Annotated in this window: 44 protein-coding genes (2 of these 44 only partly in view); 15 read left to right on the top strand and 29 right to left on the bottom strand. The window is 55.6% G+C overall.

The genetic code is table 11. The annotated features are described in order from the left end of the window. The 4 genes in view from ACXAET_RS16745 to ACXAET_RS16760 are tightly spaced (at most 58 nt apart) and all read left to right on the top strand, a layout consistent with a single transcriptional unit that may run on beyond the window. Nucleotides 1-2,725, top strand: the 3' portion of a protein-coding gene (locus ACXAET_RS16745) for an ABC transporter transmembrane domain-containing protein (protein WP_475187670.1). 383 nt of this gene lie to the left of the window's left edge; 2,725 of the gene's 3,108 nt are visible here — the last part of the coding sequence; its start codon lies beyond the left edge, outside the window; the stop codon is at nt 2,723-2,725. Next, complete coding sequence (locus ACXAET_RS16750; RefSeq protein WP_475187671.1) at nt 2,718-3,608, top strand: lysostaphin resistance A-like protein; 891 nt, start codon at nt 2,718-2,720, stop codon at nt 3,606-3,608. The genes ACXAET_RS16745 and ACXAET_RS16750 overlap by 8 nt, the downstream gene beginning before the upstream one ends. Nucleotides 3,609-3,666: 58 nt before the next feature. Next, nucleotides 3,667-4,596 carry an acetyl-CoA carboxylase, carboxyltransferase subunit beta gene (accD, locus tag ACXAET_RS16755; RefSeq protein WP_068333028.1) on the top strand — a complete coding sequence of 310 codons (930 nt, stop codon included), beginning with the start codon at nt 3,667-3,669 and terminating at the stop codon, nt 4,594-4,596. Then, nucleotides 4,596-5,870, top strand: coding sequence for a bifunctional folylpolyglutamate synthase/dihydrofolate synthase (locus tag ACXAET_RS16760; RefSeq protein WP_475187673.1), 1,275 nt, complete (start codon nt 4,596-4,598; stop codon nt 5,868-5,870). Before accD ends, ACXAET_RS16760 begins: the two co-directional genes overlap by 1 nt. Before the next feature lie 30 nt (nt 5,871-5,900). Here ACXAET_RS16760 and zapE read toward each other — a convergent pair whose 3' ends face one another. Next, the gene (gene zapE, locus ACXAET_RS16765; RefSeq protein ID WP_475187674.1) at nt 5,901-6,959 is read right to left on the bottom strand and encodes a cell division protein ZapE; all 1,059 of its coding nucleotides are present in this window, start codon (nt 6,957-6,959) and stop codon (nt 5,901-5,903) included. A gap of 149 nt (nt 6,960-7,108) precedes the next feature. Between zapE and ACXAET_RS16770 the strand changes: the two genes are divergently transcribed. Next, nucleotides 7,109-8,347 (top strand): MFS transporter, encoded by a 1,239-nt coding sequence (locus ACXAET_RS16770; RefSeq protein WP_475187676.1) that lies wholly within the window; start codon nt 7,109-7,111, stop codon nt 8,345-8,347. 1 nt (nt 8,348) lies between these two features. Here ACXAET_RS16770 and ACXAET_RS16775 read toward each other — a convergent pair whose 3' ends face one another. The 5 genes from ACXAET_RS16775 to ACXAET_RS16795 all read right to left on the bottom strand — a co-directional run bounded on the left by ACXAET_RS16775 (nt 8,349) and on the right by ACXAET_RS16795 (nt 12,891). Then, nucleotides 8,349-8,969 (bottom strand): HAD family hydrolase, encoded by a 621-nt coding sequence (locus ACXAET_RS16775; RefSeq protein ID WP_475187677.1) that lies wholly within the window; start codon nt 8,967-8,969, stop codon nt 8,349-8,351. Nucleotides 8,970-9,112: 143 nt separating this feature from the next. Continuing rightward, nucleotides 9,113-9,568 (bottom strand): YaiI/YqxD family protein, encoded by a 456-nt coding sequence (locus ACXAET_RS16780; protein ID WP_475187678.1) that lies wholly within the window; start codon nt 9,566-9,568, stop codon nt 9,113-9,115. Beyond that, entirely contained in the window at nt 9,565-11,022 is a 1,458-nt protein-coding gene (gene sthA / locus ACXAET_RS16785) for a Si-specific NAD(P)(+) transhydrogenase (RefSeq protein ID WP_224889975.1), read from the bottom strand. The genes ACXAET_RS16780 and sthA overlap by 4 nt, the downstream gene beginning before the upstream one ends. A 3-nt stretch (nt 11,023-11,025) precedes the next feature. After that, nucleotides 11,026-11,859 (bottom strand): S-formylglutathione hydrolase, encoded by an 834-nt coding sequence (fghA, locus tag ACXAET_RS16790; RefSeq protein ID WP_475187680.1) that lies wholly within the window; start codon nt 11,857-11,859, stop codon nt 11,026-11,028. A 102-nt stretch (nt 11,860-11,961) separates the two neighbouring features. Continuing rightward, nucleotides 11,962-12,891 carry an AEC family transporter gene (locus tag ACXAET_RS16795; protein WP_475187683.1) on the bottom strand — a complete coding sequence of 310 codons (930 nt, stop codon included), beginning with the start codon at nt 12,889-12,891 and terminating at the stop codon, nt 11,962-11,964. 170 nt (nt 12,892-13,061) lie between these two features. On the opposite strand from ACXAET_RS16795, the gene ACXAET_RS16800 reads away from it, so the two are divergent. Beyond that, the gene (locus ACXAET_RS16800; RefSeq protein WP_475187686.1) at nt 13,062-13,679 is read left to right on the top strand and encodes a TetR/AcrR family transcriptional regulator; all 618 of its coding nucleotides are present in this window, start codon (nt 13,062-13,064) and stop codon (nt 13,677-13,679) included. Between the two features lie 134 nt (nt 13,680-13,813). Continuing rightward, the gene (locus ACXAET_RS16805; RefSeq protein WP_475187688.1) at nt 13,814-15,559 is read left to right on the top strand and encodes a sugar phosphorylase; all 1,746 of its coding nucleotides are present in this window, start codon (nt 13,814-13,816) and stop codon (nt 15,557-15,559) included. Here the strand turns inward: ACXAET_RS16805 and ACXAET_RS16810 are convergent. The 5 genes from ACXAET_RS16810 to ACXAET_RS16830 all read right to left on the bottom strand — a co-directional run bounded on the left by ACXAET_RS16810 (nt 15,543) and on the right by ACXAET_RS16830 (nt 19,177). Next, nucleotides 15,543-16,772, bottom strand: a complete 1,230-nt coding sequence (locus ACXAET_RS16810; RefSeq protein WP_475187691.1) for a glycosyltransferase family protein — start codon at nt 16,770-16,772, stop codon at nt 15,543-15,545. The genes ACXAET_RS16805 and ACXAET_RS16810 overlap by 17 nt on opposite strands. 18 nt (nt 16,773-16,790) lie before the next feature. Then, nucleotides 16,791-17,564, bottom strand: a complete 774-nt coding sequence (locus ACXAET_RS16815) for an HAD-IIB family hydrolase (RefSeq protein WP_475187694.1) — start codon at nt 17,562-17,564, stop codon at nt 16,791-16,793. A 118-nt stretch (nt 17,565-17,682) separates the two neighbouring features. Beyond that, a complete protein-coding gene (locus ACXAET_RS16820) occupies nt 17,683-18,288 on the bottom strand; it encodes a DNA-3-methyladenine glycosylase I (protein WP_475187697.1) in 606 nt (201 codons plus the stop codon). Next, a complete protein-coding gene (locus ACXAET_RS16825) occupies nt 18,285-18,581 on the bottom strand; it encodes a YciI family protein (protein WP_475187700.1) in 297 nt (98 codons plus the stop codon). Before ACXAET_RS16825 ends, ACXAET_RS16820 begins: the two co-directional genes overlap by 4 nt. 11 nt (nt 18,582-18,592) lie before the next feature. Further along, nucleotides 18,593-19,177, bottom strand: a complete 585-nt coding sequence (locus ACXAET_RS16830; protein ID WP_475187704.1) for a TetR/AcrR family transcriptional regulator — start codon at nt 19,175-19,177, stop codon at nt 18,593-18,595. 179 nt (nt 19,178-19,356) lie between these two features. Between ACXAET_RS16830 and ACXAET_RS16835 the strand changes: the two genes are divergently transcribed. After that, nucleotides 19,357-20,466, top strand: a complete 1,110-nt coding sequence (locus tag ACXAET_RS16835) for an alkene reductase (RefSeq protein ID WP_475187707.1) — start codon at nt 19,357-19,359, stop codon at nt 20,464-20,466. Nucleotides 20,467-20,666: 200 nt separating this feature from the next. Here the strand turns inward: ACXAET_RS16835 and ACXAET_RS16840 are convergent, their stop codons facing one another. From ACXAET_RS16840 to ACXAET_RS16855, 4 genes are read right to left on the bottom strand one after another with little or no spacing between them, the layout of a single operon-like run. Next, on the bottom strand, nt 20,667-21,317 hold the full coding sequence (locus ACXAET_RS16840) for an ABC-type transport auxiliary lipoprotein family protein (RefSeq protein ID WP_475187710.1): 651 nt from the start codon (nt 21,315-21,317) through the stop codon (nt 20,667-20,669). Continuing rightward, nucleotides 21,314-22,630: an MlaD family protein gene (locus ACXAET_RS16845; protein WP_475187713.1), complete on the bottom strand. Its 1,317-nt coding sequence runs from the start codon at nt 22,628-22,630 to the stop codon at nt 21,314-21,316. The genes ACXAET_RS16840 and ACXAET_RS16845 overlap by 4 nt, the downstream gene beginning before the upstream one ends. A gap of 5 nt (nt 22,631-22,635) precedes the next feature. Then, nucleotides 22,636-23,451 (bottom strand): ABC transporter ATP-binding protein, encoded by an 816-nt coding sequence (locus tag ACXAET_RS16850; RefSeq protein ID WP_475187717.1) that lies wholly within the window; start codon nt 23,449-23,451, stop codon nt 22,636-22,638. Nucleotide 23,452: 1 nt separating this feature from the next. After that, nucleotides 23,453-24,565, bottom strand: coding sequence for an MlaE family lipid ABC transporter permease subunit (locus tag ACXAET_RS16855; protein ID WP_475187718.1), 1,113 nt, complete (start codon nt 24,563-24,565; stop codon nt 23,453-23,455). Nucleotides 24,566-24,835: 270 nt separating this feature from the next. On the opposite strand from ACXAET_RS16855, the gene ACXAET_RS16860 reads away from it, so the two are divergent. The 4 genes from ACXAET_RS16860 (at nt 24,836) to ACXAET_RS16875 (ending at nt 31,079) form a co-directional block, all read left to right on the top strand. Then, a complete protein-coding gene (locus tag ACXAET_RS16860; RefSeq protein ID WP_475187719.1) occupies nt 24,836-26,368 on the top strand; it encodes an alkaline phosphatase family protein in 1,533 nt (510 codons plus the stop codon). A gap of 105 nt (nt 26,369-26,473) precedes the next feature. Further along, nucleotides 26,474-28,339 carry a PAS-domain containing protein gene (locus ACXAET_RS16865; protein ID WP_475187721.1) on the top strand — a complete coding sequence of 622 codons (1,866 nt, stop codon included), beginning with the start codon at nt 26,474-26,476 and terminating at the stop codon, nt 28,337-28,339. Further along, nucleotides 28,339-29,040 carry a response regulator transcription factor gene (locus ACXAET_RS16870; protein ID WP_475187724.1) on the top strand — a complete coding sequence of 234 codons (702 nt, stop codon included), beginning with the start codon at nt 28,339-28,341 and terminating at the stop codon, nt 29,038-29,040. The genes ACXAET_RS16865 and ACXAET_RS16870 overlap by 1 nt, the downstream gene beginning before the upstream one ends. Nucleotides 29,041-29,312: 272 nt before the next feature. Then, a complete protein-coding gene (locus tag ACXAET_RS16875) occupies nt 29,313-31,079 on the top strand; it encodes an ABC transporter ATP-binding protein (protein WP_475187728.1) in 1,767 nt (588 codons plus the stop codon). A 69-nt stretch (nt 31,080-31,148) separates the two neighbouring features. Here ACXAET_RS16875 and ACXAET_RS16880 read toward each other — a convergent pair whose 3' ends face one another. The 6 genes from ACXAET_RS16880 to ACXAET_RS16905 form a co-directional block, all read right to left on the bottom strand. Further along, complete coding sequence (locus ACXAET_RS16880) at nt 31,149-32,459, bottom strand: HlyD family type I secretion periplasmic adaptor subunit (RefSeq protein WP_475187733.1); 1,311 nt, start codon at nt 32,457-32,459, stop codon at nt 31,149-31,151. Beyond that, the gene (locus ACXAET_RS16885) at nt 32,443-34,590 is read right to left on the bottom strand and encodes a type I secretion system permease/ATPase (RefSeq protein ID WP_475187734.1); all 2,148 of its coding nucleotides are present in this window, start codon (nt 34,588-34,590) and stop codon (nt 32,443-32,445) included. The genes ACXAET_RS16880 and ACXAET_RS16885 overlap by 17 nt, the downstream gene beginning before the upstream one ends. Then, nucleotides 34,587-35,834: a TolC family protein gene (locus ACXAET_RS16890; RefSeq protein WP_475187736.1), complete on the bottom strand. Its 1,248-nt coding sequence runs from the start codon at nt 35,832-35,834 to the stop codon at nt 34,587-34,589. Before ACXAET_RS16890 ends, ACXAET_RS16885 begins: the two co-directional genes overlap by 4 nt. 106 nt (nt 35,835-35,940) lie before the next feature. Next, nucleotides 35,941-36,759 (bottom strand): SapC family protein, encoded by an 819-nt coding sequence (locus tag ACXAET_RS16895; protein WP_475187738.1) that lies wholly within the window; start codon nt 36,757-36,759, stop codon nt 35,941-35,943. A gap of 59 nt (nt 36,760-36,818) precedes the next feature. Then, nucleotides 36,819-40,643: an Ig-like domain-containing protein gene (locus ACXAET_RS16900; protein ID WP_475187740.1), complete on the bottom strand. Its 3,825-nt coding sequence runs from the start codon at nt 40,641-40,643 to the stop codon at nt 36,819-36,821. Beyond that, on the bottom strand, nt 40,640-40,804 hold the full coding sequence (locus ACXAET_RS16905; RefSeq protein ID WP_475187742.1) for a hypothetical protein: 165 nt from the start codon (nt 40,802-40,804) through the stop codon (nt 40,640-40,642). The genes ACXAET_RS16900 and ACXAET_RS16905 overlap by 4 nt, the downstream gene beginning before the upstream one ends. A gap of 47 nt (nt 40,805-40,851) precedes the next feature. On the opposite strand from ACXAET_RS16905, the gene ACXAET_RS16910 reads away from it, so the two are divergent. Next, on the top strand, nt 40,852-42,891 hold the full coding sequence (locus tag ACXAET_RS16910; protein WP_475187744.1) for a dockerin type I domain-containing protein: 2,040 nt from the start codon (nt 40,852-40,854) through the stop codon (nt 42,889-42,891). A 14-nt stretch (nt 42,892-42,905) separates the two neighbouring features. Here ACXAET_RS16910 and ACXAET_RS16915 read toward each other — a convergent pair whose 3' ends face one another. From ACXAET_RS16915 to ACXAET_RS16945, 7 genes are all read right to left on the bottom strand, one after another. Next, nucleotides 42,906-44,222, bottom strand: coding sequence for an HlyD family type I secretion periplasmic adaptor subunit (locus tag ACXAET_RS16915; protein WP_475187747.1), 1,317 nt, complete (start codon nt 44,220-44,222; stop codon nt 42,906-42,908). Next, complete coding sequence (locus ACXAET_RS16920; RefSeq protein WP_475188421.1) at nt 44,212-45,942, bottom strand: type I secretion system permease/ATPase; 1,731 nt, start codon at nt 45,940-45,942, stop codon at nt 44,212-44,214. Before ACXAET_RS16920 ends, ACXAET_RS16915 begins: the two co-directional genes overlap by 11 nt. Before the next feature lie 242 nt (nt 45,943-46,184). Next, on the bottom strand, nt 46,185-47,600 hold the full coding sequence (locus ACXAET_RS16925) for an FAD-binding oxidoreductase (RefSeq protein WP_475187751.1): 1,416 nt from the start codon (nt 47,598-47,600) through the stop codon (nt 46,185-46,187). 107 nt (nt 47,601-47,707) lie between these two features. Continuing rightward, on the bottom strand, nt 47,708-47,965 hold the full coding sequence (locus tag ACXAET_RS16930) for a DUF4242 domain-containing protein (RefSeq protein WP_475187754.1): 258 nt from the start codon (nt 47,963-47,965) through the stop codon (nt 47,708-47,710). Nucleotides 47,966-47,995: 30 nt separating this feature from the next. Next, nucleotides 47,996-51,535, bottom strand: coding sequence for an ATP-binding protein (locus ACXAET_RS16935; RefSeq protein ID WP_475187757.1), 3,540 nt, complete (start codon nt 51,533-51,535; stop codon nt 47,996-47,998). A gap of 69 nt (nt 51,536-51,604) precedes the next feature. Then, complete coding sequence (locus ACXAET_RS16940) at nt 51,605-52,918, bottom strand: hypothetical protein (protein WP_475187758.1); 1,314 nt, start codon at nt 52,916-52,918, stop codon at nt 51,605-51,607. Nucleotides 52,919-53,457: 539 nt separating this feature from the next. Further along, a complete protein-coding gene (locus ACXAET_RS16945) occupies nt 53,458-54,300 on the bottom strand; it encodes a fumarylacetoacetate hydrolase family protein (RefSeq protein WP_475187760.1) in 843 nt (280 codons plus the stop codon). A gap of 427 nt (nt 54,301-54,727) precedes the next feature. Between ACXAET_RS16945 and ACXAET_RS16950 the strand changes: the two genes are divergently transcribed. Together ACXAET_RS16950 and ACXAET_RS16955 are read left to right on the top strand one after the other, a co-directional pair. Further along, nucleotides 54,728-55,342: a GNAT family N-acetyltransferase gene (locus tag ACXAET_RS16950; protein WP_475187762.1), complete on the top strand. Its 615-nt coding sequence runs from the start codon at nt 54,728-54,730 to the stop codon at nt 55,340-55,342. 114 nt (nt 55,343-55,456) lie between these two features. After that, on the top strand, nt 55,457-57,232 hold the full coding sequence (locus ACXAET_RS16955; RefSeq protein WP_475187764.1) for a tetratricopeptide repeat protein: 1,776 nt from the start codon (nt 55,457-55,459) through the stop codon (nt 57,230-57,232). A gap of 60 nt (nt 57,233-57,292) precedes the next feature. Here ACXAET_RS16955 and ACXAET_RS16960 read toward each other — a convergent pair whose 3' ends face one another. Further along, nucleotides 57,293-57,671, bottom strand: partial view of a hypothetical protein gene (locus ACXAET_RS16960; RefSeq protein ID WP_475187766.1) — the end only. Its footprint extends 482 nt past the window's final position; 379 of the gene's 861 nt are visible here — the last part of the coding sequence; its start codon lies beyond the right edge, outside the window; it ends in the stop codon at nt 57,293-57,295.

Below are 57,671 nucleotides of genomic sequence, written 5' to 3' on the forward strand. Positions count from 1 at the left end.
GATGATCACTTCTGAGGCTGAGCCAATGGGCGGGCTGATGGGTGATGCGATTGCGCAGCCTGTGTTCCAGTTTGGGCAGATGATGACCATCGTCACGTTCCTGTTTATGCAAAGCGTATGGTTTGGCCTCGCCAGTATTGCGCTGATCCCGTTACAGGCCTGGCTGATTCCTAAGCTGCAACGCCAGATCAACCTGCTGAACAAGGAACGTATTCAAGAGGTCCGCAACCTCAGTTCCGAGATTGGTGAAAGCGCGGCGGGCATTAGCGATCTGCGCACCAATGGCGGTTGGCGCTATAGGCTTGCGCAATTTAGTAACCGGTTGGGGCTTTTGTTCGAGATCCGGTTCAAGATTTACAACAAGAAATTCTTTATGAAGTTTCTGAACAACCTGATTACGCAGATGACACCGTTCCTGTTCTATTCGGTCGGTGGCTATCTGGCGATTACGGGTGAGGTGACGGTCGGTGCGCTAGTTGCGGCGCTGGGTGCATACAAAGACCTGAGCGGCCCGTGGAAGGACCTGTTGACCTACTACAATCAGGTTCAGGATATGTCGCTGCGGTGGGAGGTGGTGACCGAACGCTTTGCGCCCTCAAACATGATTCCGGAAGAGTTGTTTGAAGGTGAGCCCGAGGTGATCCCGCATCTGACCGGTGAGATCGAACTGCGCAACGTGACGGTACGCGATGGTGACGGGAAGACGATACTTGAGGACATCGACTTAAAAATCCCCAAGGGCGCGCGGGTGGCGATCAAATCTACCAATGCCGCGGAACGCAATGCGTTGGCACAGGTATTGACCCGTGAAGTTCTGCCGGCGCAGGGCGAGGTGATCATGGCCGGACACAATCTGAAAGACCTACATCAGGCGGTGATCGCTGCGCGGATCGGTTATGCCTATTCACGGCCCTACCTGTTCAGCGGTACATTGGGCAGCAATCTCATGATGTCTCTGCGAACCCGACCGCAACAGCGGCCACAAGCTGATTCTGGCCCAACCCGGTGGCAGATTGAGGCTGCCCGCGCTGGCAATCCGACGGACATGCTGAGCGAGGAGTGGATTGATCCGGCGATCGCCGGGTTAGAGGATATCGACGATATTCGCGCGTGGTGGTTCCAACTTGTCGAAGCGATGGGCATCGACGAATTCATGCTTCGGCGCACTTTGCGGACACGCTTTGATCCCGATCTGCACCCCGCGCTGGCGGAAGATATCGTCAAGCTGCGTAGCACTGTCGCAAAGCGACTGAAGGAACGCGGGCTGGATAGGCATGTTTTTCGCTTTGACCCCGAGCGTTTCAACCCGGCTGTTCCGCTTGGCGGCAACCTGCTGTTTGCTGCACCGTCGCGGGATATTAACCCGGAATCTTTGGCCGATGATGCCCGATTTAAAAACATGCTCGGGATGCACGATCTGGCCAACGACGCAATGGCGATGGCCAGCGCAGTCGTGGAAACGCTGGATCAAGCTTTCGGCCGTGACGGAACCGATCACCCCCTGTTCCTGCGTTTGGGCATGTCGAAAGAGATGTTCCATCGTCTTTTGGACATCAAGGATCGCCGCAAGTCGAAGGGTGAGGGTGGGATAAGTGAGGCAGAACGCGCCTTGTTACTGACGGTTCCATTCTTGCTGACGGCCGAGCAGATTGGTCCGGATTTCCCGGAAGAGTACAAGGAAAAAATCCTTTCCATCCGCAGAAACCAGGCTGAAAGGCTACGAGGTGCGCTTGAGGGCATGTTCGTACCGCTGTCGCCAGATAGCTATATCCCAAGGCTCACAGTGATGGAGAACGCGCTTTACGGCCGGGTTTCACTGATGGCGGGTGCACATGCCGACGAGATCGAGGACGTTGTTGCCGAGGCGATGAACGAGGCCGGCCTGCGCCGCCGGGCCGCGTCCACCATGTTCGATCTGCCGACCGGCCTGGGTGGAAACAACTTGCCGACTGTGTTTCAGGAACGTGCGGCGTTTTCCCGTGCTGGTATCAAGCGCCCTGATATTCTGATCCTTGATAAGGCGTTGGCCAGCCACGATTCCGAAAGCCGCCTGCGCACGCGTCTGCGGTTGCGTGAATTGTTGCCCGATTCAATCATGATTTTTATGGAAGATCATTTTGCGCACCCAGAAGCTTATGATCTGTTTGTCGAAATCAAGGAAGGTCGTATTGACGGTGTATCCCGCACGCAGACCAAGTCGGAAGACGGCATGACGGCTGACCTGAGCAATAAACTGCGGATCATCTCATCGACCGAGTTGTTTTCCGGTATCGACGCACGCAACCAGCGGCTACTGGCTTTCTCAGCGCAATGGTACGAAGTCGCGGAAGGTCAAATGATCTTTTCACGTGGGCAGGCACCGGATGCGGCCTACCTTTGTATAAAAGGGAATGCCAAGCTGGAGTGGTCGGACGAGGACGGGCGAAATCGCGTGATCTCCACCATCGAACCCGGTCGTCTTATCGGCGACCTTTCGATTATCACGGGCGAGTTGCGTCAACTGGACCTTACGGCGACCACTGACTGTATCTTTTTACGTATTGGCGCCGAAGAATTGCGCGCTGTGATCGAAAGTGATGTTTCGGTCGCGGTTCAGTTGCTGCAAACTGTGGCAGGATACTTCTCAAAACTGTCAAACAGGATCAACACGACCCAGAATCCTTCGGACCTTTTCCCCGAAACACAACACTCCATTCAAGGTGAGAACACAGGCAATAATGCGTGACCCCAACGCCTATTTAGCCCACGAACGGTTAGTCCGCGACGCCCGCGCGCGGCCAGAACTGTGGCGTCTTGTTGTAGGCTTGGCCATTGTTGTTGTGCTTTACGTCGCTCTCAATTCCATATTGTTTGCGGTTGTCGGCAATATGGTGGAACCGGGTCAGGCCCAGAATTTGCTGCGCGGCACCTCAAGCCTTGCAACCCTGGTTCTGCTGCTGAGTTTCGGGTTCCTGACGCTGGGCGTCGGTCTGGCGGCGCGCCAAATGCAAAAAAGGTCACTGATCGGGATAATTGGCCCGCGCAGTCTGTGCCTTCAACAATTCTGGCGCGTTCTCAGGGCCTTGGTGATTCTTGGGTCGGTGATGATGGCCCTGCCGCCCTATGGGATGGGCGAGCCATTAACGCAAAACCTCGCTTTTTCCACATGGCTTGTGTTGCTGCCGCTATCGCTGTTTGCTGTGCTGATTCAGACCAGCGCTGAAGAAATACTGTTTCGCGGCTATCTCCAGCAGTCGCTTGCGGCGCGGTTTCGCTCTCCGGTGATTTGGATTGGTTTGCCTTCGGTGTTGTTTGCTGCAGGGCATTATGCACCGGGTGTCAGCGGTGAAAACGCTCTGCTGGTCGCGATTTGGGCATGCATCTTTGGCTTTCTGACAGCAGATCTGACGGCGAGGGCAGGAACGCTGGGGCCCGCTATCGCCATGCATTTCCTGAACAATACCGTCGCACTGGTGTTTATCTCTTTGCCCGAAACTCTTAGTGGCCTGGCCTTGTATCTGCTGCCATACGATATGTCCGGATCCGGCATGCTGCGCCAATGGCTGATGGTGGATTTTGTTGTGATGATCGTAAGTTGGCTCACTGCGCGTCTCGCGCTCAGGCGTTGATTGCAATTCTTTCCCCAGCGTTTTATTTGACGTCAATACCGCATAACAAGGTTCCGACATGAACTGGATCACAAACTACGTCCGCCCCCGGATCAACTCGATCTTCTCGCGCCGCGAAGTGCCCGAAAACCTTTGGCACAAGTGCGACGAGTGCGGCACGATGCTGTTCCACCGCGAGTTGGCGGAAAATCAGAACGTCTGCACGCAATGCGGTCACCATATGGCGATCACGCCGCGCGAGCGGTTCAGGCACCTGTTTGACGGCGGTATTTTCACCGAGGTCAACGTTCCTGCGCCGACGGCCGATCCGCTGCAGTTCCGGGATCAAAAGAAATACCCGGATCGCATGCGAGCCGCCCAGAAAAAGACCGGCGAGAAAGAAGCGATGCTTGTAGCCACCGGTGAAATCGGGCGCACCCCGATTGTAGCTGCTGCGCAGGACTTTTCGTTCATGGGCGGATCTATGGGCATGTATGTCGGCAACGCGATCATCGCCGCCGCGCAAGAGGCGGTAAAGCTCAAACGCCCGCTGATCCTGTTCTCAGCCGCAGGTGGTGCGCGGATGCAGGAAGGTATCCTCAGCCTGATGCAGATGCCCCGCACGACTGTGGCCGTTGAGATGCTGAAAGAGGCGAATCTGCCCTACATCGTCGTCCTGACCCACCCAACCACAGGCGGCGTTACCGCGTCTTATGCGATGCTGGGCGACGTACATATCTCGGAACCCAATGCACTGATTTGCTTCGCCGGACCCCGCGTCATTGAGCAGACAATTCGCGAAAAACTGCCCGAAGGATTCCAGCGCGCCGAATACCTTCTGGATCATGGCATGCTGGACCGCGTAACTAAGCGGACCGAGATGCGCGATGAGTTGATCACCATCACGCGCATGCTGCTCAAACAGCCGCCTGCGGTCAAAGGTGATTTGCCTGCCCCGGCACCCGAAGACACCAAGGTCGAGGCGCCGGCCGAAGACGCAGCCGAATAATGACCGGCCAGACATCTGACCTCATCCTCGACAGGATGATGGCGCTGCACCCCAAGATCATTGATCTGACCCTGGATCGTGTCTGGCGTTTGCTTACGGCCCTTCACAATCCGCAGGACAGTCTGCCGCCCGTGATCCACATTGCCGGGACCAACGGCAAGGGTTCGACCCTGGCAATGATCCGCGCCGGGCTTGAGGGGGCAGGGCTGTCGGCTCATGCCTATACCTCGCCGCATCTTGCGCGGTTCCATGAACGCATCCGTCTGGCGGGAAAGCTGATCTCAGAACCCGCCCTGACCGCCGTTCTGGATGAGTGTTACGCTGCCAATGATGGTGAGAACATCACCTATTTTGAGATCACGACCTGCGCGGCTCTGTTGGCCTTTGCCCGGGAAAAAGCGGATTTCACCTTGCTCGAGGTTGGTCTTGGCGGGCGTCTGGACGCAACCAACGTTGTTCCTCAACCTGCTGTGACGGTAATTACTCCGATCTCGATCGATCACGAGCAATTTCTTGGCAACTCTCTGGGAAAAATCGCAGCAGAAAAGGCGGGTATCATCAAACCCGGCGTTACCTGTATCGTTGGCCCTCAAGAAGATGAAGCACTTGAGGTTATCGAATATACAGCTGCGCGTCTGGGGGCGACGTTGTTGATCCACGGGCAGCATTGGCATGTGCATGAAGAAAACGGGCGCTTGATCTATCAGGATGAGACCGGTCTGCGCGATCTGCCAATGCCGAACCTTCTGGGCACACACCAGCTTCAAAACGCAGGCGCCGCGCTTGCTGTTCTGCGCTACCTGAACCTCGGCGATGATGCCTACGAAGCCGCCGTTTCCAAGGCCGAATGGCCTGCGCGGATGCAACGCCTCAAGACCGGTCCGCTTATCGAGGCCGCACCACAGGCGGAGTTGTGGCTGGACGGTGGCCACAATGCCGCCGCCGGTCTTGCTTTGGCAGACGTGCTGGCAAAACTACCCGAACGTCCAACGCATATGATCTGCGGAATGCTCAACACCAAAGATGTGACCGGCTATCTAGCACCACTGGCCAAACAGGCCGAAAGCCTGACTGCGGTCTCCATACCGGGTGAGGCAGCCACGCTGAGTGCGGAAGAGACCGCAGCTGCCGCTGCCAAGGTGAACCTGCCCGCAACAACCGCCGATAGCGTTACAGATGCGCTCAAGTCGATTGTTGCACAAAACCCGCAAGCCCGCGTTCTGATCTGCGGTTCGTTGTACCTTGCGGGCAATATCCTGCGCGAAAACGGCTGAACCTATCGGTGGCGGAGCGGGGCGGATATCTTACTTCCCCCAATCCTGATCCTGCATTTCGCGCAAGCGCGAGGCGGTGCGCTCAAACTCGAACGTGCCTTCGCCTTCAACGTAGAGCATTTCAGGCTGGGCAGCGGCAGAACAAATGAGGCGCACCTTTGCCTCGTACAGGGCATCTATCAGCGTCACGAACCGCCTTGCCTCGTTGAAATTGTTGCGTGACAGGCGCGGGATGTCCTCAAGCACCAGAACTTTTAGTACCTCTGCAATTGCCAAGTAATCTGCTGGTCCAAGCATCCTGCCGCACAGATCGTAGAACGATGCGCGCGCAACACCGTTTCGAAATGCGGGCAGCTCAACCGTCCGGCCCTTGACCTGCAACATCAAAGGCTCCGCAACACCACCTGACAGATCGTTCCATACGCTGCGAATAGCCTGTCGCGCCTCGGGCCCGATCGGAGTAAAGTAAACAGGTGCGCCCCTTAACCGGTTTTGCCTGTAGTCAGTCGGCGAAACCAGCTCCCAAACCTGAAGCTGTTCCTTGATATGGGCGATGAACGGCAAGAAAAGCTGGCGGTTCAGCCCGTCTTTGTACAGATCATCCGGGTGCCGGTTCGAGGTGGTTACAACCACAACACCGCCCTCATGCAGCATATCGAACAAACGTCCGACGATCATTGCATCAGTGATATCGGTTATCTGCATTTCGTCAAAGGCCAGCAACTTGACTGATTTAACAACCGCTTGTGCGACCGGGGCCAGTGCGTCTTCGACCCCGTCTTGACGTGCCTTGTGCATGCCTGCGTGAATTTCCTGCATGAAGGCATGGAAATGCACCCGCCGCACTGGAACGTCATCCATCGCGTCAACGAACATGTCCATCAACATGGATTTTCCGCGCCCCACACCCCCCCAAAGGTATAACCCCTTTGGCGGTGGCGGCGCCTTGCGAAAGAACCCTCGCTTGACCGGGGCCGACAGCTCTGCCCGGATACGCTCGAACTGGGGCAAGACAGCCTCTTGAGCATCATCCCGCGTCAGGGATCCTTCGGCAATGCGAGCGTCGTAAAGCGAAGTCAAATCCGTCATAGGGCCGAGCCATACCGCCCACGTTGCCCCTTGAAAAGCGGGCATTCTCACTGACACATCAAATTTCCTTATCCTTGACCTCAAATCTGTTGAATTGACCGGTTGTTCAAATTCGCTACCGTCCGTCAAACCACAGCTCTGGGACTCCAATGCCGCACACTGCACGCCTGCTGAACCCGATCCTGATCGTTGGATGCATCATCATCACGGTCAGCTTTGCCGTGCGTGCCTCGTTCGGCGTGTTCCAGATTCCAATTGCAAGCGAATTTGGCTGGCTCCGAACCGATTTCTCACTCGCAATTGCAATCCAGAACCTGGCCTGGGGGATCGGCCAGCCAATCTTTGCTGCGATTGCAGAGAAGATCGGTGACCGGAAAGCGATTATTCTGGGAGCGTTGACATATGCTGCCGGTATGGTCTTGTCGGCGTGGTCGATCACACCGTTTGGGCATCAGATGTATGCGTGGCTAGTTGGGTTCGGTATCGCGGGTACCGGCTTTGGCGTTGTGCTGGCCGTGGTCGGGCGCGCTTCGTCCGACAAAAACCGCTCAATGTCTTTGGCGATTGTCACGGCGGCGGGAAGCTTTGGGCAGGTAATCGGTGCACCGACAGCCGAGTGGTTGCTGACTTTCCTGCCCTGGCAACAGGTTTTTATTGTCTTTGCAATTGCGATTCTGGCACTGGTCCTGACGCTACCCTTCATGCGCGCGCCGCAACCGGTCAGCAAGGCCGAGTTGGAAGAGAGCATGGGCCAGATCATAGGACGTGCCTTCCGCGACCCGTCTTATGCCATGATATTCCTTGGGTTCTTCAGCTGCGGATACCAATTGGCCTTCATAACTGCCCATTTTCCTGCCTTCGTGACCGAAATGTGTGGACCTATCCAGCCCGGGGGTGTCCTGCATTCGCTGGGCATTACCACCACTTCGGCATTGGGTGCCGTGGCAATATCCTTGGTCGGATTGGCAAATATCGGCGGCACCCTCTTGGCAGGCTGGGCTGGAAACCACTTCCCGAAGAAATACCTGTTGGCGGGGATCTACACGTGCCGAACCTTTGCGGCAGCGATCTTCATCATCCTGCCAATCACACCGATGTCGGTTATCGTATTTTCGATCGTGATGGGGTCGCTCTGGCTGGCGACGGTGCCGCTGACCTCAGGCCTCGTCGCGCATCTTTATGGCCTGCGATACATGGGAACGCTTTATGGGTTCATCTTCCTCAGCCATCAGATCGGAGGATTCCTTGGTGTTTGGCTTGGCGGGCGGATGTACGATATCTACGGCGACTATACGATGGTTTGGTGGATCGGCGTGGCCGTAGGTGCCTTTAGCGCCATTGTTCACCTTCCCATTCGGGAAAATCGGACCGCTGCAGTTCCCGCCTGACCTATCTGGCCTCTTCCGAAGTCAACAACCCCTCGGCCACCAGCCGATCCGCCCAGCCTTGCGGCCCGGTGAAGTGATGCGTTTGCCACCCCCGCTTGCGCGCGGTCTCGATGTTGTCGATCCGATCATCCGCAAACAGCAACGCCTCTGGTGGCACACCGCAATCGGCCTCAACCATCTCGTAAATCGGTGGATGCGGCTTCACCGTTTTCATTCGCCCCGAGACGTAGTGCCGGTCAAACTCGTTCAGGAACGGATAGATCGTGGTGGCGTAATCAAAATTCTGTACGCCGAAATTGGTTAGTGCAAAAACGGGAATTTTCTTAGCACGCAAAGCGCGTTGGAGACGGACGGAGTGTGGGATCTCCGGCGCGGCCAACTCGATCCATTTATCATGCCACATCCTGATCTCGTAGCGCCAGTCGGGGTATTTCTCGGCCCATTTATAGATTGTGTCGGTGAAGTGATGGCCCTGATCGACCAAATCGTTCATCCCGTGCAGATCAACCTCTGCGAACATGGCGCGACGACGCTCTGCGCCGATAACCTTGTCATAATAGCGTTCAGGCTGCCATTCGATCAGAACATTTCCGATATCGAAAATTACAGCTTCAATTGGCATGTGGCGCCCCTGTTCATTTACCTATGCTCGCGCCGACTGAACCAATCCGGGACTGGATTTACAAGACGGAACCGCAGCGCGCAGCGCTGCCTCGCCCAACGGGAGGCGATGCATCTTTGATGCGTCGCCGACGGGCGGGAGTACTACCCGCACCGCGCCGCTCGCAACTCGCGTTCCAGGGCGTCCAGAAAGCGCGAGCGGTCGGCCTTGCCAAAAGGTTTGCCGCCGCCACCGGTCCCCAAGGGGTTGGCTGCGCGCAGGTCCGCCATAAGATCACGCATCGCCAGTTGTTGGCCGATATTGGCGGCTGTAAAGGCCTCACCATTCGGGCGCAGGACCCGCGCGCCTGCCTCAATGCATTTCGCAGCCAATGGAATGTCCGAAGTGATCACCACATCGCCTTCCCCGCACCGTTCCGCGATCCATTTGTCTGCCTCGTCGGCACCCTCGGATACGACCACGACCTGCACCAGCGGGTTTGGCGATGGCCGCAACCCGCCGTTCGACACCAGCGCCATCGGCACCTTGTGACGCGTGGCCACCCGTTCGGCCTCGGCCTTGACGGGGCAGGCATCACCATCGACATACAGCGTGGTCACGCCTTCTTTGCCTCTTTCTTTTCAGGTTCAGCTGGTTTCTTGCGCACCTTGAACTCCTCGGGGATTGGCATCCGGTTGAACGCGTCCAAACCGGCGATCTTGTAGGCTTCGGCCAAGGTTGGATAGTTGAACGTATTCTGGACGAAATAGTCCACCGTGCCTTTAAGGTTCAGCACGGCCTGCGCAATGTGGATAAGCTCTGTCGCGCCTTCGCCAACAATTTGCACGCCCAGCACCCGGCGGGTTTTCAACGAGAACAACATTTTCAGCATGCCGTGCTCCAACCCCATAATGTGACCGCGCGATGTCTCGCGAAAGCGCGCTACGCCAACCTCGTAGGGGATGCCGCGCTCTTGCAGCTCTTCCTCAGACATGCCGCAGGTCGAAATCTCGGGCACCGAGTAAATGCCATAGGGATACCACGGGCTTTCTGGCAGCGTCGGTGTTTCCAGGGCATGACAGGCAGCCACGCGCCCCTGTTGCAGCGACGTTGAGGCCAGCGAGGGATGCCCGATTACATCCCCCGTCGCATAGATATGCGGCACAGATGTCTGATAGGTCTTGCGATCCACCTTGATCCGATTGCGGTGGTCCGTCTCAAGCCCGACGGCATCCAGATTCAGCGCCGAGGTCGCACCCATTCGTCCGGCCGCAAACAACAGCATTTCCGCCCGAACATGCCGCCCGTTGTCCAGGGTTACTTCGACATGATCGCCCGCATCGTCGATCTTTTCCACCGCCGATCCCAACCGCAGATCGACGCCGTTTTCACGAATTTGATGGGTAAAGTCGTGGATGAGCCGTTTGTCGATGAAATCCAGAAACGTTTCGCGCGGCTCGATCAGCGTCACCCTCACGTCCAGTGCCGAGAACATGGTGGCGTATTCCACCCCGATCACACCGGCCCCAATCACGACCAGTGACCGCGGGATCTCTGCCATTTCTAGAAAATCGTCGCCGTCGACCACGGTCTTGCCGTTGAAAGGCACGTAATCCGGCCGATAGGTTTTGGTGCCCGTCGCGATCAGAAACTTGGCCGCCGTCAAGCGGGTCTTGTCTCCGGCATCGGTGGCCACCTCAACCTCATGCGGGCCAACAAATTTTGCAAGACCGTTGAGGGTTTCAACGTGATTTCGGTTGAACTGATGCTCCAGCACGTCGACCTCGTGGTCCAAAGTCATATGCAGACGCGCCTTGAGGTCTTCTGCCCGGATCTGATCCTTGACGCGGTATGAGCGGCCATAAAAGCTACGCTCGCGCCAGCCGGACAGGTTAAGAACGGTTTCCCGCAGGGTCTTCGAAGGAATAGTGCCCGTGTGAACGGACACGCCGCCGAACCTATCCTTGCGGTCGATGACCAGAACGCGCCGTTTTAGCTTGCCGGCCTGTATCGCTGCGGAACGTCCCGACGGGCCCGACCCGATTATGATCAGGTCAAAGTCGTATTTGCTCATCCGTTAATCCCCATACAGCGCTTCGGCGTGAAAGGTGATGTGGTCTTCCATGAAGGTCGACACGAAGAAATAGGAATGATCATACCCCGGCTGGAGGCGGTAAGTAGCCTGTTGGCGGCGTTCAGCGATCGCAGAGGCCAGCGCCTCGGGGCGCAGAAGGTCGATGAATTGATCATTCGCGCCAGTATCGATCAGGATCGGGCCATCAAAACCCTTTTCTTTCATCAACAGCGCGGCGTCATGCTTGGCCCATGCGGCCTCGTCATCACCCAGATAGGCGCTGAGCTGCTTACGACCCCAATCCGATCCGGTCGGGTTCGAGATTGGGGCAAAGGCTGAAACGGACCGGAAACGCCCGTGCAGGTTCATCGCCAGCGTCAAGGCGCCATGGCCACCCATCGAATGCCCGGTGATCGCCTGACGATCCCCGTCGATGGGGAAGGTTTTGGTCAGAAAGCCGGGCAGTTCCTCGGCCACGTAATCCCACATTTTGAAATGCGGCGCCCAGGGCGCTTGCGTCGCGTTGACATAAAACCCTGCACCCTGACCCAGATCGTAGTCTTCGTGATCCGCGACACCCTCACCCCGTGGCGATGTATCGGGAAACACAACGGCGATGCCTTGTTCTGCCGCCCAGGCCTGCGCACCTGCTTTGGTCATGGCGTTTTCATGGGTGCAGGTCAGACCGGACAGATACCACAGTACAGGCACAGGGCCGTCCTTGGCCTCGGCGGGTAGAAACAGGCCTAAGGTCATATCGCACTGGCAGGCTGAGGAGGCATGGCGGTAAACGCCCTGCACACCCCCGAAACAGGCGTTTTCAGAAAGGGTTTCCATCTGGCAAAATCCTTCACTTTGAGTTGCGACATGGCTAACGACCCGCGGGCGTGGCGTAAAGACCACCGTCCGCGGAGGCACATATTTTTTGATCGTCAGACTTCAGAGTGCTGCGAGCCAAGCAATCACAACGGGTACGGTCAGTATGCTGGCCGCGGTCGACAACAGAATTGCCGCTGACGCGCGGTGCGGGGCCACGCGGTAATGGGCGGCCAGCATATAGACATTGCCCGCAACCGGTAACGCGGCGGCAGCGATGGCGACCGAGGCTGGAAATGACGCAACCGGGATCAGCCAGATCAAGGCAATTGCGACACAGGCCGGATGAAGGACCAGCTTGCAGAAGCTCAGCCAGGCCGCAATCTGGACCCGCTCGGCGGATTTGGACGCCAGCGACGCTCCGATCGCGAACAATGCGCCGGGCGTTGCAGCCCCGCCCAGAAGGCTCAGAAAATCGTTCATCGGGTCAGGGACCGGCACCTGAAAGGCCGACCATAGCATGCCCGCAGAAATTGACACGATCATAGGGTTCTTCACCAATCCTAAGCCGATAAGACGCAAAGTGGCGAGGCTGAGGCGACCGTCGCGACCGGCATGGATCAAGATCACGATGAGTGAGGAAAAAACCACCAGATCAACTGCCAAGACGAGCATAACGGGCCCGATGGCCGCTTCGGACAACAGCAGGGCCAACATCGGCAAACCTAAAAAGCCAACGTTGCCAATGGCCGCGCATTGCGCCTCGACCGCCGCGGTGGGGACATCAAGCCCCCGTATCCACGCCACAAATGTGGCCAACAGATAGACGGCCATTGTGCCCAGCAGATAGCCCAAAACCAGCCGGCCGTTGAAGATTTCGGCAAAAGGCAACGTTGCGGCAAAGCGGAACAGCATCGCTGAAAGCGCAAAATAAAAAACAAACTTGGTCAGATAAGCCGTCGCGTCTTCGGTAAAGAAGCGGCTGCGCCCGGCCCAGTACCCCAGGCCGATGATCGCAAAGAACGGAAGGGTGCGCAGAAAAATCTCGACCATGGGCAGAGTGTTAGCACTGTTTTGCTGCTTAGCAAATCACCCGAAATCAAGGCCTCCAAACGCAAGAATATTGAGTGAGGATCAGCCATTTCTCAACGAAATTGCGCGAATCGTTGTATCTGAACTGATCGGTTTATAGTTTGTTGGGTACAGCTACCCAAGGAGAGCCCATGACTGAGACAGCCGCCATCCTTCGAACGGGCCGCAAATTTGATCAGGTGCTGCGCGGCGCCCGAGAGGTTTTCATGGCGGATGGGTTCGAAGGCGCAAGCGTCGATGACATCGCGCGGGCGGCGGGTGTTTCGAAGGCAACGTTGTACAGCTATTTCCCGGACAAGCGGTTGCTGTTCACCGAAGTCGCCCAGACCGAATGCAAAAGGCTTGCTGAAAACGTCATTTCGATGATCGACGATTCCAAACCTGCGCGCGAGGTTCTTACAATTGCGGCGACACAGCTGGCAGCGTTCTTGGTGTCGGATTTCTCGCAACAGGTGTTTCGGGTTTGTGTTGCCGAACGGGACCGGTTCCCGGAACTTGGCATGGCCTTTTTTGAGGCCGGGCCGCAGAACGGTCAGCGCCACATGGTAGAGTATCTTGAGAAGGCCGTCGAAAAGGGTGAACTCGCCATCGAAGATGTGCAGATCGCGGCGGAACAATTTTCAGAGCTGTGCAAGGTCCGCATCTGGACCAAGGCAGCATTGGGTATTCAGACAAGTTTCAGCAAATCGGAAATCGACGAGATCGCGTTGCAGGCCGTTGATATGTTCATGGCCCGATACGGTGTCTGACAAAGAGGGCACGACCAAGATTTGAGCAGCCACGAAGGCGTTCGCTGAAACAAGGGCCAACGGCGAAATTGATGTTTGACAGGTGGCGCATTCTGGAAAACCATCTGTCGGATAATGCGAAGGCCCTTTGATCTTTGACCCGTGCGACTGCCAGTTTTTCCCGCCGTCTGAGCGACTTGCTTGTTCAGATATATCCTGAACACGATCAGGCTATTCTGGCGCAACAGATCACAGATGCTTTCTGGCCCGCAGGCACGCATCGGCGGAAACAAGGCCGCAAGCCCGGCAACAAGCTTTGGTCGGAAAAAGACAGCGTCCTGATCACATATGGAAACTCGATCGAAGATCAGGCCCACAAACCGTTGGACCTATTGCACGACTTTCTGATCCGGCATCTCAGGGGTGTCGTGAACGGTGTGCATATCCTGCCGTTTTTTCCTTTTACCTCGGATGATGGGTTTGCGGTGTCTGACTACTATAGCGTCAGTACTCAGCTGGGCGATTGGCCCGACATCACGCGGATCGCCAAAGATTTCCACCTGATGTCCGATCTGGTGCTGAACCATGTGTCCAGTCAAGGCGCGTGGTTTACCAATTACCTGCAGGGAAAATCTCCTCACGACCGTTTCTTTGTCGAAGCCACGCCCGAGGATGATCTATCTCAGGTCGTGCGTCCTCGCACTACGCCGCTGTTGCGGCAGGTCGAAACCAATCAGGGCGAGAAATACGTTTGGTGTACCTTCAGTCACGATCAGGTTGATCTGGATTTTTCGAACCCTGAGGTCTTGATCGAGATGCTGCGGATCATCCGCCTCCACATAGACAAAGGGGTGCGGATCCTGCGGCTGGATGCGGTGGCTTTTGTCTGGAAAGAGATCGGCACCAACTGCATCCACCTGCCGCAGACACACGCCATCGTTCAATTGCTAAGGCTGCTCTGCGACTTTACAACGGAAACACTGGTCCTGTTGACCGAAACCAATGTTCCCCGAACTGAGAACCTCAGCTATTTCGGCAATCGGAATGAGGCGCACGCCGTTTACAACTTCCCTCTGCCGCCGCTGATCCTACATGCGATGCAGTCGGGGACAGCACAATATCTGCGTGAATGGCAGGCTGCGATGCCTCCTGCGCAATTGGGATGCGCCTATCTGAACTTTACGGCCAGTCATGATGGGATTGGCATGCGCCCTGCCGAAGGGGTTCTGCCGCCTGATGAAAAAACACGCATGATCGACACTGTCCGCCGTATTGGCGGTTTGGTTTCAATGCGGGCCTTGCCCGACGGGCGGGAAGAACCCTATGAGCTGAACTGCGGGTATTTCGAGGCCATGCGCGAAACGTTTGACGGAGAGGACCAGTACCATCTGGCGCGCTTCATCTGCTCTCAGACGATTGTCATGTCGCTTGAGGGGATACCGGCGTTCTACATCCATTCCCTGCTGGCAACGCCAAACGATCATGAGGGGGTCGCTCGGCGCGGCATGAATCGGGCAATCAACCGACATCGCTGGCATTATCCAGAGCTGCTGGCGCGATTGGCTGATCCGGGATCAAATCAGGCCTTGGTGTTGTCGGAACTGTCGCGGCGCATCCGATTACGCGCAAAGCAACCCGCCTTTCATCCCAACGCGACGCAATTCACCTTGCGGTTGGACAATCGGGTCTTTGGCATCTGGCGGCAGAGCCTGGATCGCAGTCAGTCGATTTTTGCTTTACACAATGTCTCGTCAGAGCCAGTGAATGTCAGCCCGACCGAGTTTAACATGATTGCCGAAGAAACCTGGACCGATGCCCTGACTGAGGAAATCCTTGCAACTAACGGCCCGGATATCGTGCTCGCCCCGTATCAATGCCGCTGGATCACGAATGCGGGGTGAATTCTGCAAGATCGTCGGACACCGCCGCCTTGAGCCGCAACAAGAATTCAGGGTCCGCTGAATGGACACGGTTCCAGGTCGGGATGAACGGCGTTTCATGCGGGTTGTCCAGAAAAAACTGACCAGCGCGGATGATGTTTTCGGCAAACAGCTCGATTGATTTTTCTTCCTTGTGGCGATCCAGTTCCAACCCGTTCATCCGTGCATCGGTGTAGTAGCTTTCAAGCAAATCCAGCGCTGAGCGGTAGTATGTTGCCTTCAGAGTGCGGAACGTGTTCGGGGTAAAGACTGTCCCATCTGCGGCAAGCTTGCGGAAGATTGCCTTGCAGATGTCCGTGGACATGCGACTGAGACCCTGATTGGCGTCTTCGGGCGACAGGTCCTGGTGCTTATGATCGTAATTGTCGGCGATTTCGACCTGGCAGACAGATTTGGGCGCCAGATTGCGCCACGCCTCGGACAGTACGCCAATCTCCAACCCCCAGTCTGACGGGATGCGCAGATCGGGCAGGGTAGGGGTGCGGATCGCGAACTCGCCCGACAACGGATACCGAAAGCTGCGCAGGTAATCGAGGTAGTCCCGATCTCCGACCACCTTCTTCAATGCAATCAACAGCGGGCTAACCAAAAGACGCGTGACACGACCGTTCAGCTTGCCATCACCAATGCGCGGGTAGAAACCCTTGGCCATTTGGAACGGAAAGGTAGGGTTCACGACCGGATAGACCAACCGGTCCAGCATCTGTCGATCGTAAGTTACGATATCGCAGTCGTGAATCGCCATAACCGAACTGTCTGCACACGCCAGTAAATAACCAATGCAAGACCAAACATTCTTGCCTTTGCCGGGTTCCTGCGGGGCAAGACCCAAATCGTTCAGATGCGATTGCAATAGGCTCAGGCGCGGGCTGTCATTCCAGATCACGGCATGGTTTTGCGGTAGTTTTGCAAAAAACGCGCGTGCATGACGGTATTGACTCTCATCAGCCTGATCCAGCCCGATGACAATACGGTGGAGATAGCTCACCTGCGCCAACTCATCCAAGATACCCGCCAGCGCCGGGCCTTCCAGCTCGGAGTAAAGGCACGGCAATATCAGAGTAATTTTGCGGGTCTCAGCATAAACCGAAATCTCATGCGCCAGATGTCCCGCAGGTCGACTGCGCAGATTGTGCAGCGTGGTTATATTGCCGTTCTGATGAAAATCCGCCATGCCGAATACCTTTTGTGATCAGAGGTCCGCAGTCAGGATCAGGATCGCCTCTGACCAGCCCTGCGGCCCGCTATGTGTTGTTCTCAGTATCTGTTTTTCTATGTCTGGTGGAAAAGGGGGAATTGACGGTCCATCAGGATTGGCGACAACGACGCCCTGATCAGCAGTTTGGATCATTTCAGCGTCGTTTGGTGCATCACCCAAGGCAATTGTGCGGCGGGGTTTGAGGTGCCGGATCACTTCGGCCATCGCGTCAGCTTTCGTTCTGCCAAAGGACAGGGTCAGAAAGCGACCACCTTGCCTAGCCGTCACTCCGTTACGTGCCGCTTCTTTCAAAAATGCCTGCAAGCCTGCTTGAGACCCCGTCCAGAGACCGGGTTCACTAAACCTGCGTCGGCGTGCAAGGGCCGCTTGCGCCGGGCTGAGGCCCGTTTCCCGCGCGACGTCGAAATCTGTCATGTCTCCGAACCCGAGAAACCCCTTGGGCAGCGTTTCAAGGACGGCACGCAGGCGAGTATAATCGTCGTCATTAGAATCGGGTTTGCCGGGCCAAAGTATGCCTGCACCGTTTTCGACGATGGCGGGCATGTCGGTCAGACCCATCTGTTGCTGAAGGACACGAATTTCTTCCGCTGTCTTGCTGCTGGCCAGAACAAGGCCGGCCCCCAGATCTCTCAACCGTTCAAGGCCGGGTTTGGCCGCGTCCCAGCCATAGTCGTGATGATCCAATAGCGTCCCATCCAAATCAGAAAACACCAATAGGGGCAGGGCGTGTGCGGCAGAGTCGTTCATTTGCCGGAGAGTAAAGGATCGCGGACGCACATTGTAAATGCGGACTGACGAATTTCCGGTCAACTTCGGCACGAACGCCTAATTATTGGGCGCATTTGTTGCCAGGCGACATCGGGTGCTATGGTCGTTTGAACACGCGCCGCGCCGCCTCAACTTTGGCGCGCACAAAGCAATCCTCGGCGTGATCATTGATCAACCCCATGGCCTGCATGAACGCATAGACCGTTGTTGGCCCCAGGAATTTCCACCCCCTGCGCTTTAACTCTCGTGCAATTGCCTCGGATTCCGGGCTGGTTGACCGGGACTGCGGCGGCGCGAGGTTTTCAGGTCGCGGTTCGTAGCGCCAGAAAAAGCTGGCCAGCGATCCTTCGGTCTCAACCATTTCAACAGCACGCCCGGCGTTGTTGATCACCGCAGCGATCTTGCCCTTGTGTCTCACGATGGAGTCATCAGTGAGCAAACGATTTACGTCCGCTTGCCCATATGTTGCAATCTTCCGAAAATCGAACCTGTCAAAAGCGGCGCGAAAGCCCTCGCGCTTGTTCAGAATTGTCCGCCAGCTCAATCCCGATTGGAAGCTTTCAAGGCAAAGTTTTTCAAAGAGACGGGTATCGTCCGCAACGGGAAAACCCCATTCTTTATCATGATAGTCCAAGAATTCCGGTGCGGCACCAGCCCACTTACATCTTGTGCGCCCATCAGGTCCAACAAAAAGCGCGCTCATGCAGCGGCGCCTTTCAGAAACGCCAACCGCGCGTCAGTTCGGCCGGGTGCGACCTCTTGAATGTGGGGCGTCGCAATGCCTTCCGCAACAAACGGGTCAGCGGCCACCCGTTCTTCAAGTTGGTCCCGACTGCTCGCAACGGCAAGTATTGCACCCCCACCCTGAGGTTTCAGTCCGCCGACAACAAGGAAAGCCCCGTCGTCGAACCCTTTTGCAATCCACGCGTTATGCGCAGCCATGTACTCGGCCGCTTTTCTTTTCTTTTCTGTCAGGTTGAGGGTGATGATATACATGATATTTCCGTCTAGGTTTTGATAATTACGCCATCGGCCACAGCATCAAGCCAGGCCAGCATTTGTTGCGCTTCTTGTTCAAGGAACGGCTCATCGGGATAGGCGTTGGCAAGGGTTGCCGCACCTTGGCTTCGCGCCAGAATATGCATGGCCAGTGCATCGGCATCGTCTTCTCTGCCCATTTCCTTGAACCTCCGAGCCAGCCAGACTCGGAACAGATCGAACAGATCGCGTGCACCGGACTCGCCGGGATGGTTCAGCTTTGACAATTCCAGGAACAACGTCCCGACGGGGCACCCGTATGAGCGGATCTTTTGGTTGTTCATCAACAAGATTCGGATGAAGTTGGCGACGCATTGCTTTGGGGAATGGCCTGCTTCGACCCATCTTCCCAGCATTTCCGACCTGTCGCGAATTCGACGCTCGATAACAGCATCCAGAATCTCATCCTTGGTCTTGAAGTGGTAATAGAAGTTGCCGCGCGAGATTCCCACGACGCTTGCAATATCTGCGAAAGACGTAAAATCGAACCCGCGTTCATAGATCAGCTTGTCCGCAGCGGTTATTATCTTTTCGCGCGTATCCGATGCCTTCATGCCCACTTCTTTCCAAACTTGACCCAAACACCGCCTGAGTCACACTCAGTTCTTAAGGTTAGATTTGGGGCAAGTGTCCTAAATTGTCAATCGATTAAAATATTGAAAAAATGATGTTTACAGACTTAGGACATTTGACCTAATATAATTATTGGACACTTGACCTAAAAAGGAAAGCTATGAAACCTGACTTGTTCTCTTCCACACAAATCGGCGATCTGAAACTTCGCAATCGAATGGTAATGGCACCGTTGTCGCGCAGCCGCGCAACCCCCGAGGGCGTCCCCACCCCTCTTATGGTTGAGCACTATCGGCAGCGCGCATCAGCCGGTTTGATCATCACAGAGTCTGCACCCGTATCGCACCAAGGGGTTGGATACCCATGCACACCCGGCCTGCACACGCCCGAGCAAACCGCGGGATGGTTGCGTGTTGTGAATGCCGTCCATGCGCAAGGCGGCCGAATTTTTGCGCAGCTGCAGCATTGCGGCCGGATTTCGCACAAAAGTCACCAACCCACCGGCTGCGTGCCCGTCGCACCATCAGCCGTCTTGCCGGATGGCGTTGCGTTTACCGCGACGGGATATCAACCCTTTGAAACACCGCGGGCTTTGGAAGCCGGGGAAATAAAGGATGTTATTGCGCAGTATCGGCAAGCAGCCGAGAATTGCTTGGCGGCTGGCTTCGATGGAGTCGAGGTTCATGCCGGAAATGGCTATTTGATTGATCAATTCCTGCGCGATGGCACGAACAAACGCGAAGATGCCTATGGGGCACGCACCAAAAACAGGATGCGTTTTTTGAACGAAGTTCTTGATGCTGTGACTGACGTCTTACCGGTAGGTCGGGTTGGTGTGCGACTGTCTCCGGAAAACACCTTCAACAGCATGTCGGATTCTGATCCGCAACGGCATTTCGAGGAAATTGTCGACAATCTCTCTAGAAGAGGTCTGGGGTATCTTCACGTACTGGAAACCAGCATGGACTTTGGTGGGCATGTCGCAGGCGCATCCAGGACTATTGATTACGGCAAACTACGTAAGCTTTTCTCTGGCCCCTATATCGCCAACAACGGCTACACCAAAGAACGTGCGGAAAAGGCCATTCAGGGCGGTCACGCCGACCTGATCTCGTTCGGAGAGGCGTTCCTGTCAAACCCGGATTTGGTGCGACGCTTTAAGGAGGGGTTGCCGCTCAACACGGTTGATAAGTCGACATTCTATACGGGCGGGGCGACGGGATACACCGACTATCCACAATTTTCTGCAGATTTCACAGACGCAGCTTAGCCGTACATGGCGTGATGACTATGGCCGCTCAAAGCACCAATAATCTGAGCCGGGGCGCCGGCTCAGCATTCGGTTAAAACACACTTCCCGGAGTGAGAAATTAGTGAAAGTCCCAAGTGCCAGTGGCTTCGCGGTTCACGATGAACGCTTCAAGCGACAGACTAGCAGACCTAATTGTAAGATGACGCGCGTTGATACCTTTAGCTTTCGCGGGGATTGTTGACGGCATGGCTACTGATCCTGCGCACGCTCCATTCAACGGCATCCCGCATGGTTCTACCCAGAGCGTCGTCAAAAGCCTTGACCAGATCCGGGGTTTGGTCGCTGGCCGAAACCACATACTCCCGGAACGAGTTGGATGCGATGATCTTGTCGTCAAACTCGTCAATGATCTTGATGTTGATGCGAACTTCGACTCGAATGGTCTTGGTGCCTTCGGTCTCATTAACCACCAGCCCCTGGAATTCCCGAATATCAGGCGCGATGACGTAGTCGGGGCGCAAACCGACCGTTGACCGGCCCACGGCTGCCACCTTGCCACTGTTTTCATAACTTTCGACCAGCAACGCCTGAACGATCAGCGGTGCGCGATCCACCCAGCGGGCGCGCGGCAGATATTGCACCTGAAACGGGGTCGGCTGGATTGCGATTTGGTCCGTATTGACCGCAGCCGTCGCCGTGGGTTCCTGTACCACAATCTGCTTTTGAACACGCGGCAACGCCGAAGAAAATGTGCTTTTGGGCGTCAGCAGGTACAGGTCGTTCGGCTTGGACGCCTGCCGCAGCGTTCCCAAACCTGCGCATCCCCCCAGCGATACAAGGGCAAGGACCACAAGAAATTGCCTTATCATTGGCTAAACTCCGATGCTTGTGTCCCCAATAGAAAACGCGCGGGATCGCGTTCAACTCTGTCGACCAGGCGATCCATGTTGATGACCAGCCGCTGCGACTCTTCGATGAAACGGGTGAATTGCGGCAGGCCGACCCGCAAGAAAGTCGATAGCTGGCGTCGATTGTCCTGCACTATGCCATCTATCGTTCCCAACAATTCTGAGGCAGATTGCGAAGCGCTGAGAACATCGGCCGAGATGTCATCCAGCCGTTCGGTGACATTCTTCACGGTCGCTGACACCTCGTTGGCCGCTGTTCGTATGTCGTCCATCACGACACCAACGTCTTCATTTATGATCTTGTTGGCCGAGTCAAAGGCGCGCTCGGCGGCGCTGAGCGTGCCTTTCGTCGAGTCCATCGCAACCGTTATCGAACCGAGGGTGCTGTTTGCATTCTCGAATGTCTCGGTAATGACAGACAGCGACATCTCGGCCTCATCCGTCAGCACGTTCAGGTTTTCAGCCAGGGTTGAGGCCCGGTCGATGAACGGTTTTACATCGTCTTCTATCACCTCACCCGCGCTTTCAATGACAGTTTTCGCACTGTCCAATGCCGCTGTGGCGGAGTCAGACGCTGCTTTGACGCTTTCCAGTGTGTCGTTGCCTGTGTTTAGTGTTGTTTCAGCGGTCTGGACCAGATTATCCAACCCATCCGTGAAATCCCCGATCTTCTTGGCAGCGCCGCTTAGATCCCCGGATAGGCTCTCAAAATCAGAAAGTGTCCTGTCCAACCGCCCCGAGGCTGCGCCGAGATTGTCCAGAATGTTATTGACCCTCTGGCGGTTTTCTTCGTCGACGACGGCATTCAGGTTTTCCAGCAAGGTTACAGCCTCATCCAGCACCTTCGGCGCGCCTTCGAACAGCGACTGGATGGCGCTGCGTCTGCTTTGGATGACACTGTTCTGGGGCAGTCGTTCACCGCTGGCCGACCCGCCGGTCAATTCCACATAACTGACGCCGGTCACACCAAGGGATTGCAGCTGTGCAATCGTGTCCTCGGTCACCGGGATTTCCGCGTCAATCTCAAGCCTGACCCGCACTTTGGATGGGTCGTCATCGTCGAGGGTCAACGAAATGACTTGCCCAACCGGCAGGCCGTTAAAACTGACGCCACCGGCTGCGGAAAGCCCCGAAACGTTATCGAACAAAACGTCATAATACGCGTATTGCCGCGAGACCTCGAATTTCGCGAGCCATAGGAAAAATCCGAATGCCCCAAGGATACCCGCAAGGGTAAAAGCGCCGATCAGGATGTAATTCGCTCGGGTTTCCATGATCTCTACCTATCGTGCCCCTTCTCTTGCGCTGCGTGCGCCCGGGGGCCGGTAAAATATTCTTGCACCCAAGGATGGTCGACTTTGGTCATTTCTTCAATCCGTCCCTCAACCAGCACGCGTTTTTCTGCTAGCACCGCAACGCGGTTGCAAATGGCATACAGGCTGTCCAGATCATGTGTCACCATGAAAACCGTCAATCCCAATGCGTGCTGCAATTCACCGATCAGCTCGTCGTAGGCGGCCGCCCCGATAGGGTCCAATCCGGCGGTGGGTTCGTCCAGAAATACGATTTCGGGATCCAGCGCCAATGCGCGCGCCAGCGCAGCACGTTTGCGCATGCCACCGGACAGTTCAGATGGAAATTTCTCGCAGCTGAGTTGCGGCAGCCCCACCAGGCTGATCTTCAGGCTTCCCAAAGCCTGCATCAGCTTTTCGCTCAGCCCGGTATGTTCGCGCAACGGGGCCATGACGTTCTGCAATACGGTCAGAGAGGAAAACAGTGCCCCGTCCTGAAACGCAACGCCCCAGCGTTTTTCGATCCTGCGCCGCTCCTGTTCGGGACCGTTCAGCACATCGACACCCAACACCTCGATACTGCCAGCGGCGGGTTTGTTCAGCCCGACAATCGTGCGCAGCAAAACCGACTTACCTGTGCCCGAGCCGCCCACGATGCCGAGCACCTCGCCCCGCCAGACGTCCAGATTCAGGTTCTGGTGCACCACCTGCGACCCGAATTGGTTGGTCAGATTGCGCACACGGATCACTGCCTCGCGCTGAGTGTCAGTGTCCGAAGTCTGCTGCAGCACGGTCCCGTCCATGTCAGATATCCAACGTCGCGAAAAAGATCGAGAACAGGGCATCCAGGGCAATAACCATGAAGATCGATTGAACCACGGATGCCGTCGTCCTTTGACCAACGCTCTGAGCCGAACCTTTGACCTGCAGGGCCTGCCAACAGGCGACCACCCCGATGACGAGTGCGAAGAAAGGCGCCTTGATCATACCGATGGCGAAGTGCCAGATTCCGGTGCCTTCCTTCAAACGGGTCACAAACATGCCGGGACTGATGTCAAGGTCGATCCAACTCATCAAACCGCCACCGATCAGGGCGGCCATATCAGCAACAAAACCAAGGATCGGCAGCATGATCAGCAAGGCCACAACACGTGGAATCACCAGCACTTCGATTGGGTCCAGACCCAGCGTGCGCATGGCGTCAATCTCTTCCTGCACTTTCATCGAGCCGATGGATGCGGTGAATGCAGACCCAGAGCGGCCGGCGACAATAATGGCGGTCAGCAGAATACCTAGTTCCCGCAACACCGAGATCGAGATCAGCTCGACCACAAAAATCTCGGCTCCGAACTGTTTTAGCTGGGTCGCGCCCTGAAATGCCAGCACAACGCCGATCAGAAACCCCATCAGAGCAACAATAGGGATGGCTTTCAATCCGACCTCTTCCATCTGCGACACCAATGCCGCCTGACGCAGTCGCCATGGCATCACGATCGTGCGGGCCAACCGATGCAATGTCAGACCCAAAAAGCCCAGCATGGACAGAGTGTCCTTCCATGCTCCGGCTGTGCCTTCACCGACGGCAGCTACCCAATCGACAAAGCTGCGGGGTTGGACCTCGGTACCCTGTTCGTCCGGAATATTCTCGGCCACCGTGTCAAGAAGGGCAGATTGTGCAGGGCTTAACCCTTCAAACCGGATCTCAGCGCCCAGATTTCGTGAGCGACGCGCCAGATCGGCAATTAACCACGCGCCGCCAGTATCAAGCGCCTCGACCTTGGACAGATCAAACGTAATGTTGCCCCCTTGCGGCTGAACTGCGGCAAAGGCCTGTTCGATGGTGTCCAGCGATTGGGTCAACATCTCACCCGAAATACGCAGGCAGACGCCATCTGCGTCATTGTCCGAATGTATCATGGGTTGCGTCATGGGTGTATGTGATGTGAAACAGCGCCTTGCTGCAACGCATTTTTAGAACGTTTGAGGATTCGTCGCCGCGCATAGGCAGTGGTGTAACAATTTGTGCCCGGCCCATGCCTGTTTACACACTCATTTCGACGGGGCTGTTTTCCGAAGGGCGCAGAGTTTAGGGTCACCCAAACTCAGCACACCGAAACGCTTGTCGGGACCAAATAACGAAGACAGGGTTTGCGGCAGGAGCACAGTTTTAGAATCAGAGTTGGCAGAATGCAGAAACCGGGAAATATCCTGTTCATTATCATTGATCAGTTGAGAGCGGATTGCCTGCACGGTGCTTTGGCTGATCATGTCGATCTGCCAAACCTGCGCGCGCTTCGGGGCGAAGCCGTCAGCTTTGACCGTCACTACTCGGTCACCAACCCCTGCGGCCCGTCCCGAGCCTCGATCCTGACCGGGCAGTACGCGATGAACCATCGGTCCGTCCGCAATGGCACGCCACTGCGGCACGACACGCCCAATCTTGCAAGTGAAATGCGCAAGGCCGGGTATCTGCCCATGCTGTTCGGTTATACCGACACCTCTGCCGATCCCCGCGTGCATGATCCGAACGATCCGGTTCTGAAATCTTATGAACAACCCATGGCAGGATTCGATGAAATTCTCGAAATGCGGTTGGAGGAATCCTATCCTTGGCGGTCGCATCTGATGATGCGGGGCTACCGCTTTGACACCTATTGGGATGTGCACAAACCGACCTCTCCCAACGGAGCTACGCCGCGCCTGAATGACCCGGCCCTTTATCGGGTCGAGGACAGTGATACGGCCTTTTTGACGGACGCGTTCCTCAGCAGTATTGCAGCCTACAAAGGTCAGAACTGGTTCGCTCACCTAACTTATATCCGGCCACACCCGCCGCTTGTCGCGCCCGCGCCTTACAACGATATGTACGATCCAGCCACGCTGCCAGAACCGGCCGGGTTTCCTGATGAGGCCGAGGAACGGGCCATGCATCCCTTCTTTGGCCCGACAATAGACAGGCAAACGGCTGCGGATGTCGTCTTGGGTTTCGAAAGCGTTGATCCCAATGTTGCGAATATCCAGATTCTGCGATCCGTTTATCTGGGGCTCGCGACCGAAGTGGATCACCATATCGGGCGCATCATCCAGTTCCTCAAAGAAAGCGGTCAATACGACGATACGCTGCTGGTGGTCACGTCAGATCACGGAGAGATGCTGGGCGATCGCCACAGCTGGGGAAAAATGACGGTTTATGACGCGGCTTATCATACGCCTTTGATCATCCGGCAGCCAGGAAACGAAGCGCAGTCAGGATCGGTGGTAACTGCACCGACCGAGTCGATCGACATAACTCCGACTATTCTGGAATGGGTCGGTCAAACTGCGCCGAACGCGATGGACGGGAGGTCATTGATGCCTTTGTTACAAGGCGAGGAACCTGAAGATTGGCGCGACTATACCTTCAGTGAATTGGATTTTGCCGATCCTGAAACCCCGTCGGTGTGGCAACGGAAGCTAGGAATAGGCGACAGCGAGTCGTGCCTGGGCATTCTACGCGATGAACGCTTTACGTTGGTCGAGTTCGCCGCTGACCTACCGCCACTATTGTTCGATCATGAGGGCGAAGGGGAATTGCAGAATGTTGCGGACGACCCGGTCTATGCCGCGGACTTGGCGCGTTTAGGGCGGCAGATGCTGCGACATCGGATGCGCAACATGGATCATACGTTGTCGCTGCATTCGCTAACGCCGGACGGCGCAAAATCCAAAGCGCGTTACTAACGCAACCTGCGGTGTTCTTGCCCCCTACACCCGCGATTAATCCAATGCTACGCATAACTTGTAGGGAGGGCAAAGTTGGACATTACAGATCAACAGATAAAGTCTATGACAAGCGCGGGCCTGAACCTGATCGGACAGGCGCTGTCGATCTATGACAGTCAGCTGCGTCTGGTGGTCAGTAACCGCCGCTTTCAGGATATGTTTGATCTGCCGGATGAACTGGTTCAGCCCGGTGCATTATTCGCCGAAACGATCCGTTATCTTGCGTCACAGGGTGAATACGGCACGGATATCGACGTAGAAGAAGCCGTCAATCATCGCGTCCAGCAGGCGCTGACGTTTGAGCCGCATTACTTGGAGCGTGTCCGGGCAAATGGCTGCGTGATCTCGGTCGAAGGTGCGCCGCTACCCAAAGGTGGATGGGTGTCCGTGTATACCGATATTACAAGCACCAAAAAGGCGGAGGCACTGCTGCGCGCACGTTCAGAGGTGCTGTCAGGGCAGTTGCTTGTACGGGCCGAGGAACTTGCTGCCGCCAACCGAAAGCTTGCCGCAACAAACACAGCCCTCGAGGAAGCAAAACGCCAACTGATCGAGATCGAAGCCCGGACTCGTATGACGACCGAGATGATGCCGGCCCATATCGCCCATCTCGATACCGATGGGCGGTATGATTATTCAAACCGCCGTCTCAGCTCGGTCATGCCGGGGCGCCCGTCCGACATTCTCGGCATGCACATCTCAGAAGCACTGGGCGCTTCGGCCTTTGCCCGCGTTGAACCCCACTTGCAAAAAGCCTATGGCGGCGAAACGTCGGTGTTTGAGTTTACCGAGGATCAGGATTCGCGCCGGATCCGCGTCTCGTTTTCTCCAGACGGGGAGGGCGGCGTCTATGTTATGTCGGTCGACATTACTGAGGAAACGCAAGCACGTGTGGCCCTACAACAGACGCGGCGCCGGGCAATGGCGGCGCAAATGACCAGCGGTTTGGCGCATGATTTCTCAAACCTTCTGACTATCATTTTAGGCATGCAGTCCCGGTTGGAAAAAATGGACCTGCCCACAGAGGCGCATGAACTTGTCGCCGCAACCCAAAAAACCGCCCGACGGGGTGGACAATTGCTGAACCGGATCGCGGATATGACCGGAAACCGAACGTTTCAGCCCAAAGCAACCGATATGCGCAGCCTGTTAGAAGATTTGCGTGTTCTCGCCTCACCTTCTTTGCCGCGCGGTGTCGGCCTTTCGATGGTGAACACCCTGCCGGACGAGGCACTGCTGTTGGATCCGGGCATGGTGCAGGACGCGCTGTTGAACCTTGTTCTGAACGCACGCGATGCGTGTAGCGGGTTCGGACAAGTCACAATAAGTGCGCATAAGATTGGTGACATCTGGATAGAAATCTCGGTCTCGGACACGGGGCCGGGGTTTTCGAAGGAAGGGTTGGAAAAAGCGCTGAACCCATTTTTTACGACCAAGGGCAGCAAGGGATCGGGGCTGGGTCTGCCGATGGTATACGACACTGTAAAGCTGGCGGGCGGCGACCTGAGTCTGCGTAACACACCCTCGGGTGCGATGGTATCGATGCGTTTGCCTTATCGCCCCGCTCCGCCAATTCAGGACGGGCTGGTTCTGCTGGTCGAAGATAATGACGATCTGCGCGGGCAGTTCCGTGATATGCTTGTGGAACTGGGGTTTTCGGTGATCGAGGCCACATCCGTCGACGAAGCACTGGCCCTGACGTCCGATATACAGGATATCGCCTTGGTATTGTCGGACATTCGGCTGGAAGGGCAAGGAACCGGCGTTGAGTTGTTGGCGCAGCTTAAGCCGGGCTTGCCGTGTATTTTAATGACGTCTTTGCCGTTTTCTGACCCGTTGCACCAGCAGGCGCTGACTCTGGCCCCGGTCCTGAATAAACCGTTCACCCCAGCGCAGCTGTCTGCACTCATCCGTACCGAGGCTTCCTGATGACGCAACCGTTGATCACAATTGTCGATGACGAACCAGAAATCCGTCGTGTTCTGACCGATGCTTTGGAAGAGGCAGGATTTCGTACCCAAAGCTTTGCGCGGGCAAGAGAGTTTGAAGCAGCACTCAAACGTGTGACGCCGGATGTGTGCCTAGTCGACTTGTCTTTGCCCGATACGGATGGGCTGGCGCTTGTGCACCGGCTGGCATTGGAACGAGGGGCCGCAGTGATCATCATCTCTGGCCGGGCACAAGTGCAAGACCGCGTAACAGGACTAGAGCTTGGAGCAGATGACTATATCACCAAACCGTTTGACCCGGCTGAGGTCGTGGCCCGTATCCGTGCCAGGCTGAGATCACCGCGAATGCAAAACTCACACTCGGACGTGGCCTGCTTCAATGGTTGGACCGCGCATTTCGATCGCTACGTTCTAATCGATGGCGACGGAAAGGAAACACCGTTTAGCCATGCCGAAGGTGAAGTTCTGCGGCTGTTCCTGGACAGTCCCAAACGTCTGATCAGCCGGGCACAAATGCAAGAAGCGCTGGGGGGCGCTGCAGGAGACAGCTTTGATCGGGCCATGGACGTTCGCATATCTCGGTTGCGGACCAAACTGGGGGAAAATCCGAAGAATCCGCGCCTGATCAAAACGATCTATGGGGCCGGATATATTTTCCTGGGGGATGTTGAATGGCGATAAAGCGCCTATAAACTCTTGCATGTCAGCTGAACATAGAAGCCGAAAAGATGAGTTTTATATTAAAAGACAATATATTAGTGTGAAACAGGATAAAGCCGCCCATACCGGATGTTTGCGGAGATACAGCACAGAGACTATCTGGGTTCGGGCTATGGATTCTTGGCGCGCTGGGGCGTAACAAGCGGCAACTTGTCCATCCGCCGCAGGTTGGTAACGGAATAAGACCATTACTGTGCTTGGGAAAAAGCGTTCAAAAGGTTTTGGAGAATAAAATGATCAAAAAAACCTGGGCCAAATGGCAATCAGGCCATATTGGACGCCTGCTGGGGGAAAGCTTCCGCAATCAGGGTTGGCTGTACGGGATCGCGATGGTGGCCATGGTTGTGGTTGCCGCAACCACAGCTGGCACCGCATGGATGATGGAAAACATTGTCAATGCGATGACCGAGCCCGAGATGCAGGCTCAGGTTTTTTTGATTGCAGCAGCCGTGCTTGCTTTGTTTTTGGGCAAGGCCGCCGCATCATACGTTCAGGCTATTTTCCTGGCGCGGGCCGGTAACCGGATAATTGCCGTTCAGCAAGAACGCCTGTATGCGAAACTGATCAAACGCGGTGTCGGCTTTTTCTCAAAGAACGAGTCGTCCAGCCTTTTGATGCGCGTCACCCAAGGTGCGCAGGCAGCGCGACGGTTGGTCGATGTGATCGTCACTAGCTTTGTGCGCGATTTGCTGACATTGATCGGCCTGGTTTTTGTAATGATCTATCAGCAACCGCTGCTTTCGGTGCTGTTTTTCATTGTAGGTCCAGTGGCATTGATCAGCGTACGTTTCCTGCTCAAACAGGTTCGGTCGATCATGAAGTCAGAGATGAAGTCACTGTCCGAGATCTACAAGGTCCTGCAAGAAACCTCAGGGGGCATCACGATCATCAAGGTCTTTTCTTTGGAAGATCACATGGCCGGACGCATGAACGACGCTGTCCGTTCAGTTGAAAAGCGGGCAAATTCGATTGCGAAACTCCAATCAATCGCAAGCCCGCTGATGGAATTCCTCGCGGGTCTTGCGATTGCCGCCATTCTAATAATCAGCACAATTGGCTTCGCAGGCAGCGAACCTACGACCGCTGGCCAGTTGATGTCCTTTATCACCGCGCTCTTGATGGCGTATGAACCAGCAAAACGTCTTTCCAAGATGCGCGTTGTCATAGAAACGACTTTGGTTCCCATCGGCATGATGTTTTCATTGCTAGACGAAGAAGAACCGATGCGCGAAAGTCCCGACGCGAAGCCTCTGGCTCCTGGTCCCGGGGAAATCCGCCTTCGGGATCTGAACTTTGGATATGTTGGAAAACCCAACGTCATCTCGGACATGAACCTCACGTTTGAAGCCGGAAAAACGACGGCGCTGGTCGGTCAATCCGGTGGCGGCAAATCGACAATCTTCGGTCTGATCATGCGGTTTTATGATCCAGATAGCGGGGCGGTGGAAATAGACGGTCAGGACTTGCAAGGCGCAAGTTTTGAATCTCTACGCCGAAAAATCTCGTATGTCGGGCAAGAGACGTTCCTGTTCTCTGCCTCGATCATGGAAAACCTAAGATTTGCGCGCCCAGATGCGACGGACGACGAAGTGGTAGAAGCAGCACGCGCGGCCCATGCGCATGAATTCATCCAAAAGATGGAACATGGCTACGACACGCAGGTCGGTGAAAACGGCGCATTCTTGTCTGGCGGACAAAAACAGCGGCTCGCCATTGCCCGCGCGATCTTGCGTAAATCCGAAATACTGTTGCTGGACGAAGCAACCAGTGCACTTGATGCTGAGTCCGAAACGCTTGTCAAAACCGCGCTCGACAAGCTCACAGAGAATGTAACGACGATTGTTATCGCTCATCGACTGTCTACAGTGCTTGAAGCGGACAAGATCGTTGTCATTCAGGATGGTGCCGTGATTGAAGAGGGCAATCTGGACAGCCTGATAGAGAAAGATGGGGTTTTCAGGCAGTTGTTCGACAAACAGTTCAGGCAACCGGCATCCTGAGGATACAATTGTTTACAGGGCAACAGCCCGTATGGTTACCTCTTTATACAGTGGCCGAGCGGGTTTCTTCTATTCACGAAGAGCTCTGTCTTTGATTTTTACAACCGGTTGAACCAAGTATTCCATTACCGTTTTTCGACCCGCCAGAATGTCGACTTCTGCAATCATGCCGGGAATTATTTCTACGGCTAGGCCATCAGCGTCTGACATCGAATTACTGGTCTCAATCTCAACAACAAAAACCTCTTCGTCATTGCGTTCTGACCGTGTGATTGTATCGGCGCCTATACGTGTGATCTGACCATCCAGTGCTCCGTAGCGAGAGAAGTCATAGGCGGTTACTTTGACCTTGACGGACTGCCCAGCATGTAGAAAAGCAATGTCGTCCGGCCGCACATAGGCTTCGACAAGCAGCTTGTCGTTCAAAGGAACAATTTCCAAAAGCTCTTCGCCGCTGCGCGCCAACCCTCCAATCGTGCTGCGATGAATGCGGTTTACAATGCCCCGAACCGGTGATCTTACCTGCGCCCGGTTGGCCCGATCGCGCAGGGCTGGCAATGCTGGCTGTAAAGCCGCAAGTTCCGTGGTTGCCATAGCCAGATCGGTCAAGGCCGCACTTCGGAAGCGGCTACGCGCGGCGCGGATGCGGTCATCAATTTCCTCTAGCCCGGTTTTCAGCCTGTTGGTCACGGCGATAGCTCGGGTCCGGTGACCCTCCCATTCGGCCTCACCGCGGCGTAGGGTCAGAAGCGTCGTGGCGGGTTCCATGCGCTTTTGGACTAAGGGCTCCATCATAGCGCGTTCTTCGGCCAACAACTTGAGCGTTTGGTCAGCGGTCACACGGCCCACGATGCCTTCTTCGTATTCCTGCTGCCTTTGCTGCCGTTGTCGTTCAAGAATGGCAATTTCCGCCCGCAACTCGGCCTGTCGCCCCTGATACAATGCGGTTTCTGATCGAACCACTTCAGGGGCGCCTTGGATCAGAGCCGCTGAAAATCTCAGGTCAGTGCCATCAATCTCGGCCTGTAAGCGTTGAGTACGCGCCATCAGGCCAAAAGCGCGTTGCTGCTCCTGACCCAGTTGGCTGTCGATTTGCGTCGTTTCGAACTCCATCAGCAACGCGCCTTTTTCAACTACTTGTCCCTCGCGTATCTTTAAAGACTGCAGAACGCCGGGCTCCGTGGCCTCAATCACCTGAATATCTGCCGAGGGTACTATTCTTCCGTCAACGCGAGTCACGTTGTCCAACTCAGTCAGATGCGCCCAGAGCCCCATTGCCCCCAGGCAAGAAGTGATGACCAACAAAAGCAAGGATCCACGTATGGGTGAGCGACCGCGCATTTCACGGGCGAGCGTGGCAAGGTCAGGATGCCGCGACATTCAGGTGCCTCCGTGATTTGCGGACATGTTGGGCAAGCATGCTTTTCGGTCCATCGGCGCTGATACGTCCGTTCTCAACCACAATTACCCGGTCGACGAGTTCCAACAGGCTGGTGCGGTGTGTCACTATTACCATTGTGGTGTTTTGCGTCGCTTGTTTCAGGCGTCGGATCACGTTTGCTTCGGTTTTTACATCCATCGCGCTGGTCGGTTCATCAAGTAGCAAGACCCGTGGACGTCCGACTAACGCCCTCGCCAATGCAATGGCTTGTCGCTGGCCACCTGAAAGACCTTCACCCCGCTCGGTTACCTTCAGGTCATATCCGCTTGAGGTACCGGCAAGAAAATCTTCAACACCGGCCACCTTGGCCGCGTTGATCAGGTCCTGATCCCGTGGCCTGACGGCACCGCTTTTTATGTTTTCACGCACCGTGCCGGAAAACAACCAAATGTCCTGTAGCACCGAGCCGATATTTCGACGCAAATCACCAGGGTCAATCTGGCGGATATTGACTCCGTCCAACATGACAGACCCTGCATCAGCCTCGTACAACCCAAGCAACAGGCGACCAATGGTGCTTTTTCCGGATCCGATTGGTCCCAAGATCGCGACTTTCTCACCCGGTTCAATCGAGAATGAAACGCCGGCCAAGGTGTCTTGGTCCTGATCCGGATAAGCAAAATGCACATCGTTAAAGGTGATACGGCCGTCGCAACTGTCCCGACGTACCCAATTGCGCCCTTGCGGTCTTTCGCTTTCGGCCCGCATCAATGCATTAAGGCTACGGTAGGCACTTCGCGCCTGATTGACGCGTGTCAGGGTCTGGGCCAGTTGGCCCAACGGAGCCAAGGCACGCCCAGTCAACATGACAGAAGCAACCAACGCCCCCATGCTGGCCTGACCGTCGGTTACTAGAAATACGCCGTAGAAGACAATCAACACCTGCGCAGCCTGTTGGGTAAAGCCTGTGAAATTTAATGCAAACTGGGTCACCGTCCGGCTGCGAATGCCGTGCGAAGATTGGCGTTCTATCGCGTCTTCCCAGCGTGTTCGCATTTGCCTGGCCGCTGCGGTGGTTTTGATCGTCTCAAGCCCTGACACGGTTTCAACCAGAACAGATTGCTTGGATTGGCCGTCCGAGAAACTCTTTTCCGCAAGACGCGACAAGAAAGGCTGTATCGCGACACCGGTCAGCAGGACAATCGGAACTGCAAGGGCTGGGATAAGCGCCAGTGGCCCGCCAACCACGTAAATGACAAAAATGAACAGGCCGATAAATGGTAGATCAACTAAAGCAACGAGTGTTGCCGAAGTGAAGAATTCTCGCAGCGTTTCGAACTCACGCACAGTACTTGCCATAGCACCGGTCGATCCTGTTCGGGACTTCATGCGAATGTTCAAAACTTGGTCAAAAACGCGCCGACCCATCAATAAGTCGGCCTTTTGTCCGGCGCGATCGATAAACCCCGCCCGCAGGAGTTTCAAAATAAAATCAAACCCAAGCGCGAGGCCGACCCCGGCCGTCAGGGCGATAAGGGATTCGGTTGCTTCGTTTGGTAACACCCGGTCATAAACAACCATGATAAAGATCGAGGTCGACAGTCCCAGCAAGTTGGCAAGCGCGGCAGCCAGACCCACTTGTGTATAGGACCATTGATTTGCTGCCATTGCCGACCAGAACCAGTGACCGGAAACAGGGGCGTCGTCAGTTGCCACGTCTTCGCGATGATTGCGGCGAAATAAAATTGCGTATCCGGTGTATATGCGGCTAAGCTTTTCTTCGGAAACTTCGCCGATCCCATCACCAAGGTCCGGATCAAATACCAGTAGCCGCCCACCCCGCGTACGACCATGGTAGACGATGGCCTTTTCATTTTCCAAAAGTAATAACGCAGGTGCCAAATTCGCACTGAAATCCCGCAACCTGTGCCTGCCATATCCGGCCTGCAAACCTGCTCTCTCAGAAACCTCAATGGCATCGCGTAGAGTAAGCTCTCCTTCCGGGCCAGATTGCGCTGCATGCAAAGTCGCAAGTGTCATCGGGCGGTCAAGTTGGGCCGCGACATGCAAAAGGCAGACTTCCAGAGATGAAAGCGCAGAGCCCCGGGACGTGGGCATTCGTTCGGTCATTGGCCTTCCTCAAGACTTTGGAGTGTTGAAACGCCCAACAGATCCAGAATGTCGCCCGTCAAGCTCAGTGCAGCGTAATTGGTGAGAAAAAAGCTTTGCTCGGCCAGGATCAGTCTTTCTTGCGCGTTTACATAATCTCTTTGGGCATCGAGAATCTCGATTAGACTACGGCGTCCAATCGTGAATTGAGCCCGTGCCGCAGCCACGCTGTCGGCGTTGGCTTGAACAGCAACCCGAGCGGCCTGTAAACGAACTGCGCCAGCTTGTTGGTCCGACCGAACGAATTCCAATTCGCGGCGGATATCCCGAATGACCGCAGCACGGGCGAATTCAGCCTCTTTGACCTGCGCTTCGGCCGCAGCGATGGTGGCGCGACGTTGGCCTGTGCTGTCAATTTCGTAGTTTAACGCGAGATCGACACCGAAATTTGCATCATGATTGTTGTCCCTATCGGCGAAGGCGGCAACCTGAACTTCTGGCTGACGTCGCGCAAGAGCGGCTGCTTGCGCCGCTTTCGCAGATAGCAACGCTGCGTCCGCGCGCCGAACCTGTGGGCTGTCCATAACAATCTGTGCATCGGTTCTGAGCAACGTGGGTGCTGCGACAGGCGGTGGCAACACCACGGGTGCTTTACCAAAAAGCTCACGAAACTGGGCATCCGCACGATCCAGACGCGCCCGGGCATCCGCCAACCGCGTCCGCGCGTCCGCCATACGTGACCGGGCCGTCAAGATATCCGCATTAGAGCCGACACCCTGTTGGGTCCGCTCCGCAATCTGCCGCACCAGTTCTTCGTGAACGGTGACATTTTGCGCAGAAATTTCCAGAATCTTGCGCCTGTCCAGAACCACGATATACGCTTCGATTGCCGAAAGCGCGAGCGCTGCAGCGGTTTGAAGTTGATCGCCCCGGCTTTGCAGGACACCTGCTTTCGCCGCAGCCAGATCATTTGATGCAGCACCGCCATCATAGACAAGCTGCGAAATACGCAGGTACGGAGTAACGTCGGCCGTATTCGTTTCGCTACGCTCGGACCTGGTGTTTATACCGACGGAGAATTGCGGCAGAAAAGCGCCTTTCGCGGCGTCTTCATTGGCTGCAGCTACCTCAAGTCGCGTGGCACTCTGTGCCAATTCCGGGCTTGATTCAACAGCGGCCCGAACTTGCTGTCCAAATGCACTTTGCGCAAGCTGAGGTGAGGGAGCACTTGCCCCGACGCCGACGGAACCGCGAGACAGCGACACTTCGACTCCGGTGAGGTCGGGCGCTGATGTGCACGCTGAGCAAAGTGCGGCGGAACAGAATAAAAGTGCAAATCCTGCATTGCATCTGCGTATTGGCATAGGTGCTTCACACCCCATTGGTTTCAGAAAAATCGTCAGGCTGCGCATTGGCTATGGCATGGAGGAAACTGGAAATTTCTAAATTTTTAGTATACTCGTCTTGCTTTTTTTGCTCCGATAGCTGCCGCTGAGCGCCTGCAATCCACCTATAATGGGAGAGCGAAACCTGGTGCGCGTGGATCAATTGCAACGCGCCGGAATCGACAAGCCGAATTTTTTCAGCTGGTGACAAAGCGCTTAATCGCTGCGACGACACTGCAAACGTTCCGGGGGCCAAGTCGACCCCGTCATACGCCGCAAGTGGTTCGAACAGCCCAAGATCGTCCATGATTTGACATAGGGCTTGAGTTGCCTCTCGCGCAGCAGCACGACTTCTCAGAAATGCTTGAACTTCTTGCAAGGCAGATGACAAGGCACCGGTCTCGTCAAAGAACCGTTCGTCGTCTGGATCGTTGCTGATCAGATCCGATGCTTCATCTACACATAACTGGAACAGCGGTTTACTGTCTGGTGAAGCTCGCCCAGTCGGCTCCGCCCGAAAAGGATAGCAGCGCAAATCGGATGGTATATAGGTTGCCATCCATCGCCCAGACTGTGATACGAACGGGTTCGACTTTTCTGCGAAAACCGAAAATATCACCTGGGTTTCAAAGCCCACAAGGCCCCTTTTGAATACAACTGGAAAAGCCGAAGCTGCTTGCAAAGCTTCTTGGTGGACTATTGTGCATTCAGCGCGGTCTACTGCGAATTCGTACGAGGTGTAGCGCCTCCAGTATTTGCGTCTATGTCGGGCGAAAGAAACTGGAACGTGGCCATTCTGCGCCATGTTGATCCCTTTACAGTGATTGGCTACCGGTCTGGTTGAGCGGTAGCCAATTCAAATAGTTATACTGTAGCGCCGGTGGGGTCTGTATGCAGGATGTTGTCCGCGCTCAGACCACTCAGGTCATCAAGCCCACTGAAATGCGCAATCGTTTCAATCGATGCAGAATCTGCCGTGGTGTAGTCGACTTTGAACAGGGCACTATCCGACCCGTCTGTCGCCATCACGTAGATCTCATCGCCAGCCTGAATCCCAGCGAAGCTTTCTACAGCAGTCTCGATCGTGCTTTCGGACAGATCATCCAAGACCGTTGTCAGGCCAATAAACCCTGTATCTGCGCCAACTACATCACCATCAGCCAGATTTTCAAAGTTCATTCCATTGCCACGCAAGTCCGCTGCGTTCAGCCCACTAAAAATCAGCGCATCTGTCACATCACTTGCGTCGCCGATTGTGAACCCGGTGATGGTGTCGACTCCATTTGCAGCCGGGTCAGCCTCGAATACAACGATGTCGCGTCCGACGCCCGAGACATCAATCATGTCATCCCCATCCTGTCCGCGAACGAGTGTGTCGATCTCGGATGCAATCAGTGTGTCGTCTCCGCTTGTACCAATCTGGAAGACGGATGGCCCGCCTTCTGGTGTGGCAATCGACAGCTCAATTGGTTGGCTGGGGTCGACTACAGTCATTTCGAACGTCACCAAAGGCTGACTAAGATCAGTGAAACTCGTTGCAGCGGCCCCGAAGCTGACCATCGAGCCACCGATGGGGTTGGATGTGAACAAGTCGAAGGACGCATTTCCAATGTCCGATCCGCTGTTAAAGCTGACAACGGATGGGTCAAAGCCCAGGTCCGCCGTGAAGTCTAAGCCTGTCGATACGTCCCGGTCAGCATCAGCGTAGATTGCGAATGTCAGTGTATTTCCGCTCATCCCCGTCTGCGCAATCACATAGGCCGCCGGTTCATGGGCTATGTTTTGATCTGACACTTGCAAGGGGTTCGGGCCGCCGGACACTGTGGCGTTCACGTAAAAGTCTAAGTAATCGCCGGCATTAATACCGGCAAACTCTGTATCTGGGACTGCCAGAGACCACGTTCCATCGGCACCAACATTCGCTTGGCCGACCGAGTTTCCGTTTAGCGCGATATCCACGGCCTGGCCTGCACTTAACCCGACCGAGCTACCAGAAACCACAACACCGGTAGCCTGTGCATCGATCAGCGAGATTGCATCGTTTGTACCAACGGAGTTCATTGTCAGGATGGGACGAAAATCCGCGGTGAGAGCAGTCACGGCTTGGGCAGCGGGGTTACCGGCTGCGTCAGTTACGTCAGCCGAGATCTGATAACTTGTACTGTCTGAGAGCGCGATCAGATCGGCGGACGGAACAATAGTAGACCAAGCCCCACCAGAAGCAGTTCCGGTATAGCTTTGCCCGTTCATTGTAACAGTAACAGTTTGCCCGTCTTCCGCGCTGGTTGTCCCCGTGATCACGAGATCACTTGCTTGTTCGACCAAGTCCAGCTCTGATCCTACGGGTAGGGGGTCGATCGATACGTTTGGCGGTGAAAAATCCGTGCTGAAGCTCGCAGTGCCGACCGCGCTGTTGCCTGCCGCATCGGACACCGAAGCCTCGACACGATAGGCAACGCCATCCTGCAACGCGCTAAGATCTGCGGCAGCGGCGGTAAAGCTCCAACCGCCACCGCTGACTGTTCCCGTACCGCTGACATCAACTGTCCCGTCGGGGCGGGTGATTTCGACTGTGATGACAGTGCCGTCCGGCGCGTCGGACGTACCAGTGACGGTCAGGTCTGTCCCTTGTTGCGCAGCATTCATGACAGCGCCATCCGGCACGCTCGTGATGCTGACCGACGGCGCTGTGAAGTCGGTGTCAAAGTCACCTGTGACCTGAACTGCAGGATTTCCTGCCGCATCTGACACGTCTGCCGTGACTGAAACGGTCGCCTCATCAGGTAAAGCAGCCAGATCAACCGCGGGAACGGTGATCGACCAAGCCCCCCCGGCTACTATGCCTGTATAGGTTTCACCAATCACCGAAACCGTCACCGTTTGCCCGTCCTCCGCCGTAGTCGACCCTGAGATCGTCAGGTCCGTGCCCTGTTCGGCCGCGTTCAGAACCGCGCCACCTGAGAATGTATCGATCGAGAGGGCCGGGGCGGTGATATCTTTGGAAATAGGGACACTTGCTTGAGGCGCCATTAGCCCGTCGGAGTCAGAGACATCTGCTGTAATTGAAAAGCTTCCGCCGTCCGAGAGCGCCAGCAGATCTATGGTCGGGACATTCACGCTCCAGCTGCCGCTTGAGACTGTGCCGGTATAGGCTTTGCCGTCCAGGGTAACAGTCACTTGCTGTCCGTCTCCTACTTTGTCGGTGGTTCCTGAGATTGTCAGATCCGATCCAATCTCGACAGCATTCAGAACTTCGCCGACAGACAGGGGGGAGATCGCGACGGACGGTCCCGTCAGGTCCACCGGCACCGAGGCTGAAACAGGAACTGATATGTTGCCGGCCGCATCGCTTACCGAAACACTGATCGCCGCAGGGACACCGGTTGACAACCCTCCAAGATCGGCGGCTGGGATTGTTACGCTCCAGGCACCGCCAGATGCCATCGCGGAATAACTTTGCCCGTCGAAGATAACCGTCACTGGCTGACCGTCAACCGCATTGGTCGATCCGGTAAGGATCAGGTCGCTGCTAACGTCGATCAGTTCAATGGACCCGCCCGCAACCGGGTCGAGTGAGATGGTGGGGGCGGTGAAATCTGTATCAAAGCTGCCATTGGCCTGCATTGCGGGGTTGCCGGCTTGATCCTCGACGTCAGCAGTGATAGCAACGGTTGCGCCGTCTGACAGGCCAGCCAGATCGGCGGCGGGAACGGTCACGCTCCACGCTCCTCCGGAAACAGTGCCAGAATAGGTCTGCCCATTGATCGTAACCGTAACGGTCTGTCCGTCTTCGGCATCTGTTGTGCCGGTTACCGCCAGGTCGGTAGACTGCTCTGAGGCGTTCATCACCGGGCCGTCGGAAAACCCGGCTATGGTCAGGATCGGAGGGATCGTATCCACGTCGAATGTAAACATCTCAGACGACAGTTCTGTGCCCTCCGCATCGAGATTGCGAACCGTTACGTCATTAACGCCCTGCGGCAGGCTAGCGGCTTCGGATGGACTAAGCGAAATGGTCCACATGCCGTCACTATCAGGCGTCACGGTCTTGGTAACTGTGCCAATGGTGATTTCGACAGTGTCGGTATCTGCTGGCGCAATTAAGCTCGTGCTGGCGCTGCTTAGAGTATTGCTTTGCGCGCCTGCAAGGTTGAGAACCGGATAGGTCGGCGCGGCGACCGGATCATCGCTCCCACCTCCACCGCCACCACCTGCGGCAGCCGCTGCAGCGCCGGCAAAGCCAAGACCGCCCAGAGCCACCGTTGCAGCACTGACACCACCTGTAGCAGCGGCAACGGCACCACCAGCTTCCGCCAGGCTCAACTGCGCGATCTCTGAGACTGCCCCTTCGGCAATCATGATTGCGCCGCTGTCCAGCACTTGCACATTTTCGGCAGCAACGACCATCTTGCGTCCGTCTGTCAGCTTCAACAGGACATCGCCATTTTCCAACAGCTTGACCGACCGCACACCCGGAATGGTCTCAGCAAACTGAAATGCGTACAGTTCTTCAATCGTGGCCTGTGCCAATGCCGGCAGCGCGAGGATGGTCGAACCAAGCCCACCTGCAATGCTCCGCCCAGCCCATCGACGCATCTTACCGTCGATCCACCGGCGGATTTTTTGCTTACCCTCGAAATCAGACTGAACGTCGTTCGGGATTATCTGGGAATGTGGTTCTTTGGTCATCTTGCCCTCACATGTGGTGTCCGCATCTGCTGGATGGAGTCTGGATTTTTCATCTGTCCTTGCCTTTGCAGGCTCATGCGGTCGGAGTAGAAAATTTGAAACAAACTGAAGCCGAACTTCTCGTTTTTTCCACAATCCAGCTTTGGTTTCGCGCTGCGCATCAGATCATCCTTGAGTCGGTATCAGGTGTGGTGTGGAGAAATTGGACATGATGCTTCAGTTCGAAGGTGTGGTTGCAACGGGGAGCGCAGCGCTCGATTCAGGTATCGGTGATACGGCTTTAAAAACGTTTAATAACGAAACGTACCTGTATGGGGTGACCGGCCCGGGGGGCGGTGTGGCGGTTTGGAAACTGGTCGAAGGTGCTCTGCCGCAGCTGCAGGATACTGAGTTTTTCAGCGGCACGATCACGTTTCAAGTTGGTGACATTGGTGTGCCTGTCTCATTGGCGGGGCGTGATCTGCTTGCACTGGATATACGCTTGGCGACCGGGTTGGTCGGGTATGAAATAAAACCTGACGGAACTTTGGGTGCCTTGTCAGAAATTGATTCGTTGCCCGGCGGTGGAGATATCGCGGCCGTTGCTCAGTTCGGAGACGTGCTGACCGTTGCACATGAGAAAACAGGGCAGGTCGCAACATATACAATTGGCGCCGACAGCAGTTTGACCCTGGCAGCATCTGTAACGGCAACGGCGGATTCAGTGCAGGTGCTTGGGGCAGGGGCGGATCACTTTGTGGTCGCCGCAGATGGCGTTAGTAACGTGATCAATACGTTCAGTGTTGATCAGACGGCCGGGGCCATGACAGTGGTGGACAACAGCGAAGCCCTCTCGACCTTGGGGATTGCAACGCCCACGGCGGTCGAAGTGGTTCAGGCCTACGACCGGTCATGGGTCGTGGTGGCGGGGGCGGGTAGCAACTCCCTAAGCGTAATGGAGCTTCGCGGTGACGGGCGTCTGATTCCTACGGACCACGTACTGGACTCGCTGCATACACGTTTTAAGTCAGTGCAGGACCTTGCGGTCGTCGAAGCAGACGGACATGTGTTTGTCGTCGCCGGTGGCGGAGATGACGGCGTATCCCTGTTTACAATGACGCCTGCAGGCCAGCTTGTGCATTTGCACAGTTTCGAAGACACGGTGCATAGCGGACTGCAAAATGTCGAGACGCTGAGCGTCGCCCGAGTTGGAAACGAACTGCAGATTCTTGCAAGTTCTCAGCAAGATGCAGGGCTGACGCAGCTTAGCGTTTCGGTCGAAGACCTTGGTGTCATCCGCGAAGGGTTTGGCACGATAACCGGTACGACACAAAACGATATGCTAAGCGGCAGTTTCCTCGACACCACCCTTATTGGTGGCGCAGGAGATGACATTCTGATCGCTGGCGTTGGTGCAACCACCATGAACGGGGGTGCTGGCGCGGACATTTTCGTAATGAAATATGGAAGCGATCCAACAACGATCAACGGGTTTGAAGCTGGCGTCGACCGGTTGGATATGTTCGACTATCCGCTGCTGCGCACACCGGGTCAATTGTCGTTCACGGCCACGACCACGGGTGCACGGATCGAGTTCTTCGACGACGTTATCATACTCAATTCATCTTCCGGCCGCCCGTTGACCAGCGCCGAAGTATTTGGTGCCGGGTTCGGAGGGCCGGATCACGTCCCTGTCGACTTCGGAGATTTTGGCGGGTTGGACCCTGGCAGTTCGAACGGGGTGCTCGGTGACGTGACGATCAACTCTGAGACCGGAAACACCGGGTTGTCAGACGCTGAGATCAGGTTCACCCCAGATGGTGGCGGCACGATCAGCGTTCGGGCTGACGAAGATGGCCGGTTTGATCTTGGCCTGCCCTCAGGGATATTCGAGGGCGAGTTGGATATCGTCAAAACCTACTCAACAGCCAGTTCGAAAATCACGGCGTTGGATGCACTGCAGGTTCTGCGAATCTCGGTCGGACTGGACCCGACCTGGGGGCCAGCGACGCCCGAAAATCTGATTGCAGCTGACATAACGCAGGACGGTAGGGTCACAGCCCTGGATGCCCTGGTGATTCTACAGACCGTTGTTCAACTGCCGACGGCATATGATGCGAAATGGGTGTTTCTGGACGATGATAAGGACCTGTCTGGCATAACCTCGAGAAACGTGCGCTATGAAACCGGAACTGATGTCACCGTTATGGACAATATCCTGACCACGGACATGACCTCAATCTTACTCGGGAATCTGGAACCCGGCTGAAGCCGCGATCAAGACTACTCGCGGAAGGCCCGGTTGAAGTAATCAGTCATCGGTTTGACCAGATACGACAACGGTGTTCTTTCGTCTGTCTTGATCATGGTCTCAACTGGCATGCCGGGCAGCAAGGCCTGGCCTTTCAGGCGATCAATCTGATTTTCCTCGGGCGCGACCTCGGCACGATAATAGGTCTGCCCCGAGATTTCATCGGTGAAAGTGTCTGCCGAGACAGTGACAACCCGGCCATCAATCTCAGGCGTTTCGCGTTGGTTAAAAGCGGGAAAACGAAGGGAAACGGGCTGACCTATGTGCAACTGATCAACATGGATAGCATCCACGCGCGCCGCAACCAGCAAAGGGGTGTCCTGCGGTACGACATACATCATTGGCTCGGCAGGCTGGATCACGGATTGCAGCGCGAAAACCTGGCTACCATAAACCGTACCCGAGACTGGCGCGCGAATATCCAGCCGCGACAGCCGCACGTCAAGAGACAAGCGGCGCTCGGCCAGTTCCGAGATTTGGGTCTGAACGTCCCGCAGTGCGGTGATGGCCTGCTCGCGACGGGTGGCTGTCAACTCGACAATCTCGATCTCGGTCGCCGCAATCTGGCCCGCCAAACGCGCAACAGCCGCTTCAAGCCGCCCGATTTCACCAGTGAGGCTGGCTTCTTCCCGTTGCAGGGCCGATACGCGGCTGGCTGGAGTCAAGCCTCGGTCAAACAGGCTCTGTTGGTCTTTGAGTTCGTTCTGGATCAGGTCAACTTGACGGCGAAGCGAGACAAGTTGCGCCTCGGTGCCTTCAATCTCACTTTCAATTTGAATCAATTGCTTGCCAAGCTGTTCCGTTTGTTGGTTCAAGGTGTCAAATCGAGCTTCAAAAAGACGTTGTTGACCTGCGATCAGGTCAGGGTCCACGTTCTCCTGCTGTTGAATTTCTGCCAGATTGTCCGCGAGAGTTTTGGCTTTGACCCCGTCGCGCTCTGCCTCCAATCGGGCTCTTCGCGCCAGCAACTCGAACAATTGTGTTTCAACGATGGTTTTCTCCGACGACAAGAACGTGTCGTCCAGGCGCACCAGCAAATCACCATGAGAAACAGCATCTCCGTCGCGCACATAGATTTCACCAACAACGCCGCCGTCAGGGTGTTCAACCACCTGCCGGTTGCTCTGAACCTCAATTACACCTTGTGAGATAATGGCACCGGCCAATCGGGTCTGCACAGCCCAGATGCCCAGCCCTCCGACCAGGATCACCAGCGCCAAAAGTCCAATGACGGCTGGTACCGTAATGCGCCAAACCGGTCGGGTATCCAACGCCGCACTATCCTGCATTTTTGGTCACCTGGCTGAAGCCCCGTTTTATGGCACCGGCGTTTTGTACCATGGCTGCTAACACTTCATCCCGGCTCCCGGATTTCACGACTTGTCCGTTTTCGACAACAGCGAGTTCGTCGCATTCCGAGATCGCCTGAGGGCGATGGGTCATAATGATAGCAGATTTACCGGCGGATTTCAGGTCACGTATGGCGGCGTTCAAGGCCTCGGTTCCATCGGCATCAAGGGCCGAGTTTGGCTCGTCAAGGATCAGAAGAACCGGGTCCCCGTACAAGGCCCGGGCCAGCGCGATGCGCTGTTTCTGACCGCCCGAAAGCTGGCTGTCATTACCCTCCAAAAACGTGTCATAGCCTTTGCTAAGGGACAGGATCAACTCGTGTGCGTTTGCTTTCTTAGCCGCAGCAACTACGGCCTCTGGATCAGGATTTTCCGACATGCGCGCGATGTTTTCAGCCACTGATCCGTTAAAAAGGGTAACCTCTTGGGGCAGGTATCCGATATGCTGTCCCAGATCGATGGGGTCGTATTGATCCAGCGTGGCACCCCCCAACCGGATTTCTCCTGCCGCTGGCTTCCACAAGCCTAACAAAGCCTTGGCCATTGTCGATTTACCCGATCCGCTTTTGCCGATAACACCAAGGGCTTTGCCGGGGTCAACCCGCAGCGTGACATTGCGCAACGTCGGTTTGTCGACACCGGGCGGGATAACCGTCAGGCCCTTGGCCGTTAAACTGGCTGCAGGAACTGGCAGCTTGGTGCGCGGTTGTTCGGGCGGTGTCGCATCCAGAAATCGGTTAAGTGAGAACCAGGCTGTCCGGGCGCGCTCGACCATTCCCCATTGACCGATGACCTGTTCAACTGGTGCCAATGCCCGACCCAGCAGGATTGACCCTGCAATCATCGCACCGGGGGTCAGTTCATTGCGCAGCACCAGCCACGCGCCAAGCGCGAGCATCGCCGATTGCAGGAACAATCGCAGTGATTTGGTCAAAGAGGTAAAACTGCCAGTCCAGTCGCTGGCGGCAATGCTCTGACGCAAGGCGCTCATGCGTCGCCGTTGCCAGCGCTGGGTAATATCGCCCTGCATGCCTTGGGACCGTACCACTTCGGCTGCTTGCCTTGCATGTTCAGAAAATGCATTGGCCTGCGCTGCAGCCTTCTGCGCCTCGGCCACCTTTCGATGCGTCAGCCATTGGTTCAACAAAGCAATCAGGATCAACAGAGTTCCACCTGCGACGGCCAACCAACCAAGCAGCGGGTGGAACAGGAAAATGGCCGCCAAAAAGACCGGGGTCCATGGGATATCCATCACGGCAAGCAGAACGGGCGAAGAACATAGGTTCTGAATAGACTCCAGATCTCGAAGTGCCGTCGCTGGGGCCGACCGCACTTGGGGGAACAATGATCGACGCATGGTGGCATCGAACACACGTTCATCCAGTTGCGATTGGAACCGTGCCCCGAACCGGGCCACGATTCTGCCGCGGGCGAAATCCAGCATCGCCATAAGGGCATAGAGGAGTGCGACAAGCAAGAACAGCGCCGTCAGCGTCTCAACCGCGCGCGAACTCAGTACCCGGTCATAGACCTGCAACATGAACAACGGCCCGGTCAGCATCAGAAGGTTTACGAAGATGCTGAACAAAAACGCCAGCGCCAAAGATGATATTCCCTTGCTGCTTACGCTGCGCAGTTCATGGCGGCGCTGCATCATCATGCGGTTTTCTGTCGTCACGTTCAGTGCCTTTGGTATCCAGTTTTTGGCGCTGATAGAAACCTTGCGCCCCGCTGCATCCTATAGTTTTGGAGGTGGTCTTAAAATGCAAGATGTAGGGGATCGGCGAAAAGCCACTGGCTGTCAACAGCCAAGGCAGGACTGCGCCGGTGATGCGCGAAAAAACACCGGGTTTTATGCTGTTTGGAAGCACTGTCCCTGAAAGGTCGCAAAAATCAGACGATTCAGGCCGGCAGGATATTATGGTTAATCCTGAACAGGTTATCCGGATCGTATTGCCGCTTGATCTGTGCCAGTCTCTTGCCGTTTGCGCCATAAGCACCTGACATATGATCGGCCTCATCTGCAGGCATGAAGTTGACATATGCGCTTCCAGTAGCATGTGGAGTCATACGGTCATAAAGTGCGCGTGCCCATGCGATACAGGCGTCGTCCTTGGCGGGGTCTTCCCACCGAGTGTGAACATTCATGATGAAATGCGCCGACCGTTCCGGGTACGCTGTTGCATCGGTGGCTACGCGGGCCATTGCACCGCCCACATGCGCGACAAACACCTCGGATGCGGGATCTGGCAGGGTTGAGATTCCTTCAAGTAATCCCGAAATCGCGTCGGCGGGCAGGGTGCTGAAATCGTGGCTTTTCCAATAATTCCGCGCACCCGGTGTCAACAGCGGGTCAAACGCCGCTTGCCAGTCGACAAATGCGTGAGGTGAGATCACATCAGCAATTGGTTCGCCAAGGCTGCGCAAACCTGCAAGGGCCGCTTCGCCGTCTGCTATCGGGCCTGCATAGCAAGCCGCAAAAATCAGCACCTCGCGCCCGTGCCATTCTTCGGGCAGAAAGGGGAGAGGAGGGGCTTTTCGCATCACGCTCCAGACGGTCAGTTCATCTGGCGCTGCGTCGGCTATACGGGCGTAGTCCGCCAGTAAGTCTGGCGCCTCCTCAATCGGGTGGACCACCAGCCCAGATAGGACCTCGGGCCCAAGCGGGTGTAACTGAAACTCGAACGAGGTCACCACGCCAAAATTGCCGCCCCCGCCACGAATGGCCCAGAACAGATCAGGGTGGCTGTTGTCTGATGCAGTCACAATGGATCCGTCTGCGGTAATCACTTCGGCGGATATCAAATTGTCGATGGTCATGCCGAATTTGCGAGTCGTCCAGCCGAATCCGCCGCCAAGGGTCAGGCCGGCGATCCCCGTGGTGCCATTGATCCCAACCGGCACCACCAACCCATGCGCCTGTGTTTCTCGGTCAATATCGGCCAATACAGCACCGGGCGCCACGCGTGCCGTTCTGGTGTGTGGATCAACATGCACCGACCGCATCTGTGACAGGTCAAGCATAACCGCATCATCCGCAACAGCGTGACCTGCAATCTGGTGCCCCCCCGACCGAACAGACATAATCAGCCCGGCCTCGCGTACAAAGTTCACTGCCTTCTGCACGTCGCTGGCACCGAGGGCACGGATAACAAAACCAGGGTGTCTGTCGACGATACTGTTCCAGGTTACACGCGCAGCATCATAGTCTGGGCTACCCGGCAAAAAAACCGATCCCCTAAGTGACGCGTCCAACGAGTCCAGCGCAGCCTGGTCAACGGTGGCCGAGTGACCATCCAGTGTCATTAGATCAAACATGGATTCAAACCTTCCGTGAATAGGGAAGGTTTCTTGTCTGACTGCCTCACTACTGTTGCATCGGCGCTGTGCTCACCTGTATCCGGTGATATCGCGCAGTGACCGCGTCAGGCAAAGATACCTGGGTCGATCTTATCAACAGGCGTGATGACGTCTGCGGGGATATTTAGCCGTTTGGCTGCCCGTCGAAGGCTTTCTTCATCGGGCGCTTCATAGAGGCAGTAAGTCTTGCGTTTATCGGCGCTGAGAAATGAGAAAATCCATTCAACCCCAATTTCATCGTTTATTTCTTTGATGTGAATCTTGTCATCGTCGCTGATATCAAGCTGTTCAGCGAAATTCCGTTCTATAATATACCTAGGCATATGCACCCCCCAGAGCATGCAGACAGGGTTTTAACTCACCGATCCTTCTAGTTTTGACCTTAGGGAAACCATACCCAATTTCTGTGCTGTTGCCAACGCATCGGCTTCCAGACCCAACGCCTGCTTGTGATCCTGCTTGCGACCCCGCATGCGCAAGGCCTTTGCAAATGCAGCTTTGCTGTGCGCAATCCAAGGTGGGCAGACCATGGCTGTGTCGATTTCAATGGCTTTCGTGAACATATGTTCGGCCGTTGGCCAATCACCCAGCACTGCAGACAGACTGCCAAGCCGCCGCGCGGCCGAACCGGTGCACACGGTCGTTGCCCCCGCTGTTATCGTCATATCCTCGAACGGTGACAGCATATCCAGCAATGTCCGTGCATGTGGTTTGTTATCAACGGCAACACAGATATCCGCCAAATAAGACAGTGTTGTCGAATACATCGCATCAAGCGGCAGTGTGAAACCGTTCTCTGCAATCTCGTTCAGAATACGTTCTGCGGGCTCCTTGTAGCCAAGTTCCGCCGCAATCAGGCCGAAGCCGGGTCTCCAGGCCTGATCTCCTGGGCTGTCGGACATCAGTTGTTTTATGACGGGTGCAACCTCGTGCAATCGGTTCTGTTCGCGGCGAATGGTGAACATTTGAACGCCGAAAACACCTTCGACATGTTGACCATGCGTTTGCCTACCAATTCGGACAGCTTCATTTGCGAATTTTTCGGCCTGCTCAAACTCGCCATCCATGATCGAAACCATGGCTCGCGCGTGGGTCTGCACCCAGTAGAGATGCCTGTGATTGTCCTTTTGAGAAATCTCGGCAAGCAAGTCCAACGAATTGTCCATCAATGCCCTGTCCGCCATTTCTGCACCAACAAACAAGCTGAGCGTCCGGTCGCGGCCCTGATCGATAGTGCCTAGTTTTTCGGCCACCGCGTGCATGGCTTCAAGGTTTTCACGCCAATTGCGTGCCTCATGTTCGCGACGTGCGATAAACGGCGCGCCAAACTGCGTCATCATGACAGAAAACTGGGCCTTGTTATCACCGAGCCGCGCCGCCAACTCCATCGATTGCTGGCCAAAACGCGCGCCTTCAGCGTGCTGGCCTATGAACATGCAGGCCCGCGCCAATTGACCTAGAATTCGACATTTTCGAACCTCATCCTGTTCGGGTAGGTTTTGCAACGCGTCCAGGCAAAGATCTATGGCCTCGCTATGCCGTTGTCCGGACATCATGCAGGCATCAGCAAAGTATTCGGCGATATCTGCTGCCAAGTCCACATTTCCGATTGCACGGGCTGCGTCCGATGCCTTTTTGAGAATACTGATCCCTTCCTGTAGTCGACCAACATTGTCTAGGCTGCGCCCGATCAGAACTTGCCCGCGGATCGTTTCAACCGAATTCTCACCCCCCAGTTTTCGCGCCGCGTTCAAGGCTTCTTTTGCATTTGCCATTGCTTCGTGACTTGCAGAGCGCGCGAGGGCCATTTCGGTGGCGGATTGCCAGCGTGGAAAGGCGGCTGCCCAATCTTCGGCCTGCGTTAGGTGATGCGCGACAAGTTCAGGGCGGCGCGCGATCTCGGCCCCGCGCAGCTGTATCAACGCGTTGGCCACCGCAGCGTGCTGGTTACGACGTGTGCTGCTGAGCATCGATTGATAGGCGGTATCGCGGATCAGGGCGTGACGAAAAACAAAATGATCTTTGTTGTGGCCGCTTTCAAATATCAGTCCAGATCTACAAAGCTCGTCCAGCCCGGCTTGCATGGTGGTCGCATCGGCACCCATGGCAGCTTGGAGTAGTGCAGGTTCAAACTCACGGCCGATGACGGCCCCGGTCAGAGCAACTTGTTTGGCTTTGGAAGAAACGGCGTCCAGCCGCGCCATCAAAGCACCTTTAAGTGAGGAGGGCACAGCGATCTGTCCTTTGCCGTCCGAAGCCATGACGGCGCGAGTCAGCTCTTCGACGAACAGGGGTACGCCATCTGTCTTTTCGACAATCAGGTCCACCAAATGATCGTCAGGCTCTTTCCCCAAGATATTTCGGATCAAATTGGCAACATGACCCGTTTCGAACCGGCGCAGGTTCAACGTCTGTACATGGGCATCCCCGTCGCCACGCTCCAGATCCCACCCCGGACGATGCGTAATCAGCATCATAAGGGGCAAATCGGCACATATAGACGTAAACCGATGCAGCAAAGCACTGGTTGAAGGGTCAATCCAATGGGCATCTTCGACACATAGAATAACTGGACGAACGGCCGAGCGCGCTTTGACCGCGTTGATCAGGGTCTGAATTGTCATGTCCCGCTGTTCCTGTGGCGACAGGCTCAGCACTTCTTGCGCCAGCTCACTGCCGGGGGCGACCAGTGCTGCAAACACTGGCAGCACATTCTCCAGCTCGATCCCCGGTCGGGTTTCCAACATGGCGCGAACATGGTCCAGAACCTGATCATCCTCGTAGTCCGGGCCAACACCGGCATCCTGCGCAATACGTTCCGCGACCGGATGAAACGGGCTGCTGGTCATGTAAGGCGAACAATTCAGCCGCAAGATGTCTGCCTCTGCCTCGATTTCGGGTTCCGTCAAAAACTCTTCGGTCAGACGTGATTTGCCGATACCGGCCTCGCCCGCGAGCAGAACCACCTCACCAAACCCACCCTTCGCGCGTTGCCAGGTCTGGTGCAGAATGCCTTTTTCAGAGTCCCGTCCGATCAGGGTGCTGCTGGCATCATCGTGATGTACGGCGCGAAAGCGGCTTTCCGCGCTCCGCTCTGCCACGACCTGCAGCAAGGTACGGGGGCTGTCGAACCCTTTCAGCGAAACGCTTCCCAAGGATGAGAACTTGAAAATGCTGTGCAGGGCAGCTTCCGTTTCTTCTTTCGGAACAACAATCGTGTTTGGCGCCGCTTTTTCTTGTATCCGGGCCGCCAGGTTCAGGATTGGCCCCGTCATCGCTCCTTCCTCGTAGGTGTTCTCACCGATCGTATCACCTACAACAACATCGCCGCTGGCAATACCGACACGCGCAGAGAGAGGTTCACCATCAGGGGTGTGCAAGACCTTTACCCGATCTACCGCATCCAGCGCCGCCTTGACGGCACGGATGGCGTGGTCTTCGTAGGCCCGGGGCCAACCGAAGAAAACCAACAATCCGTCGCCAAGGTATTTTGCGACGTAACCGCCGTACCGCGAAACCGCGCCGGCCACTGCATCCTGATAACTCTGCAACAGTACACGCATGTCTTCCGCATCAAGTCGGTTGGTTAATTCAGTAGACCCCACAAGATCGGCAAACAGAACGGTCAGGTGGCGGCGTTCCGCAACCGACGAGTGCTGCGTCTCTGGGCGAACGGCCGTACTGTCAGGCTCGGTAGGCGAGAGCATATCGACATCGAATCCCTGCAACGCGGCCAACAGGATTTTTCGGTGACCCAGCGATACACCGATTTCGCGCAGGTCATCGTTGGTCAAAAGGGGCAGCACACGCGCGTCGACATCATGGCGGGCAAATGCGTCCGCATATTGCTCCAACCCGTGTTCTTTCAGCCAGTCTTCTACGTCAAAACCCATAAAGGGATCATGCGAAGGAATGGGAGTTGGATCAAGGTTTGGCCGATCCAACTGCAACGCTGGACAACCTTAATGATGGATCGGACGCTCCAAGTCATGCCGGACACGCGCATAGGCCTGTGCCATTGCGGTCAAGGTATGGGGTGGGCAGCCAATCGTTTGCAGGCACGAGGCATCGATTACACGCAGCCGCCCGGTGAAAGCGGATTCGACGACATCGTCAACTCCGCTATGGTCAGCCCCCAGCGTCAGCCTGTGGTAGTGAAAGCCCTGACCCGGTGCCGTTTGACCCAGTTTAGTGCGAACCCCATGAGCAGTAAGCCAATCCCGGAACTTCTGAAGGGTTGGGTCCGGTTCTTTGTCCAGCGTTGGTGTTGCCTCAGTCTGGCTGGCCTTGGGGCATTGCCGAAACTGCACTTGCGTTTTTGGTGTCCACAGACGGATTGGTTGCACAAAATCGAACAATCGGCCAACCCGCCGCCCACGGAAGTGCGGACCCAACCCGAAGTTTGTCGTCAGCAAACTGACCGGTGCCTGCGAAACCGCATAGACCGAAGCGAACAAATCACAGCGCCCGCCGTTCTTCATCGTGACGGTCAAAGCATTGAAGTTCCCTTTGCTTGCATAGCTATTCGTCGGCCCTAAGATGCGGTCGAGCCGGAAGCAGTTTATGGTGTAGGGAGCGTGGTCACGAAATCCGATCTCTGACACCATTGGGATGCTGCGCGCCAAGGCCGTGGCTGTCCCAAGAACACCGGCTGCCAAAAACACACGTCTTGCGCGCAGTTGGGTGCCTCCGCCAAGGTCGAGGCGCAGAACATCTTGCTCCGCTTCGATTTGCTGCACACGCCCGGAGAGAACCTCGACACTTGTGATCTCTTGCAGGCGCTTTTCGATAGCCAGCGCCATGGCGTTCAACTGACTGTCCGGCGCATCCTTGGTTCCTACCAACAGGCGAGGGGCGCTGGCCTCAAAGGCACTATCGAGACTCTTCTGTTGAGTACCACCTATAACTTCAAGATCCGCCTGAACTACATCGCAAGCCGCCTGGTAGGCGTCCCAGGTCTTCAGAAACAAGCCCTGACCCCAAGGGTCGTCACTGCCGTAAACCTGCAACTGCTTGCCCCAGTAGTTTGCAAGGCCGCCGACCTCTGCGGCAGCATACATGGGCGGCGCATCACCGGATACAGGCATGCGATCCGCCAAGCAGGCTGGTTTTTGCCGTTCAAACGCCACGGATACAACCTTGGCCGGGCCGCCCTTCAACGGGTCTGGCGTTGCGCCCGTTATGACGGCCACTGACCCAGAGAACCCCCGCAATGCGGTCAGCGCGGCGTACCCCGCTGGTCCTGCGCCTATCAATGCAACATCAAAAACGTGCATCGCGTAACCTACTGCCCCCAAAAATCAGCCGCCTGGTCAAAGCTGTGCCCACACTTTGCATTCTGCCGACGGAAATTGCGTAACATCCGCCAGCAATAAGTATCGGGTAAGCGCGATTGAGTATGACCGAAGCTAAGTTTTTCAGGCTGAACAAAGGCGTTTGAGGCCGAATCCGGCGGGCTGCGCAACTTTCATTTTGCATTACAGACAGAAACCCTCCGTCAACACGACCCCAGTTATCAAGGTCCTCAGTTAAGCTTCGACACGATTTCCCCACCCGGTGCGAAAATTGCACTCGGGCTGAGCAGGAGAAACAAGCGCATGCATCCTCAAAACCAGATAAGACGCAGCAAGTGTATTATTTTGTTCCTATTTTGACTGAGTCTACTACAAAACTACGCCAGCCCAGTTGCCCTAATCAAGCGTAGGCTTTTTTTCCTGCATTTTCTTGCCAATTGACCAAGACATCAACAATCGTCATACGCGGCCTTTGAAACACTGGAATTTACAGATTTTTTGATGTGGTTCTGAAAGAAATGCTAGCCCTGCACGACACCCAAACGTTGCACACCAAGCCCTTTGATCCCCAGTTCCATCTTGTCACCGGCTTTCAGAAAGGTCTGCGGGTTTTGCCCCATCCCCACTCCAGGTGGCGTACCAGTTGAAATCAAGTCGCCCGGTTGCAGCGACATGAACTGCGACAGATGCGAGATCACCGTTGCCACGCTGAAATGCATCGTCTTGGTAGATCCGTCCTGAAAGCGTTGACCATTCACTTCAAGATACATCGGCAGGTCTTGCGGGTCCGCAACCTCGTCCCGTGTTACTAGCCAAGGCCCGATTGGGCCAAATGTATCGGCCGATTTGCCCTTTACCCACTGTCCCGAGCGACGAAGTTGGAAGTCCCGCTCAGACAGATCGTTGATCACGCAATACCCGGCCACATGCTTTAAAGCGTCAGCTTCAGAGACGTATTTCGTGTGCGTGCCAATTACGACGCCCAGTTCGACCTCCCAATCGGTTTTGATCGAACCGCGCGGAATTTCGACAGTGTCGTTCGGGCCAATAATGGCCGAAGTAGCTTTGAAGAACACCACTGGCTCGGCCGGCAAATCCAACCCGCTTTCAGCGGCGTGATCGGCGTAGTTCAAACCGATGCAAACAAACTTGCCGACATTTCCTACACATGGCCCGATGCGCGGTTCGCCTTCGACAATGGGCAAAGAACTCCGATCAAGACCACGCAATTGTGCCAGACCTTCATCACTGAGCACAACACCGGAGATATCATTCACGACACCCGACAGGTCACGAATGGTGTTGTCTTCATCCAAAACGCCGGGCTTTTCCAAACCAACCGGTCCATAGCGTAAGAGCTTCATTTATTGTTCCTTTTTTAACTCGGATGGCCCGCCTGCGAAAGGGACCAGAGGCTGACCGATTGTAATTTGCCGCCTTCCCGACCGGAATTGAAGCGAAAGTTCCGCAGGCTTTTCATCAGAACTCAGGCAGGTTGATGGAACGGGTCACGCAGGTCGAGTGCCTGAAGGCAAACCAACTTCAACGCCGTGGGTGCAGTATCCAGTAAACTGCCGTTTTGTAACTGAACATTATTCCATTCATGGTTGATTGGCTCAGTTACAAAGCGAGGCGAGCCACCTTTCGCCTATCAGGGTCGTTGAGACACGCATTATGGTTTTCTCATTTCGTGTTTTATTCCGATCTGTGCTAATGTCTGCCCTGAGTTTTTTCTGAATTTCATTTAAGGTAGTTGTTCCGTTGGAAAACCAGTCAGATCGCGTATTCAGAATGCGCCCGCTAGAAAAGGCCGATTTAGAGGTTATCACCCCTTGGTTTCAGGACATTGAGGACCTTGGCAGATTTGACAGAACATCCAGAATACCGCTCAACGTGACGCAGACAGAGGACGCCTGGAACGATGTTTTCAATCCGTCTGGTAACAATAGCAAATGTTGGTTCGTTGTTCAGTCGGAAAGCGGTGAAATTCTGGGAATGAGCGGACTTGAAGCCATTTCTCCGATTAACCGGGACGCTGTAATTGCAATGTTTGTCGCAAAGCCGGCGAGACGGTTGGGCCTTGGGATCAGGGCGACGGCACTGCTTGGAGACTTTGCGTTTCGCCAACTTGGATTGAACCGTTTGACCTCGTATTACCGCAAGGACAACACGATAAGCCGCGACCTCGTTGAGCGGATGGGATGTCAGGTAGAAGGCAGCTTGCGTCAAGCCTGGTACTCGGACGGAACATTTCACGATATGGTCGTGGTGGGTCTTCTCAGACAAGACTGGATGGCCCGGCGCTTGAAACTGGCAAAAGAACTGACCCCGGACATCGTGGTAACGTTCGGGTCATACGGGTGTCCGCTCTGGTCTTGGCCACCGCAGGTTGATAAGTTTGACTAAATAAGTTTGACATAATCAAATGCAGATACTCGGGTGTGATTTTGCACTCAGAATGCAAAACCATTTTTTGGTACAAGGTAACATCGGGTTCGATTGCACCCCCTGAGGCGAGTTATGAATGTGAATACCACGAATCCAAACTCTTCCATGACGCAAAAACTGGGCGCCGTCTTATTTGCCGACGTCGTCGGATATTCGCGCCTGATGAGCGAAAATGAGTTGGATACCTATAACGCACTGAAATCATTGATATCGCAACTCGAACAAAGCTGCGCTCATTTCCAAGGCCGGGTGATCGAAGTGCGCGGTGATGGTATTCTAGCCCTGTTCGAGACCGCCACCAGCGCCGTTGAATTCGGGATCGAGCTGCACCGCATTGCCAGCCAGCACAACCAGAAAGGCCCCGAGACTCAGCGAATCAAGTTTCGCGCTGGTGTTCATCTGGGTGAAATTCTGATCGACGATCGCGGTATCCACGGCGACAATGTGAACATCGCCGCCCGTCTTCAGGAAATTGCCGAACCTGAACGGGTGTATGTCAGTTCCGCCGTCTACGATCAGGTCTGTAATAGGCTGCGCTATGGCTATGAATTCCTCGGGCCAAAACAACTCAAGAACATCCTTGCGCCTGTATCCACCTATTGTGTTCGCAGCGAAGTCGCAGGCGCCACCATGGCAGGAACCATGCGGCCCGGCATGCCCGGCGATATCCTGGAACGCCCGGATACGCCCTCAGTCGCAATTCTGCCATTTGCCAGCCACGGCGGGGACGAAACAGATAGCTGGATCGCCGAGGGACTGACCGACGACATCATCATGAATCTGTCCAAGTTCCGCAATCTGTTCGTGATTGCTCGGAACTCATCTTTTTTCTTCAAAACACAGTCTATGCCGCCGAAAGAGGCAGCCCGAAAACTGAACGTACGCTATGTCGCCCGCGGCAGCGTACGCCGTTCGGCCAGTCGCATCCGGATCACGGCAGAATTGGTCGATGCCAGTACCGAGCGGACGATTTGGGGGGAACGATATGACCGTAAGATCGACGATATCTTTGATATTCTGGACGAGGTGACCGAATGCATAGTTGCCGCAACTGCAGTGATGATCGAGTCTCACGAAAAGCAGCGCATGATCCAGTCGGTCCCCTCCGACCTCGAGGCTTATGGGTCTGTCCTACAGGGCCAACATCACATCTTCAAATACACAAGAAACGACAACCGAAAGGCGCAGGATTTTTACAAAAACGCGCTCGACCGCGATGGAGGATACGCACGTGCTGCAGCTGCCCTGTCACGCACGCTGAACATCGATTGGCGCTATTCCTGGACCGAGGACCCCTCAGACGCCTTCAACCAAGCTTTAACTTTTGCGCAACGCGCGATCGAGCTCGATCCAACCGATGCGCGTGGTTTTGGCGAATTGGGCTATGTTCACCTTTACCGCAAGGAACATGACGCTGCGATTCAGTCTTACCAGCGGGCTTTGGCTTTGAACCCGAATGACGCAGACATGCACTCGGATTTTGCCGATGCTTTGGCGCATTCCGGAGACAACGAAACGGCGATCACGCATATCCAGCAGGCGATGCGGCTGAACCCGTATTTCCCTGACCAGTACCTGTGGCACCTGGGCGGTGCGTATTACAATTTGCGCCGGTACGAAGACGTGATCGAAACCGTCAACAAGATGAACAACCCGACCGAAGGTCAGCGGATGTTGGCTGCCAGTTACGCACAGCTTGGTCAAACAGAGTTGGCCCGTCAGATCGCAGAGAAACACCGGGCCGTGCATCCTAATTTCTCGCTCAAGCGGTGGGGCTCGGTTCTGCCCGACCGGCTGGAGGAAGACACCCAGCATTTTGTGGAAGGTCTGAAAAAGGCCGGATTCTAACGACCCACAAAAAAGGGCGCGTTAGTCACGCGCCCGTTTCTGTTGCTGCTAAGGCAAGATTCAATCGCCGCCGCGCGCCTTGGCACCGCTGACTTTAGCCCCGCTCACCTTAGCGCCACTGACTTTTGCACCGGAAACTTTCGCCCCGCTCACCTTGGCGCCGGAAACCTTGGCGCCACTGACCGCAGGGCTGTCGAAACCGAAATAGATATCCAGCAAGACCTGTTCGAACTGACCGGTCATTACGTCCATACGCATAGTGTAGTCAGCTTTGTCGTAGTCCCAGACGCGCATATCATTAGCATACTGATAATCCGCAGACGCAACGCCAGAGAGCGATGGATTCACTGGCGCGCGAGATCCCTGGCCTGCAGGCGCATTTGCTTGAGTTGCCGTATCGCCTTCACCATGTACCAGAAAAATCGTGGGTTCGGGCAGC

This window comes from Ruegeria sp. AWH4_226, from assembly GCF_056159225.1.

What these genes read in the sequence shown, in the direction of transcription:
- ACXAET_RS16750 (WP_475187671.1), top strand. Translation starts at nt 2,718, where the DNA reads ATGCGTGACCCCAACGCCTATTTAGCCCACGAACGGTTAGTCCGCGAC.
- accD (WP_068333028.1), top strand. Translation starts at nt 3,667, where the DNA reads ATGAACTGGATCACAAACTACGTCCGCCCCCGGATCAACTCGATCTTC.
- ACXAET_RS16760 (WP_475187673.1), top strand. Translation starts at nt 4,596, where the DNA reads ATGACCGGCCAGACATCTGACCTCATCCTCGACAGGATGATGGCGCTG.
- zapE (WP_475187674.1), bottom strand. Translation starts at nt 6,959, where the DNA reads ATGACGGATTTGACTTCGCTTTACGACGCTCGCATTGCCGAAGGATCC.
- ACXAET_RS16770 (WP_475187676.1), top strand. Translation starts at nt 7,109, where the DNA reads ATGCCGCACACTGCACGCCTGCTGAACCCGATCCTGATCGTTGGATGC.
- ACXAET_RS16775 (WP_475187677.1), bottom strand. Translation starts at nt 8,969, where the DNA reads ATGCCAATTGAAGCTGTAATTTTCGATATCGGAAATGTTCTGATCGAA.
- sthA (WP_224889975.1), bottom strand. Translation starts at nt 11,022, where the DNA reads ATGAGCAAATACGACTTTGACCTGATCATAATCGGGTCGGGCCCGTCG.
- fghA (WP_475187680.1), bottom strand. Translation starts at nt 11,859, where the DNA reads ATGGAAACCCTTTCTGAAAACGCCTGTTTCGGGGGTGTGCAGGGCGTT.
- ACXAET_RS16795 (WP_475187683.1), bottom strand. Translation starts at nt 12,891, where the DNA reads ATGGTCGAGATTTTTCTGCGCACCCTTCCGTTCTTTGCGATCATCGGC.
- ACXAET_RS16800 (WP_475187686.1), top strand. Translation starts at nt 13,062, where the DNA reads ATGACTGAGACAGCCGCCATCCTTCGAACGGGCCGCAAATTTGATCAG.
- ACXAET_RS16810 (WP_475187691.1), bottom strand. Translation starts at nt 16,772, where the DNA reads ATGGCGGATTTTCATCAGAACGGCAATATAACCACGCTGCACAATCTG.
- ACXAET_RS16815 (WP_475187694.1), bottom strand. Translation starts at nt 17,564, where the DNA reads ATGAACGACTCTGCCGCACACGCCCTGCCCCTATTGGTGTTTTCTGAT.
- ACXAET_RS16820 (WP_475187697.1), bottom strand. Translation starts at nt 18,288, where the DNA reads ATGAGCGCGCTTTTTGTTGGACCTGATGGGCGCACAAGATGTAAGTGG.
- ACXAET_RS16825 (WP_475187700.1), bottom strand. Translation starts at nt 18,581, where the DNA reads ATGTATATCATCACCCTCAACCTGACAGAAAAGAAAAGAAAAGCGGCC.
- ACXAET_RS16830 (WP_475187704.1), bottom strand. Translation starts at nt 19,177, where the DNA reads ATGAAGGCATCGGATACGCGCGAAAAGATAATAACCGCTGCGGACAAG.
- ACXAET_RS16835 (WP_475187707.1), top strand. Translation starts at nt 19,357, where the DNA reads ATGAAACCTGACTTGTTCTCTTCCACACAAATCGGCGATCTGAAACTT.
- ACXAET_RS16840 (WP_475187710.1), bottom strand. Translation starts at nt 21,317, where the DNA reads ATGATAAGGCAATTTCTTGTGGTCCTTGCCCTTGTATCGCTGGGGGGA.
- ACXAET_RS16845 (WP_475187713.1), bottom strand. Translation starts at nt 22,630, where the DNA reads ATGGAAACCCGAGCGAATTACATCCTGATCGGCGCTTTTACCCTTGCG.
- ACXAET_RS16850 (WP_475187717.1), bottom strand. Translation starts at nt 23,451, where the DNA reads ATGGACGGGACCGTGCTGCAGCAGACTTCGGACACTGACACTCAGCGC.
- ACXAET_RS16855 (WP_475187718.1), bottom strand. Translation starts at nt 24,565, where the DNA reads ATGATACATTCGGACAATGACGCAGATGGCGTCTGCCTGCGTATTTCG.
- ACXAET_RS16860 (WP_475187719.1), top strand. Translation starts at nt 24,836, where the DNA reads ATGCAGAAACCGGGAAATATCCTGTTCATTATCATTGATCAGTTGAGA.
- ACXAET_RS16865 (WP_475187721.1), top strand. Translation starts at nt 26,474, where the DNA reads ATGACAAGCGCGGGCCTGAACCTGATCGGACAGGCGCTGTCGATCTAT.
- ACXAET_RS16870 (WP_475187724.1), top strand. Translation starts at nt 28,339, where the DNA reads ATGACGCAACCGTTGATCACAATTGTCGATGACGAACCAGAAATCCGT.
- ACXAET_RS16875 (WP_475187728.1), top strand. Translation starts at nt 29,313, where the DNA reads ATGATCAAAAAAACCTGGGCCAAATGGCAATCAGGCCATATTGGACGC.
- ACXAET_RS16880 (WP_475187733.1), bottom strand. Translation starts at nt 32,459, where the DNA reads ATGTCGCGGCATCCTGACCTTGCCACGCTCGCCCGTGAAATGCGCGGT.
- ACXAET_RS16885 (WP_475187734.1), bottom strand. Translation starts at nt 34,590, where the DNA reads ATGACCGAACGAATGCCCACGTCCCGGGGCTCTGCGCTTTCATCTCTG.
- ACXAET_RS16895 (WP_475187738.1), bottom strand. Translation starts at nt 36,759, where the DNA reads ATGGCGCAGAATGGCCACGTTCCAGTTTCTTTCGCCCGACATAGACGC.
- ACXAET_RS16900 (WP_475187740.1), bottom strand. Translation starts at nt 40,643, where the DNA reads ATGACCAAAGAACCACATTCCCAGATAATCCCGAACGACGTTCAGTCT.
- ACXAET_RS16905 (WP_475187742.1), bottom strand. Translation starts at nt 40,804, where the DNA reads ATGCGCAGCGCGAAACCAAAGCTGGATTGTGGAAAAAACGAGAAGTTC.
- ACXAET_RS16910 (WP_475187744.1), top strand. Translation starts at nt 40,852, where the DNA reads ATGATGCTTCAGTTCGAAGGTGTGGTTGCAACGGGGAGCGCAGCGCTC.
- ACXAET_RS16915 (WP_475187747.1), bottom strand. Translation starts at nt 44,222, where the DNA reads ATGCAGGATAGTGCGGCGTTGGATACCCGACCGGTTTGGCGCATTACG.
- ACXAET_RS16920 (WP_475188421.1), bottom strand. Translation starts at nt 45,942, where the DNA reads ATGATGATGCAGCGCCGCCATGAACTGCGCAGCGTAAGCAGCAAGGGA.
- ACXAET_RS16925 (WP_475187751.1), bottom strand. Translation starts at nt 47,600, where the DNA reads ATGTTTGATCTAATGACACTGGATGGTCACTCGGCCACCGTTGACCAG.
- ACXAET_RS16930 (WP_475187754.1), bottom strand. Translation starts at nt 47,965, where the DNA reads ATGCCTAGGTATATTATAGAACGGAATTTCGCTGAACAGCTTGATATC.
- ACXAET_RS16935 (WP_475187757.1), bottom strand. Translation starts at nt 51,535, where the DNA reads ATGGGTTTTGACGTAGAAGACTGGCTGAAAGAACACGGGTTGGAGCAA.
- ACXAET_RS16940 (WP_475187758.1), bottom strand. Translation starts at nt 52,918, where the DNA reads ATGCACGTTTTTGATGTTGCATTGATAGGCGCAGGACCAGCGGGGTAC.
- ACXAET_RS16945 (WP_475187760.1), bottom strand. Translation starts at nt 54,300, where the DNA reads ATGAAGCTCTTACGCTATGGACCGGTTGGTTTGGAAAAGCCCGGCGTT.
- ACXAET_RS16950 (WP_475187762.1), top strand. Translation starts at nt 54,728, where the DNA reads ATGCGCCCGCTAGAAAAGGCCGATTTAGAGGTTATCACCCCTTGGTTT.
- ACXAET_RS16955 (WP_475187764.1), top strand. Translation starts at nt 55,457, where the DNA reads ATGAATGTGAATACCACGAATCCAAACTCTTCCATGACGCAAAAACTG.